The sequence below is a fragment of the Streptococcus sp. 20925_1_77 genome (genome assembly GCF_041432125.1).
In the GTDB taxonomy this organism is placed as follows: Bacteria; Bacillota; Bacilli; order Lactobacillales; family Streptococcaceae; genus Streptococcus.
This window is the reverse complement of record NZ_JAPVZB010000007.1, coordinates 1-57,671: the sequence shown is the minus strand read 5'-3', so window position 1 is coordinate 57,671 and position 57,671 is coordinate 1. Positions and strand designations below refer to the sequence as shown.

Below are 57,671 nucleotides of genomic sequence, written 5' to 3'. Positions count from 1 at the left end.
CCTTTCTCAACTCCCACTTCTTCGCTCGCGGTATTCTGTGCTTCTGATGAAGTTGTTGTTGCAACGATAGCTGATGTATTTTCTGGTGTTTGATCAGACGCATGTTGCTCATCGGCTTTGACTTGTTGTGTCGAAAAAGCCAACAAAACGGCTGTCCCAGCATAAAAAATAAGATCTTTCTTTTTCATGTATCTTCCTTACAATTTTTTATACGGTTGTACCCACATAGTAGTATTATAGCACAAACCGCCGGATCAAGAAACAATATCATGAGAAGAATCCTATTTTTAAAGAAAACAGAAGGCCAGATTGGCCTTCTGATTAGCTTATGCAAAAATTGAGAAGAAAGGTGCTCCAAGCTTGTTATCCATCGGGTCCTTACTCTTAATAGAGTGAAGATAATTGATGGAGTACCAGCCGTTGTTGCCGCTATTATATGGATCGCGAACATAGGTTCTTCCATTGTCATAACCATGCAAGACCAATTCATGAGTATAAGGATCACTAGTAAATTGGCTATTACCTACTGCAGCAAGTACATGCTTGCCAGCCATGAGGGCTTCTGCAATGCCTCCAGCTCCATTAATCAATTGGCTCTTCAAGCCCCAGTTACGAGTGGCAGCTACAATCCCATCAGAATCTGTTCCTGCTTCACCTTTGTTGAATGAATCAGTATTGTTGTAGAGATAATCAGCTACTGTTGTTGGCAAAATAGTTCTACCTAGGATATCTGTAAAGGTCATAGCAAGAGAGGTTGGCACACAACCTGACTGATCGACATTGCTCACACCGTAATATTTCCCAGCCCAACGAGGATCCCGTTGAGAATAATAGGTTGTCTGTGGATTCACCTTTTGATTTCGTGGAGACAAGGCTGTCTGACCGAGGTTAAAACCTTCAACTCCTCCATCTTTGTAGTCTACATAGACGTGAGTGGTATAGTTGCCCGCTTCATTACCGTGATTATTGGCAGAGACAGTGATCTCTGTGTGCATACCTGTCGGTGTTGCGGAATACCAGTAAAGATTTTCTTGGTGCGCTTTAGACCAAGCTGCGACACGAATATTCTTAATCTGACGTCCCTGAGGTGCTTGATCTACAGCTACTGTATAAGTCCCGTTCGTTGCATTGACATTCTTGATAGAAGCCTGCGTCTTAGTCATGGCATTTCTAACTTCTACGTCTGTTGTTGTGGTACCAATACCAATCCGAGAACCATCATTTTGAATGTAGTAAAGGTGAACATGGTACTTACCAGTAGAGTTCTTGTGATCGCTAGCTTTGACCGATACCTTGTAATCTCCGTTCGCTTGACGAGTCGCTTCATACCAGCGAATATCGTCTTGGCCATCCTTATCAGACCAAGTAGGAACTTGCACAGTCTGCACCCCTTTAGGGCTGTAGACATCCTTGATGATGACATCAAATGTTCCTGTATCCTTGTTGTTGTTTTGGATCAAGAGAGTGCCGGTTGGACGAGATTGATTTTTGTAATCAATAAAGGCTTTCTTGACAAACTTGTTTTGGCCTTGAGCGTCTACATAGAAGACCTGCGCTTCGTACTTGCCATCAGCGTTTTCGTGGTCAATGGCTTTGGCTGTTACAGTATATGAACCGTCTGCCTGGCGAGTTGGCGTGTACCAGATGATATCTTTCATCCCATTGGCATGAGACCAGAATGGAATCTTCACTTCCTTGTAGCCATCGAAGCCTTGAAGGTTCTTAGCTGTGATGGTGAAGGTGCCGTCTTTTTCTGATTTTGTAATGGTCAGATCAGCAGATGGTTTAGAAGCTGTGTAATCAATAAAGGCTTTCTTGACAAACTTGTTTTGGCCTTTGGCATCCACATAGAAAACTTGCGCTTCATACTGGCCATCAGCGTTTTCGTGGTCACTGGCTTTAGCTGTTACAGTATAAGAACCGTCTGCCTGGCGAGTCGGAGTATACCAGATGATATCCTTCATCCCATTGGCATGAGACCAGAATGGAATCTTCACTTCCTTGTAGCCGTCGAAGCCTTGAAGATTCTTAGCCGTGATGGTGAAGGTGCCGTCTTTTTCTGATTTTGTAATGGTCAGATCAGCTGCGACAGCATTGGCCGGTTTTGTCGCCGTATAATCGATAAAGGCCTTTTTCACAAATTTGTTTTGACCTTGGGCATCTACATAGAAGACCTGCGCTTCGTATTTGCCATCAGCGTTTTCGTGGTCACTAGCTTTGGCTGTTACAGTATAAGAACCGTCTGCCTGTCGAGTCGGAGTATACCAGATGATGTCTTTCATGCCATTCGCATGAGACCAGAATGGAATCTTCACTTCCTTGTAGCCATCGAAGCCTTGAAGGTTCTTAGCTGTAATGGTGAAGGTCCCGTCTTTTTCTGATTTTGCAATAGTCAAATCAGCTGATACTGGTGTCTGATTTTTCTTTCCAACGGCTACTGTCGTCGTTGTTCCACCTACACCTGTCATTTGTCCATTGTTCTGAACATAGTAAAGGTGAACATTGTAAAGACCGGTTGAGTTTTTATGGTCCGCTGCTTTTACATTGACGGTATAGGTCCCATTTGCTTGACGATTGGCTGTATACCAAACAAGGTCATCTTGACCACCTGTTTCTGACCAGATCGGTACAGAAACGGTTCGAACTCCATTTGGCGCCTTAACATTTGAGATGACAACGTCAAAGCGGCCCGTCATAGTATCGTTATTGACAATGTCAATCTTCCCACTTAAACTGCCTTCTGTTGGATCCGCTGCAGGTTTTGCGTTCGCGGTGAGGCGACCGGTATAGTCCACACTGTGGTCAAAGAGGTGTTTCCCTGGAAGCAATTCCGCTTGAGAAGTGAACTGCCAGGCGCCAGCTTTCCCATTGTAACGCAAACTTTTCGCATCGTTTACAGACAGTTTTGGAGAAGGGTATTGGGCAACCCAGAAATTCTGAAGACCAAATTGAGCGGTGTTGACAGGACCTTTCTTGCGAAGGTTATTTTCATCCAACCAGCTAGCACTGGTGTAGAACATCAAGTTGGTGTAACCATTTTTACGCATTTCGTCCGCCCAAGCTTGGGTGTTGCGGTTAATATTTGGCTGCATCTTGGCATCCTCAAAGTCATTGACCATGAGGGTGTTCTTTGGAATATTCAAGCGTTGCGCTTCTGCAATGTAGAATCGCGCTTCTGCACGCGCTGCTTCCTCAGAAGTATAGCGTGAGAAGTGGTAGGTCGATACTTGCAGACCCGCAGCCTGTGCATTACGAATTTGGTTCTCCGCATTTGGGTTCTTGTACCAAGTGTCTTCTGTCAATTTGACAACGACACCGCCCACGCCTTTATTAGCTAGGGTACGGTAGTCGCCAATACTAATGTCTCCGTTGTGGCTACTCACATCAACGAATGATTTTGGTTGAACCGCCACATCTGTTGAACGACCAGCAGGAGCGTGAGCGCCTGTGTTAAAGAAGGTCGTGCTTCCTGTATTAGACGGAAGAGGAGTTTCTTCTTTCTCAGTCGTCGATGCTTCTGTAGCTTTCTCTACAGATGGGGTTCCACTTTCTGAAGCCGTGGTCTTGCTCGCAGGTGCTACAGACTGTTCAGTCACATTTGCTGGTGCTGCATAGTTGCTTGCGACAGGTGCTACCGACTTTTCAGCAACGGCTACTTCTGGCGCTTTTTCAGCTTGGACTTGGTTGCCTTCAGTAGTAGCGGCCTCGTTTGAAACCAGCTCATCTGCACTGACTCCCTGAGCAGACACAGCCATCAAGACTGCCGCTCCGGCATAAAAAATAAGATCTTTCTTTTTCATATAAACTTCCCTTTATACAAATTTTATACGTTAATCATTTTACCACACGGTTTCAGCGATGAAAAGTTTTATAAGGCAAATTTTTAAAATTAGTGATATTTTTTTGAAAAACTAAAAAAAGAAGTCTGTCTGACTTCTTTTGATCTTATGATAAATGCTTTAAGGCTGTCTTTAAGTAGTGACCATCTCGGATTTCTTGGCCAACACGCTTGGCATTGTCTACCAAATCTTGGTAATCGGCATCTGAAAGATTGTCGATTGTCTCCTTCAAGTCATGAAGAGACTCTACTGCAATCCCACAGCCCTTCTCAAGTACAAAGTGAGACAAGGCTGACTGTTTCCACACCACCAGCGGGAAGCCCGATGCTAGATAAAGCGACGCCTTGTGAGAGTTGTTGTAGCGAAGATACTCGCCAAAAACACCACTACAGGTTTCCGCACTATCCCCATCCCAGACAAGTCCAAAACCACCCTCAAGGGCTGCAGGAAGCTCATCCGGTAGGAAGGAGCCAAAGTAAGTTTCATTCTCTAAAGCTCTACTTTCATCAAAACCAACACCATAGAGGTTATAGGCAGGTTCTGCAGGAAGACCATAGAGATAACCAGCTTTTTCCTGGGCCAAATTACCAGCCACAATGATCGGCTGGTCTTTTGTTTGGCCGCTTTTCTCTTGGAAATTTGGAATCAAATAGTCGAAAATGCCAAGGCTGACAATCTTATCTTCCGCAATTCCTTTATCCACCAAGACAGATTTCATAACTGGATTGTGGGCGATGATCCCATCAGCCGCTTTGAGAAAACTTGCTTCTTGAAGGTACATCCGAATTCTGTGTTTTAAAGGTAGTGACGTCATGTTGGCATGGCGAAGCACTTCTAGGTCATGAATCAAGAGATAGACTTTAATCCCTCTTTTTTGTGCTTTTTTAACCAAATGGGTTGAGAAAAAACTATGGTGAAGCATTGGAAACTGGATCAGCAACTCATCTCCTTGCTTTAGTTGATCCAAGGCTTGACCAAAAGCCTTTGCCTTATGGCGTTGAGCCGCAAGGGTACTCATCTGATACCAATTGTCGACAGAAAGGACCAAGGGATGATAGCCTTCTTCTTTCACAATACTTTCTACGTCATTGCGTGCTTTATTTCCTGCGTTCTTTGCGTTGACATCATGCAGGAATTCTTCTTTTAAGTAGTATTTCATAGATTATGGTTTCTTTCAATCAAACTCATTTGCTACGACTTCTAGAGCACGCTCAATAACCACGTGCATGTCGTAGTATTTATAGTCTGCCAAACGTCCACAGAAGATAACCTTATCATTTTTAGCTGCTTCTTCTTGGTACTTGGCAAACATAGCGTTGTTCTTTTCATCATTGATTGGGTAGTATGGTTCATCTCCACGTTTCCAGTCAGCTGGGTATTCGCGGGTGATAACTGTCTTGGGTTGTGTACCATACTCAAAGTGCTTATGCTCAATGATACGAGTATAAGGAATCTCACGCTCTGTGTAGTTGACGACCGCATTCCCTTGATGGTTTTCCTCATCCAAAACTTCATGTTCGAAGCGCAGGCTACGATATTCCAACTCCCCATGTTTGTAGTCAAAGTACTGGTCAATCATTCCTGTAAAGACAACTTTATCAGCTGAAGCTTCTAGCTCTTCACGATTGGCAAAGAAGTCAACCCCAAGCTCTACTTCTACATCACCCAGCATGTTTTCAATGATGACGTTGTAGCCACCGATTGGAATCCCTTGGTAACGGTCATTAAAGTAGTTATTATCAAAGGTCAGACGAACCGGAAGACGTTTTATGATAAAGGGTGGAAGGTCTGTGGCAGAACGTCCCCATTGTTTTTCTGTATAGCCCTTAATCAACTTTTCGTAGATATCTGGGCCGATCAACTTGATGGCTTGTTCTTCCAAGTTCTTCGGTTCAACATCTTTCATGTCAGCTGTCTGCTCGGCAATCTTGTCCTTGACTTCTTGAGGAGTCTTGGTTCCCCACATAGCATAAAAAGTATTCATGTTGAAGGGAAGATTGTACAGACTGCCCTTGTAGTTAGCTACTGGTGAGTTGATATAGTTGTTGAATTCAGCGAACTGGTTGACATAGTCCCACACTTTTTTGTTGGAGGTATGGAAAATGTGGGCACCGTACTTATGGACGTTGATGCCTTCAACCTCCTCGCAGTAGATATTTCCACCGATGTGATCTCGCTTGTCAATCACTTTTACTTTTTTACCACGTTTTGTAGCTTCATGTGCGAAAATGGCTCCAGACAAACCAGCACCAACAATCAGATAATCGAACATAGTAGACTCCATTATTTCTTAAATATTTGTTTTAATTCTTTCACATCTACCACTCTCAGAGATAGGATAGCAATCAGATAAATGATCCCACCAAGCACCGCATACACGAGTACGTTCAGCGTAGGGGTGAAATGTAGGAATGGTTTTACAAGTAGCAAGAGGCCATACATCAGAGCAGATGCAAAAATAATTTTTGTCATAGACCCGATAATTGGAACTTCCTTGAGGTAATGACGGGTATAGTACAGTTGAATCAGCCATACCAAGGATTCTGTTAAGACGGATACAATGGCTGCACCGATAAAACCAAAATGAGGTAAGAAGAGCACATTCAACCCGACACTGACGATAGCAGGAATCGTAGTTGACAGCATAAATTCTTTGTTCTTATCATGTGGGATGAGAATTTGAATCCCCATGATATTGGTCCATCCGATGAAGAACATGCGGAAGATCATGATAGCGATGGCATAGCGAGCATCTTGGAAATCCTTCCCTAAGAAGAATCGAACAAAGTCATCGTTGACGATCAGCATACCCGCAATGATTGGGAAGATGACCAAATTATAGATCAAAAAGGACATTTGGTGCATCTTATTGACAGCCTTGTGATCTCCTGAAGCCAAGAGACTCGATACGCGCGGAAGCATGACACTTCCTAAAGACGTCACAAGGGTCAGCAAAATATTAACCAATTTCAAGGCCTGGTCATAAATCCCTACATCCTTTGTAGAGGCGAGAGCCCCCAGCATAGTCCGATCCAAGGTAACATAGAGGGAAATAGCAATCTGCGGTAAAAAGAGCAGAATGACCGGTTTTAAATGTACCCGTGCATAGGCCATATCAAAATGGGCTTTCCCAATGAACTCCCGAGCAGGTAGCCACATACTGAGCTGACCTAAGAGCTCAAAGATAGTGAGCAAGAATACATAGAGATACAGATCATTGGCAGATTTGACAAACAAGAAGATGGAGATGACTCCAACCAGTTTGACCGTTATATTTCGAACGGTAATCTTACGAAAATCCTCTAATCCCTGAAAGAGCCAGGAGATATCGAGTCCCTTTGAAACCAAACTGAGCCCCAAGATATAGGCCACAGGGTTTTGCATAGAAGGAAGCGCCACGCACAGCAAGACATAGAGTAGGATGGACACAAAGGTCGCACCTAACTGGAGGGTATAAATCCCCCAGAAATTCTTTTGGATGTCTTTGCGGTGTCCTGAGATCTCCTTGGTTCCATAGTTAGCCACTCCCAAGGTCGCTAAAAGGATAAAATAGGTGACGATGGAGTTGAAATAACCATAGGTTCCTAAGTCATTCGAGCTAAAGACCCGCGTCACATACGGAGTGGTAATAATCGGCAAAATAATCACCAGCAACTGGTAGGAGAGATTATAGGCGTAATTTTTTAACACTTTCATGACTGTCTACAATCCCCACTTGAAGACCGTTTTAAACGGTGTGATCAAATCCGTCGCAAAAGCTCGATGAATATCTGGAATGGTTTGAACTTCTCCATCAACGTGGATAATGTTTTTCAAACGACTTTGGACCCGACGATTAGCCAGCATCTCTACAGCCCGCTCAAAATCCTCACGACCTGAGCGAGAAGACCCTACAAAAGTCAAGCCCTTTTCAAGAACATCTCTTGTATTGACCGCGACCCGGTTATCACTAACCCCCATCAACATCACGGTTCCTTGAGGCTTGATATGATCGATAATGTCATTGATGGCCGGTTCACTTCCTTGGCCACCAGTACACTCAAAGGCGTGATCAAACCGTTGATCATCTGTCAACTCGCTGGTTAAAATGGCCTGATGAATGAAATTAAACAATTGTAGTTTATCACTGTTGCGCCCTACGACTGTAATTTTCAAATCTGGATAAAGATAGTGCAAAGAAGTCGCAACCACATATGAAAGACTCCCATCTCCTAAAATCAAAACGGACTCTCTTCGTTGGTGGGCAATGAGGTCAAAGCGATGAATGGCATGCATGGCAACACTACTAAATTCCGCCAGGGCTGTCACAGGGCCCCGAACTTCCTCTGGGTAAGCCACTACACGATCCAGCGGTAAGGCAACGACTTCCTGCATAAAGCCATTAAAGCCACTAGATAAGAAGTGCGTCCCCTCCAAATAATTTTCAAAGAAGACACCCTCTGTTTGATGAGGAGGTTGATTGGGAACCATGGCCACAATCTGTCCTGGTTGATAGGTTCCCGTAGGATCCGCTACCACGATACCAGACGACTCATGGATCAGGGCCATGGGTAATTTCTTTTTAAGCACCTTAGGATCCCGTTTTCCTTGATAGTAACGTTGGTCCGCATGACAAATAGCCATGTAATAAGGGCGTATTAACACCTTGTCTCCACGGCTCATGTCTTCTTCTTGGTATTTGATGGTAATATTTTTCGGCTGGGTCAGCTGAAAGATTTGGTTCAACATATTAATTGTCCTCAATCATACCGCGTGCAATTTTCAAATCTGTAATCGTCGTAATTTTAATATTGGAATATTCCCCTTTTGCAAGGGCAACTTTTTTGCCATTAATGACAAAGATCTTGCAGGCATCTGTCAAGACTTCTTTTTGCTGGTCACTTAAATCATGATACAAGGCAAGAAAGTCTTTCATTTTGAAGGTTTGAGGGGTTTGACCCTGATAGAGGTATTGGCGTTCAGGGATATCCGTGATAAAGGTATTGTCCAAGCTTTGAACAATGGTATCGGTCGCTTCGACCACTGTATCTACAACATCATGGCTCTTGGCCAATTCAATGTTTTCTTGGATGGTTTTTAGGCTGACAAAGGGACGAACCGAATCATGGGTGACGATAATATCCTCTTCTGTCAAAGGCTGCAGCTCATCGATAGCCAGGATGATGTTTTCGATGGTAGAGTTGCGGTCACTTCCTCCCTCTACAACCAAGATCCGGTCCTTATAAGAAGACAAGTACTTGTCGACCAGATCTTCCGTATAGGTCACCCAGTCCGGATGAATCCCCAATACAATCTTTTGAATCTCATGGACCAATAAGAACTTCTCAACCGTGTGGATTAAAATAGGACGTCCACCCAAATCCAAAAATTGTTTGGGCATATCCGTAATCCCCATCCGTGAGCCTGTTCCACCTGCTAAAATTCCTGCATAAATCATTTTAAACCTCCTGATACTTATACCTATCCGCACTCCAAGCAATCCCAATCAATAACAATAATGGGTTATACATTAATTCAAAAAATTGTGGATCAAACATTGAATGAATAATCAATACAACAAACACAAGTGTTTCAACTGTGTTGAAATATCCTCTCTTAATTAAGCGATAATAACTGAACCAAATAACGATTAATAGTATTACTCCATAGTGCAATAAGATATTTACAAAAGAGGAATCAACATATAAGTAGTTATCAAAAACTGATGTCGCTCTCTGTTGAAGTTCCCAATCAATTCTTTGTCCAAATAGATGCACACCATATAAGGACATCGCTTTATTTCCTAAACTTAGTCGCCCGGTTAAGGCAATGTTTAATGTTTGAAGAAATCTGCTATTTGCATTATAAAAATAAGTCAAAAGAATCGGGATAACCATTCCTGCTGTTAGGACAATGTGACCAGTTCTATTCAGTATTTTTTGATCAATCACCTTATTTTTAAATAAGTAAACCAATACCAATGCTACAATCGAAAGATAAAAAGCCGATTTTGTATCTGTGTTGACGTAAAAATAATAGTTCACCAATCCAAGAAGGAGTGTTTCAAAAAATGTAATTCTATTTCTTCGCAAATACAGATAAACTAGAGTGAAATGAAATAAATAATTCGCTCCAAGACTAACATATTGGTACCCCTGGCTTAAACGAAGCCTACCACCCAATTGAATTCGTAAAGTATTCTCTATAAATCCTACTTTTAATCCCATAAAAACAAAAAGCATAAATATAAAAATTGAACTTGACCAGAGAATCAATATTTTTCTAAAGCTCACATTTTGAATGGAAATAATTAACAAAATAGTCGAAATGATGGTTAGTCCGTCAAATAATTTATGGGTTGTAACACCAATTGCCAGTGCCAAACAAATCATCAAAAGAAAGAAAAATAAAAATCTACTTTTGGTTTTTTCTAATACTAGTTTGACAAAAAGTATAAGGATACAAGCCACCATAGCAACTATCCGATATCTATATATGTTAGGGTACTTATTGACCAAATTTGTTTGAGCTATGAAATTAAAGAGCAACCAAATAAAGAAAGCTAAAAAATACAACAACTCTGATAATTTAATTTTTATTTTCATTTGTTTACCTAGGTATACCTAAACTATCCTATCTTTTTCCTAACAATATCATATAATCTTGGAGAACATAAAAATAGCACATATTTTAGCTTGTTTTTTGTTGTAATATGTTTATCCAGCACTATCGTTCCAAAATAATGACTATAATCTCGACGAATTTTTTTGATTTCTTTGTACATATGAGAACCTAACATAGCATGAACCACATGAAATCCATTAAAGACATAGCGGGTATTGAGCGCTTTTTTCATTTCCGGATCATCAGGATAGTCTCTCTCGACATAGGCTCTGTTCCATTCCATGGCCTTGTAGAAATCCAAGAGCCGATCGCTATACTTCGAATTGACTGTACTACCCGCTCTTCGATAGTATTTATAAAGATTAAGATTGCTTACAGCAATCTCCTTACAAGCTGCAATATGCTCATAGGCAATGGCCAAATCTTCATAAATCATTCCTTCTGGATAGGGATGTTGGAGTAAGATCTCTTTCTTGTAGAGTTTTCCTCCTGAATGAGTTCCAACGTGGTGACCATAGAACATTTCTTTGAGGGCTGTATGACGATCTAATTTCCTTGAACTTTTTTCATTTAGATCTCCTGAAAAATCTTTGTCCTCATGATTTCTGACTTCAATGACCGGGGTCGATACAAGGTCAACATTATACTGGTCTTTCAATCCCATTAAATATTCAACAGTTCTACGATCATAATAATCATCTGAATCTAGAAACATGATCCAATCAGCTGTTGCCACTCTTACACCGTTTTTTCGAGCATAAGATATTCCCCCATTTTGAAGATGGAGCACTCGAATACGGTCATCTTCCTGAGCATACTGGTCACAAATTTCTCCTGATCGATCAGTCGATCCATCATCGACCAGGATGATTTCGATATTTGAATAGGTCTGTTGTCTAAGACTACCGACGCTATACTGTAAATACTCCTCGACATTATAGACCGGTATGACAATCGAAACCTTTTCCATTATGCTAATCCCTTCATGATAATTTCTACAATCTGTTGACAAGCCGTTCCATCCCCATAAGGATTACTTGCCTGACTCATCTTCTCGTATTCATCTTGGTCTTCCAAAAGGAGCTTGAAGTTGCGATAGATGTTTTCTTCTTCTGTTCCGACCAATTTCAAAGTCCCTGCAGCCACACCTTCTGGACGCTCTGTCGTATCACGCATGACAAGGACGGGTTTTCCTAAAGAAGGCGCTTCTTCTTGGACGCCACCTGAGTCTGTCAAGATCATATAGCTTTGGTTCATGAAATTATGAAAATCAATCACTTCCAAGGGCTCAATGATTTTCATTCGCTCATTCTCTCCAAAAATCTTGCTAGCCAATTCTCTGACTTTTGGATTTTTGTGAATAGGATAGACCACCTTGACATCTTCAAACTCTTCTAAAATCCGGTTGACCGCACGGAACATGTGCTCCATAGGTTCTCCAAGATTTTCGCGACGATGGGCCGTCAACATGATGAGCTTGCTTCCTTTCGCCCATTCCAATATAGGGTGGTCGTAGTCTTCTTGGACTGTAGTTTTTAAGGCATCAATAACGGTATTTCCCGTAACGAAAATATTTGTCCGTCCTTCTTTTTGAAGATTCTCTTTTGAAACCTGGGTTGGAGCAAAATTGTAATCTGCCACTATGGAAGTAGCTTGACGGTTAAACTCTTCAGGATATGGGCTTTGAAGATTGTAAGTCCGAAGCCCTGCCTCCACATGCCCCACTTTGATGCCCATATAAAAGGCCGCCAAAGCTGTTGCAAAGGTGGTTGTGGTATCTCCATGGACGAGGACAATATCAGGTTTTTCCTCTTCTAATACCGGTTGGATTTTTTTCAAGATAGAGGTCGTAATAGTAAACAAGGTTTGATTGGCCTTCATAATGCCAAGATTATAGTCTGGAACAACACGAAAAACGTCTAACACTTGGTCCAGCATTTCCTTGTGCTGCCCTGTTACACAGACTACAGTTTCAATGGTATCGTGTTGTTTGAGTTCATTGACCAAAGGACACATTTTAATGGCTTCTGGACGCGTCCCAAACACTAACATTACTTTTTTCATTTTGAACCCTTCCTCATCGATTGGTAAAAGTTCCGATAGTTGTCTAAAAAGATCGGATAGCTAAACTTGTTATCATAATCTCTTTTTGCTCGAGCAGCTAAAGAGGCTCTTTTCTCAGGATCCTCTGCCAATTGTTTAATTGCTTGAGCTAAGGCCTGCGGATCCTCAGCTGGGACGAGGATCCCATTGCCAGAATTCACCACTTCGTTCACACCTGGAATATCTGTTGCAATCATCGTTTTGCCGTTCATAAAGGCCTCGATTGCGACCAATCCAAATCCTTCAAAGATCGATGGAAGAACACAAAAGTCAAAGCTATTGATACACTCTACCACGTCACTACGGTAGCCCAAAAAATGAATTCTTTCTTCCAGATTCAACTCTTTTGTTTGATTTATCAAATCATTTTTCAATTCTCCGTCACCGATAAGAAACAAGGATACACTTGGATTTGTCACAAGTGACATGGCTTGGATCAGATAGGGTAACCCTTTTTGTTCGGACAGGCGAGCGATACAGCCTATTTTGATACCGTCACACTGAGTAATTTCATTTACTGTATGCTCACTTTGTTTCATTTTCACTCCATTATAAATCACAACAGAGTTTTTTGACCCTACATCATTAAGGATATTTTCCTGGACAGCTTGACTGACAGCAACCGTTCGAGCCTTTCCTAGGGCGAATTTATAAAGTGGTAATTTATCCTTGAAAACATTATGGGCTGTATAGACATGGATCAATTTTGGATGGCGCATCTGCAGCAAACGAATATAGAAAGCAGCCATCCGGTGATGGGTGTGAACAAGTGTGATCTCATTTTCTTTGATGATCTTGGAAAGACTAGCAAGAATCTTAAGCACAGTAGCTGGCTGTTTGCTATCGACATCTAGAATCCGATGGTGTTGAATCCCATTCTCTGCTAGTTTTTCTTCCCACAATCCACCAGTAGACGCAACATGAACCTGGTCAAATTCTTCCTTGAGGTCTGTCGCCAACTGATAGACAATGCGTTCTGCCCCACCGATATCCATGGTCCGCGAAATGTGCAGAATATTATTTTTTTGCTTTCCGTTTTTCATGTACTACTCTCTTAATAAAAGTGGCATTTCCGACAAAATAGCGCTTAAAGAGCCGTTTTGGTTCATTGGCCACACGGAACAACCATTCCAGATTGGCCTTTTGCATCCACATAGGTGCCCGCTTGATATGACCTGAGAGGACATCAAAGCTTCCTCCCACACCCATAAAGACAGAATTGACTCCATTGTCCATAAACTTCTGGATCAAGTACTCTTTTTTAGGAGAGGTAATGCCGACAAAGACAAAATCTGGATTCTTCTCACGAATATCCTCTTGAATAGCCTCCTCCTCTTCAGCAGAGAAATAGCCATTGCGATGGCCCACTACTCGGAGATTTGGATAATCCTTTTTAAAGATGGCCAACATATCGGTCAAGACTTCCTCTTTTGCCCCGAAGAAGTAGACAGAGTAGCCTTTTTCATTGGCCAAATGGAGCAATTCCTGCATCAAATCAATGCCTGCCACGCGCTCTGGTACAGAATAGCCCAAATAGCGCGCCGCGAGCACAACAGAAGCACCGTCTGCATTGATGATTTCAGACTCATTGACTATCTTCTTGATGGCCTCATCTGTCGCACATTGATTGAGCTTATCTGCGTTGACCCCCATCAAATGGAGCGGTTTTTTATCTCGGACAAATTCTTCTGTAGCAGCAACGGTTTCTGCCATTGTTAAAGGGTCAATTCTGACCCCCATCATTGTAAAACTTTTCAAGCTTATTCTCCCCAAGTGGATTCAAAGTGACCTTTTTGCTCTGATTCTTCTGGCAACTTCATATAATCGCCATAGATCTTTGTCAGATAAGCATCCGGATCAGCATGACCACTGATTTTAATAGTTTCAAAATCAAGGAGTTGTGGCTCCCCAAATACCTCTTTGTAGGCCAATTCTCTCTCGCGATAGGATCCTAAGACATTTCCCACGAGATCACTTGTCTCAAAGTCATATTTTTTAATCGTATTTTGTAACTTTTGATTGATTTTTTCAGTATTTAGTAATTTGTCTAGGTGAAGGATCTTAGAAACCTTCACAATTGAATTTTCAAAGAAACCTCGGTCGCGATTGTGCAATCGATTGATGACAGATATTTTGGAAAGGGCACGGTAATACTTAATTTTATTAGTGTGCAAGAAATAGTGGAACCCATCTGATGGGTATCCATCTAAAGGAAACACATCGATAAAAGGACTACACACAACCCCACCAAATTCAATTTGAAGCGAGGTATCCATGATAGATGTATTGCCTAAATTATCATCATGGATTCTCAAGATGACATTGCTTGGTAATTCATTTTGGCAAATTTCCAGAAATTTTTCATAGTCTTTCCTAGGCATGCCCAAATCCATATCGTCATCCCAAGGGATAAAGCCCTTGTGACGAATGGCTCCCAACAAAGTGCCCCCTAAAGCATAGTATCGAAGATTGTGTTTTGTGCAAATCTCAATATACTTTTCTAATAAGGATAGTTCTCCTAATTGAATCTGTCTAACTTTACTCACAGCCTACTTCGCTCCTTCTTTTCTAAGTACAACCTTCACGGTCTTGAGCAGGATCTGAATATCTCTCCAGATCGTCCAACCATCCATATATGCAACGTCGAGCTTGACTACCTCGTCAAAATCTGTAATCTCACTGCGTCCGCTCACTTGCCAAAGGCCGGTAATCCCTGGCTTGAAACTGAGTCGGCGTTTTTGGGCTGGCGTGTAGTCTTGGTATTCGTCTACCGTTGGAGGACGAGTTCCGACTAGACTCATATCACCGATCAGAACATTGTAAAATTGTGGCAATTCATCAAGACTGGTCTTACGGATAAAGCGTCCGATTGGTGTTACCCTTGGATCGTTTTCCATTTTAAACATCCCACCTGTCATGGTGTTTTGCGCCATCAGATCTTTTTTAATCTCTTCAGCATCCACGCGCATGGAGCGGAATTTATAGAAGTTGAAATACCGTCCGTTCTTTCCGACCCGCTTCTGTACAAAGAAGGCAGGTCCGCCATCTTTGCGGATTAAAGGGACCAAAACGATACTCACTAGTCCACAAATCAAGAGTCCAAAGAGAGCTCCTACAATGTCCAAGAGACGTTTAGCAAAGACGTGGCTTGGTTTATAGAAATTGGTTGAGAAAGTGACGACACTTAGTCCCCCGACTTCTCGAACCCGTTTATTGCCCAAGGAAGCGAAGTTAAAGGCATTAAGATTGACCGATACATCGATCCCCATACTCTCAAACTCCGAGACGAAGTCACTAATATTGTAGTCCTCACTTGGCAGATTGATAAACACTTCATCTACCACTTCCTTGGTCACAAAGTTCATCATTTGATCTGGCTGCACCACCCGTACACCCGAATGGGTGAAATCCGTATCGTCCATGACAGTGACACCGATCAATTCCCCATGATAAAGGCTAGGCGAATGCAGAATATCAAATACCTTTTCCATCCGACTGGTCGCTGTGATCAAGAAAATCTTTCGCGAACTTTTCCGCCGTGGCGAAACAGACTTCCGGTATCTCTTGAGCAAGAGATCCATGATGTAGACGGAAAACGTATTGAAAAGAAAGAAGTAGATCATCCCCCGACGAGAAATGGAAAAGACCCCGTCGAGCATAAAAGAGGTAAAGGTGATCCCAACAGCGAAAAATACATTGTATTTCAAGACCTGAAAGAGCTCATCTAGATAGCCTCTGCTGTAAAAACGATAGGCAATATTGCTAATGTAGAAGGCTACAAAATGCAAGAGATAGAGAATGGCAATTGTCTGCGATGTGTATTCTGCATCCTTAAAAAGACTCACAATGTAAGCTGAAAATAGGACAGCCAAACTTTGAAAGAGAACAATATTTAGTTTTTCCAGTTCAATTCTTTCTTCTCCCATTTTCCCTCGATCCTATTCTTTACTTTTTCCCGTACTCTCCGTAAGATCCATATCCACCGTATGAACCATACTCAGCAGCTTTAATGTTAAATTTATTGAGCACCACTCCTAAGAAAGGTGTGCCTGTTTGTTCTAATTGGTCCTTGGCCTTTTGGACAGCCTTGCGTCCATTGGCACCAGATTCTGTGATCAAGACAGTTCCATCACAGCGTTGGGCGATAATGGCCGCATCGATCACGACCCCGATTGGAGGCGTATCGACAATGATGTAGTCAAAATGCTCACGCAGAGCATCCATCATCACAGTGAAGTTCTTGCTTTGCAAGAGACCTGTTGGGTTTGGCGCGACCTGTCCAGACTCAATGATATCCAAGTTTGGAAAATCAGTCGCATACAAGATTTGGTCCAATTGGCTACGACCAGATAAGAAGTCAGTCAAGCCTTGGATCTTATCCCGACTACGGAAAATCCCTGTCATGACAGAGTTCCGGATATCACAGTCGACCAAGAGGGTCTTGTAACCCGCACGCGCAAAGGCAACGGCCAAGTTGGTTGAAGTGGTTGATTTCCCTTCATTTTCTTGAACAGATGAGATAGCGATGACTTTTAAGTCCACCCCACTCAATTGGATATTCGTCGCTAGGGCATTAAAGTACTCTTCTGCCTTCCGAATTTCTTGTAATTTATTTTTTGAAATTTCTAACGTATTCATGCGATCCCCAGTCTACAGTTTCTTAATATCTGGCACAATACCAAGTAAGGTTAAGCCCATCAACTCTTCGATATCTTCTGGTCTCTTGACACGATCGTCCAAGACTTCTACTACGACCATGAGCACCACCATGAGGCCTGCTCCAGCAATAAAGCCAAGAAGGACATTGCGTCGGATATTTGGTGAAGAAGGTGATTGAGGCACTTCTGCTTCATCCAAGGTCGTAACATCTGACACCTTGGTCACAGCAATGATCTTTTCAGCTGCTACATTTCGAAGGCCATTGGCAATACGAGCCGCTTCTTTTGGATCTCCATCCTTAGCCGTGATCGAAAGGATACGAGTATCTGTCGGAACGGACACACTGATCTTTTTCGACAATTCAGCAGGTGTCATATCGAGTTTCAATTCTTCGATGGCTTGGCTCAAGACATTCTGAGAAAGAATGATCTCACGGTAGTCCTTAACCAAGTAAGAACCCGCCTGCAAATCAGAGTTTGTCAAGGCATTGTTGTCTTGGTTTTGACGACTGACCACGTAGATCCGGCTAGTACTTTGGTATTCTTTCTTGGCTAAAAAGGCACTGTAGCCAAATGCTGCAATGGCAAAGACAAGAGCGACCAAAACGATCGAAAACTTGCGTTTCCATAGGGTCTTCAGCATAGCGAAAACATCAATTTCCACTGCTTGATTTTCTTGATTGTTCATTTCCTAATTACTCCTTCATGTGGATCTCTCCACCTGTTTCCTGGTTAGATTAATTCATCCGCTAACAAGAGTTCTTGATTGCTGACAAAGAGAGCTTGTGCTCGTTGTTCTCCGTATTCTTCCTTGATCAAGCGATAGGCTTCTGCCATATAAGGCGGCCGTTTATCCACATTGTGCATATCGCTTGCCACAAAGTGGACCAAGTCTTTTTCTAAGAAGTACCGAGCTCGTTTTTTGAGTTGTTTTTGTTCATCCCCAAAGAGGCGAGGCTTGAGAACACTGGAACTATTGATCTGCATGTAGCAGCCCATGTCAATCATCTCTTGCACGCGCTCCTCATTTTTCTCCAAGCACTTGTAGCGCTCAATATGGGCCACCACCGGTGTCACACCTAGATGGAGCAAACGGTCCAAGGCCGTATGAATGTCCTTGTAAGGCGTTCCCATACTGAATTCAATCAGCGCAAAGCGCGTATCTGCCAAACGTGGAATGATCTTTTCTTCCAGTTTTTTCAAGACATCATTGGTAAAGTAGATCTCTGCCCCGTAATGAATCGTTAAATCTGGCGCGACCTCTGCCGCAATTTTTTTCACTTCTTGAAAATTTTCAGAAATCTTTTCTTCGGGAGTTTCAAACATTCCCTTGCGGCGATGAGAAGTGGAGATAATGGTCCGCACCCCTTGGCGATAGCTTTCTTCCAATAAGGCACGCGTATCTTCTCTTGTCTTTGGTCCATCATCCACATCAAAGACGATGTGCGAGTGGATATCAATCATTTTTCTTTTCCTTCCATTACTTTTTGAATGGTTTCCTTAGCCTTGGTCAAGCTCGCTTGATCCAACTCCATGACATAGAGGTTGTAACCAGGCATAGCATAAGACGGCAAGTCATTTCGTCCTTGACCAGTAATCGCTTGAGAAGTCACCTCATAAGAACCACCCGATTCTAACTGGGTATTGATCAAGTTCATCATAGTTGGCAACTGCATATTGGTTTGGACAGAATCTTGGAGGTTTCCGATAATCTCATTGTAGTTGCTTAAGACCTTAGTTGAGGTCAACTTTTTGATAATGGCCGCAATGACTTTTTCTTGGTTTTTCCCACGGTCATTGTCGCCACCTTGGAGTGAGTAGCGTTCGCGAACAAAACCGAGGGCTTGCTCTGAATTCAAATGAACCTTTCCAACTGGGAAATGGAACTTGCCATGCAGGCTCGTGAATTCTTGGTCATTTTCCACATCGATTCCCCCTAGAAGGTCAATCAACTTGAGGAAGGACGTGAAATTGAGACGAACATAATAGTTGAGCTTGATATCATAGAGATTTTCAAGGGTATGGATCGAAGCATCCACTCCGTAGATCCCCGCATGAGTCAACTTATCATTTTGGTTGTTACCACCATCTGCAATCGGTACATAGGCATCCCGTGGAGTCGTTGTCAATAGGACTTGCTTGGTCTTCCGATTGACGGTCATGATGATATTGACATCTGAACGAGAAACCGAGGTTACCGGACCATAGGTATCGATCCCGCTGACATAGATGTTAAAGACATCCGCATTGGCAGACACCTTGCTCGTCGCTGCCACTTCTTTTCGGATCTTGTAGGAATAGATTTTCTTCAACTTCTTGGCATAGTCCGCATCTTCTGCGGCAATGGTATCCTCAAAGGTACTGTTGAGGACCATAGCAGAAGCATTCCCTTCTTGCAGGCTCTTATAGGCATCTAGATAAGTCGGTGCATCCACTACAGAAATTTCCTGACCCTTGGTCTTTTTGATGTTGTCCAAGAGGGCAGTAAGATTAGCTTCGTTATTGTTGCCCTTTGGTGCTACCACTTCCTTGATTTCTTTGATATCTTTGATGTCACTGTCTTTCTTGACATAGACAGCCATCTCAAACTCTGTATAGTTAGAGTGGCCGTTGACATTACTGGTCAGATTCAGCAGCTGTTGACTAGCAAACAAAACTCCTGAACTAGCTAATAAGCCGACAAGAAGCAGGACCAAAGTTGTCTTTTTGGCCTGATTTTTGATCACAAACCAAGCTGATAAGAGCAAGAGAAGAGCTAGTAGTGCAATCACGAGAACATTGACATAACGAAAAGCCAAGATGTTATTGGCCAACATGGTATAGGTCGCCCAACTTGCAGTCATAAGCAAAAAAATAAGCAATACGGAATTAATGATTCGCAATTGCCCCCACTTATGTTCTGAACGACGACTCCGTCTCCTTTGTGACATAAATACCTCCAATTAGTCCTAATCATGTTTATTGTAACATATTTTTAGCAAAAAATGCATTAATTATCACTTTTTTGTCCATTATGGACATTTGAAAAGTAAGCGTTTTCTGAAACAGGCGAAACCCCTTGTATACTTATGCAGAGAATCCAAAAAAACCGGGTAAAAAACCCGGTTTTTTGAAGATCCTACAAAAGATCATCTCGTTTGACCTGCTCAAAACTTTCTTTGCCGTCATTGAGCTTATCCCAGATGACGACTTTTCCTTCTTTGAGGGATTTTTGAACATCAATGATCCGCTGGTTAGAAGAGCCACGGAACTGCAACATGAGGTTGCGTTTACTCTTATCATAGCGGCCATCGACCAGAATATCAATCAGTGAGAGAAGCTCTAGCTTGTCTGGTGTCTCTAGCATCATTTCTTCCCAGGTATAGCCGGTCCAAGACCAAATATCTTTGTCGGGCAACTCTTTTCTCACGCGCTTGACCAAGGGCAGAAGGATGCCGGTATTAAGAAAGGGTTCCCCCCCAAGTAGGGTCAAACCTTGAACATAAGGCTGGGCAAGATCTGCCATAATCTGTTCTTCCAACTCTTTGGTGTAGGGGATACCCGCCTTGAAAGACCAGGTCGCTACATTGTAACAGCCCTCACAGTGAAACATGCAGCCAGCCACATAAAGGGAGTTGCGGACTCCTTCGCCATCGACAAAGTTAAAAGCCTTATAGTCAATGATGCGCCCTTGACTCAGTTCCTCACTCTTCCATTCGCCTGGTTTAGGTGTATTCCATGTCATCCTTCTACTCCACTTCTATCCAATAACGCTCCGTTCCATTTCGAACATCTTCAAATTGACCGCCATTAGCTAAGATAACCGCTCGACTGGCCGGATTTTCCGTGCTACAAGTTACCAGAGCACGATGGATGTTCTTTTCTTTAGCCACTTGCAGACCTTGATGGAGAGCTTCCTTGGCATAACCTTTTCCCCTTTCAGAAGGACGGATGGAGTAGCCGATATGACCAGCATAATTCAGCAATCCCTCGTTTAGTCTCAGCCGTAGATTCAAAAAACCTAAAGCATGACCTGATTCATCAAACAATACGAACTGAATTGATGGAACGCGATTTTCAGGCAAGTTTATTCCCATTTCTTTATTAAGGTTAGTTTCTAGCCACTCCTCATAATCAAAGTTCTCAGCATCCCAAAAGCCGCCGTCGTGGGCCGACTGGGTCTCTTCGAACTCTGCCATCATGTTTAGAATGGTTTCTTTATCTGCTAAAGTTGGTCTACGTAATTCCATCTTTACCTCCCCCCCATACGAGAAAAGCGAGAGCGGACTCTCACTTTACAACATAAACAATCATTTTTAATAAAATGAGTTAATAAATACTGAATCAATAAGATGACGCTTATTTATTAAACTTTTTCAAGAATCTACTGAGACTTTCCGCCGTGGGAAAAATGCCTGAAACCAACAAGTTTCAGGCATCCGGAATTATTGAGACCCTAGGCTCAATAATTAGTCATGGAACTTCGTAGAAGTTCGCTGACGTCCGTACCCCACCCAAGGAAGTCTCAAAAGAGAATTCCATCTTCAATATGAAGCGAGAATTCTCACCTTTATTTTTTCTTGTTCTTATTTAAAAATTGTTCTCTCAGGCTGGCTACTCGGTCTTTTTTATTGATTCCACCCTTTGAATGCTTTTCGTGGAATCGTTGAACCTGAGCCTTGCCCTTATCATCTAATTGGTATTTTCCCATAATGTCCTTTTCTAATCTGTCACTTGGTGTCCAGCTGATTTGATCGTGGATCCATTCATGTGTTTGACACGTGCAGCGATTTCCTTATGACGGCCATTGACCATGGGACGAGCTTGCGGGTTTCCTAGATAACCACAGGTCCGTTTGACCACATCAACCGTTTTCGGATCGCTATTGCCACAGTTTGGACAAGCAAATCCGCGCTCAGTCGGCGTGAAATCTCCTTCAAAATCACACTTGTAACAACGGTCAATCGGCGTATTGGTTCCGAGATAACCAACCCGGTCATAAGCATAATCCCAAACTGCCTCAAGGGCTTTTGGATTTTGTTGGAGCACAGGGTATTCACAATAGTGGATAAAGCCACCAGAAGCTCCAGCTTCAGGATAAACTTTTTCAAAATCCAACTTCTCAAATGGCGTTGGGTTCTTACGAACATCGTAGTGGAAACTATTGGTGTAGTATTCCTTATCTGTGATATCTGGAACCTGACCAAATTTCTCCGTATCCAGGCGACAGAAGCGGTCTGTCAAGCTTTCTGACGGTGTCGAATAGATGGAGAAGTGGTAATCATACTGGTCAGACCATTCTTCCACGCGCGCTTTCATATCCTTGATGATATCGATCGTGAATTGTTTGGCTTCTGGATTGTGTTCCCAATTTGGACCATAAAAGACGGTTGCGACTTCATAAAGTCCGATATAGCCAAGAGAAACGGTCGCTCTGCGATGACGGAAGAGCTGATCTACCTGATCATATTTACCCAAGCGTTTCCCGAAAGCCCCATATTGGTAGAGGATCGGCGCATTGGCTGGTGTCGCTTCTTTGGTGCGTTCCACGCGGTAAACCAAGGCATCTTCAGCGATGTTCATCCGTTCATTAAAGATTTGCCAGAACTTCTCCTTGTCTCCGCCCGATTCCAAGGCAATCCGAGGTAAATTGACGGTCACGACCCCAAGATTCATCCGGCCAGAATTAACTTCCACACCATTCTCGTCCTTCCAACCTTGAAGGAAAGAGCGACATCCCATCGGCACCTTGAAGGAGCCTGTCAACTCGACAATCTTGTCATAAGACAAAACGTCTGGGTACATGCGCTTCGTCGCACATTCCAAGGCCAATTGCTTGATATCATAGTTGGGCGTTCCAGGTTCTAGGTTGAGCCCCCGCTTGAGGGTAAAGATCAGTTTTGGAAAGATGGCTGTCCGATGTTCCGATCCAAGTCCCTTGATTCTGATTTCCAAAATCGCCTTTTGGATTTCCCGTTCGAAGCGATTGGTTCCAAGACCAAAGCCAAGCGAAGTAAAGGGAGTTTGCCCGTTCGAAGTAAAGAGGGTATTGATCTCATATTCCAGCGATTGCATGGCATCATAGATATCTTTTTGAGTCTTGCTCCAAGCATAGTCCTCTTGCTTTTCAGGAAGCACCCACTCTTTGGCATCTGCCAAGTGTTTTTGGTAGTTCTTTTCTGCATAAGGGGCCAGGACCTCATCGATCCGGTCAGCCGAGCAACCCCCGTACTGACTAGAAGCTACATTGGCAATAATCTGCGAGATTTGAGCCGTTGCAGTTTGGATGGACTTAGGACTTTCGACTTCTGCATTCCCAATTTTAAAGCCATTTCTGAGCATGCCTTCAAAATCGATCAAACAGCAGTTGGTCATCGGTGTATAAGGGCTATAGTCCAAATCATGGTAGTGGATATCCCCTTTTTGGTGGGCATTGGCTACGTGTTTAGGCAACATTTTAAGACCAATAGACTTACCAACGATCCCTGCCGTCAAATCCCGTTGCGTATTAAAGACATCGCTGTCCTTATTGGCATTTTCATTGACAACCGCTTGGTCCTTGTTGAGGAGTTTTCCAATCGTAAAGTTGATATCCGTCGCTTTTGAGCGCTCAAAATCCCGTTGAGTCCGATAAGTAATGTAGCTCTCAGCAATCGCATATTCATTGGCTTGAAGCAATTCATGTTCGACAACATTTTGGATCTCATAAATCTTCACGCCATTTGGAAAACGTTCCAAAATCTCTGCGATTACACGATCGACAATGGCTTCTAGTTTGGCTTCCATCACTGGAGTGAGAGAAGTCACTTCTTCTGTCGCCTTCAACAAGGCTTTATAAATTTTTTCAACATCGAATGGAACACGACGGCCATCTCGTTTTTCAACAAAAATATCCGGGGCCATTCTCAGTTTTTCTTCTCTCAAGGTGATCATACCAAACATGCCTCTCTTCATTTATTTACATACAAGTTGTATTATACCACTCCAAAAATAAAAATCAATATCTTGTGGAAAATTTTATAAAAAACTTTCTAAAGCACAAGATATTGATTTTCTTAAGAGCGTTGATAGAGTTTGAAATGACGGTATTTCTTCTCAACGAGACGATAATTTTCTTTGAGCAAGTCCTTCATTTTGGAGGTCAATTCTACCTGATTATTGACCACAATATACTTGGGTTTAGACCGATCGATTTGTTGGGTTACATTTGTCCGATTTTCATTAATTCCCAGATAAGACGTCGGAGTTAGTAGAGCAGAAGCTGCCAAACGATCACTTTCTTGATAGAGAGTAGCTGTCGTATCCCAAGCATAAATGGTATCTTTCGACTTGGTGTGATGTTTAATGTAGCTGGCAATAGCGCTCCGTTCACTGGATTGACCAGACTGAAGCACGACATCTTGAACCACTGGATTCGCCAAGAGATAGACGAGGGCTACTAGCGGTAAGAAAACTTGGCTCGTAAAGTAAGCGGCCCAAACTTCCTTGTTTTTCTTCTTCCGACCACGACGTTCGATCCCATCGTTTTCTTCCCCATCTCGTGAGAACCAGATCGCAAACAAAGGAAGAACAAATGGCAACATTGGCAACAATTGGTAAGCGCCTTGTTCCGGAAGACCAATCGACACGATGAGGACTACCAGGCTACCTGCCCATCCCATAAAGCGGAAGATCCGGCGAGCACTGCTATTTTGCTTCGTAAAGGACATCAAAAAGGCAGAGACTAAGCCAAAAGCAAGCGCTAACAGTCCATAATAAATGGCATTACTGAAGGTCTGTCCATTAGTAAAATTCAAGGCATTAAAGACATAGGTTACTTGGTTAATGGCATAGCCAAAAGTCTGATTCAAAACGGTGATATAGCCAATTGGGTAAAAGACGAGTGAAAAACCAAGGAGAGCTGCCAGCAGTTGATAAAAGCCACGCGCCCATCTCTTCTGCTTGATATTAAAAGCTGTTAATCCAAGGAAAGCCAACAAATAAAACAGGGCACTGGTCATCGGATCAATCAGGAAAGCCACAGCTGCAATCGCACCATAAAGGATAAAGCCTTCATCCTTACGATGCCCAATCAAATAAGCCAAAATGAAATTCATGCTAGCAAATAGGATTGGAAGGCTAAAGAGAGTCACATAAGTCCCTCCAAAACCAAGGCCTAGCACCAAGAAATAAAAGAGTAACTGGACATTCTTCGCTGTATCTTTATCAGACACCAGCAAGCGCACAACCCGATAGAGGTAAGTCCCCGCAAAGAAGAGAGCAATCGCTTGGAGAATCATCAAGATCCAATGTCCACCAGCCAAGCTTCCCAACCAGTTGATCGCATAATAGAGCAGACCATTGGTTCCGTAAAAATCACCAAACGGTACTTGACCCTTGGTCATTGCCCAGCCAGCATACAAGTTTTGCGATTGTTGATTGGTTGCAAAACGGGTTAAAAATGGCACCCCGACATGCAGCAAACTAATCAAGAGACTCAACACAAAAGGAATCGCTAGGGGGACTGGACGCTTGGATTGACGACGGATCGGCTCAACTGCCACATCCGCTTCTAGCTCTTCCGTATCCTCTTCTACCTTAGATGCTTCCACTTTTGCCGCTTCAACTCCCGCCTTACGGGAACGACGACTCATCCGACTGAGCGGTTGCTCCGCTTCCTGTTCTGGTTCTTGCTTAGGCTCTGTTACTGGTTCTAGCTCTGTTTCCACTGCTGGCTCCACATCACTCATTTCCTCTGATGCCTCCATTGCAACCGGCTCCTCCAAGACTTCTGCCTGCTGGCTATGAGTCGGCTCTTCTTCACGAAAGACTGATTTATCTAGCACTTCGCGAATTTCACGTGTATCCTGAAAACTATCTCCCACGTGAAGCCCTAGCTTTTTCGAAGTCATTTCTTGCTCTTTTTCGCTCATTCTTTTTCCTTTTCTTCGCTATTCCTCTGCTCTTTCCTTTTAGAAAAAAGCCCATTATCTTCTCTAGTATACCAAATTCTGCCGACCATGTCAGCCTCTTGCCACATAGTCCTATGGAAAAAGAGTCAGATCTCTCAGCTTCTGACTCTTTCTTCTGTATTCTCACACCTATTACAACATCGGTGCGAACAATTGCATAATTTCCTTGATTAAGCTTTGGTGCCATGTAAAGCGGAAGGTATCCTCTGTAATTTCTTGAGACACTTCAAAGATATGGTCAAAGTCCTCACGAATCTTTTTCAAGGCAGGCGTCCGATACATCCAGACGGCATTTTCATAGTGATGGACCAAACTGCGGTAGTCAAAGTTAATCGACCCTACAACCGCCATTTCGTCATCTGCCAGGACTTGCTTGCTATGGACAAAACCAGGTGTATACTCATAAATCTTTACTCCTGCATCCATCAGATCCAAGTAAGCCCCACGAGTGACGATTTGGATCAATTTTTTATCTGGAATATGCGGGGTCACGATCCGAACATCTACCCCTCGAAGGGCTGCATTGCGGATATCCTCTGTCAAATCATAATCGATGATCAAGTAAGGAGTCGTGATATAGACGTAATCCGTCGCTTGGTTGATCATATTTTGATAAACCGTCTTTCCAACCTGCGACTTGTAAATCGGCTTTGGTCCACTCCCATAGGGAATGTAGAGCCCTTCACCTTCGACTGCCTTGTTTTCAATATGGTAGCGGTCAAAATCCTCGATTTCTCCACGGTTGATGTACCAGTTCATGAGGAAGAGTCGCGTCAAGGCCTTAACAGCTCGTCCATCCAAACGGATGGCACTATCCTTCCAGTGACCAAACCGCTCAATATGGTTGATGTACTCGTCTGCCAAATTGACACCACCCGTATAGCCGATCTGCCCATCAATGACCAGAATCTTACGGTGGTCTCGGTTGTTATAAGCCACTGTTATACGGGGGATCACCTTGTTAAATTTATGGGCATCAATTCCCATCTTTCGCAATCGTTTGGTATAGTTCCCAGCCAAGGTTGCCATACAGCCGATATCGTCATAAAGGAGTTTGACTTCGACCCCCTCTTTCACTTTCTGCTCTAAAATCTCTAGGATACTGTTCCACATCAAGCCCTCATCAATGATGTAAAACTCGATGAAGATAAATTTTTTCGCCGCTCTCAGATCCTCTAGTAGTTGCTCATACATCTCCTCCCCTAGAGGGTAAAAGGTTGATGCCGTCCCATTGTAGAGATCCGCATTGTGATCCATGGATAAAATCGACTTGACCAAGCCATAAACCGCCTTGCTTTCTTGCTTGAGCTCCTTACGCAACTGATGACTATTGTCCTCTCGAAACTTCATGGACTCCATATTTTTCAGCTGGATCATTTCCTTTTTGGACAAACGTCGCTCTCCAAACATGAGGTATAAAAGCGATCCAAAGACAGGAATGACGGCAATCAAGAGCCAGGTCACCTTATTTTCAGGCGGGGTATTTCGATTAACAATAGCTAAGATTGTCGACACATATAAGAGCCCAATGACTGCAACAGATAGCCAATGAGGGAACCATCTATTGAGCCAGAAGAAGGCCGCAAAGGATGCCCATAGTTCAAAGCCCATAAACAAAATACTAAATCCATATTTGGACATTAATAGACGTAATTTTCTAAAGGTCACAGCATCCTCCTTTTTTCTTTCTACTAGTATACCAATTCTTTTTACCCGTTGCAACGACCAACCAAGCCCCTTCTAGACAAACAAAAAGAGAGTGGGACAAAAGTCCTAGCCTCTCAATTATTTTTGGATTGTCGAGCAAGACGCAATGGTTGAGTGGGCTCTACTACGCTGATTTCGTCAGCTTTTACAGCCCTACTCAACTTTGCGGAGGTAGGACGACGAAATCGAATTCTAACGAATTACCGATTTCTGTCCCACTCTCTCTTGTTTCATCCCTTATTGCTTAGTCAAAACGATAATCCCTTGATCATCCTCTGCTTGCTCTAAATCTTCTAGCGACAACTGATCCCCTTCGATTCGATAGCGATAAGGCTCATCCCCGATACGCATGGATTGATTGACCGGATCAATGCTGACCTCTTTGGTCTCTTCTTCTCCATCAGCATCTTGCACCGTAAACGTGCCTTTTTGACCCGTCACAACTAAGAGGATCGTATTTTCCTCGTCCTGTCCTCGATAGCTTCCATCTATGGACACCCCCTGCTCTGATTTTTCACTGGTCGAAGCCACTGTCTCAGATGAATGTGAGCTAGCGCTACTTGAGGCTTTTGGCGTTTGTTCTTGCTGGCTACAAGCAGTCAGGAAAAGGGCTACTGCCAAGGTCAGTATAGACATGATTTTTTTCATTAAGATCGGCTCCTTTCGCCATAACCGTATACTATCTACCACCAGTATACGCCAAGAAAGTCTTTAGGTCAATTGTTTACCCCTCTAATAAAAATGCCCTTACTTCCGCAATAAAATACAAGGATCCTGTGACAAATAAGACTTCATCTGGGGAACTCTGATCCATAAATTCTTTGATATAGGCCTTGTAGTCCGCTACATAGGGCAGGTCTTGTCGGTCGCCTTGTGCCACCACTTCACCGTAATGAAAGGTCGTCAAAATCAATTCAGCTTCCGGCAATCCCGCTTGAAGCGTTTGGAGCATCCCGCTATAATCTTTTCGCTTGAGGGCTCCAAATAAAATCTTCACGCGCTTTCCTGCTAAGCTATTGGCAAACTCGATCAAGCGCAACATAGCATGAGGATTATGAGCGCCATCCAGATACACCTGGTCACCAAACAACTCTAGACGTCCCGGCCACCGCGTCTCTTGTAAGGCCAGCTTGACCTGATCCATATCCACTTCTTGATCTTGGCCTTCCATATAGAGGAAAAAGGCTTCTAGAGCTACTGCAGCATTTTCCCGTTGGTAATCACCCTTCAAACCCAGAGACGGCAAGACAAGTTCCACACGTTCATTCCAAAAACGGTCCTGCTCTAACCCAAAATCTTTCTGGAAGGCGTGGAGAGCCACAGCCAATTGCTCCGCTTTTTCTTGACAAACAGCTATAGCATCATCCGACAAGGGACCCACAACAGCTGTCTTGCCCTTCTTAAAGATTCCTGCCTTTTGCTGGGCGATTTCCGCAATCGTCCCTCCCAGTGTTTCCTGGTGATCCAGGCCAACCGAAGTGATCACTGCGATCTCTCCCGTCACTACATTGGTCGTATCTAGAAGCCCTCCGATACCAACTTCCAGCAAGACCACATCCACAGCTTGTTCCTTAAAATACAAGAGAGCCATGAGGCAGATAATCTCAAAATAAGAGAGTTGGTCCTGGGTTTGAAGCAAGGTCTGCTCCATTTGTTGGACTTCTTGGCCAATCCGAGTAAAAGCTTCATCTGAAATCGGCTGATCCCCAATACAAATCCGATCATGGATACTGATCATATGAGGAGAAGTAAAGGTCCCAACCTTCTTTCCGTGAGCCATCAATAATTGACGCAGAAAGGCGATTGTGGATCCCTTCCCATTGGTTCCTGTCACATGAAGAATCGGATAAGCCTTATCTGGCCTCCCTAAAAGGCTCACTGCCTGCTCCATACGATCCAGGCCCGATCGAAAATTCAGACCGATCCGACTATTCATCCATTGCTCAATCTTATTCACATCTTCCTCCTAAAAGAAAAAAGCGACAAAACCTCTTCTGACGTTTGCGCTCCTTTCTTTTGTAGTTATTTCTTTCTCATTTTTACAGCAAGTCCATCGGACTTACTGCTTTTTCTTATTTCTTAAAGCAGGGCTAAAAACATCCACCGGATGTTTCAACTCTTTCTAGTTTCTAGGAGTTGAGGTGATACAGTCTCCCAGACTGTATCACTCCTCCATAAAGCTGTTGAAGACTTCTTCGATCATATCCCATTCTGCATCTGAGTCTTCTGGGATTGGTTGAAGGTCGCCTTCTGTTCCGTCTTCGTTTTCTGTAAATGAATAAGCTTGGATTTCAACTTCGCCGTTTTCATCTTCTTCTGCATTTGCAGGGATCAAAAGGACATAGTTTTTCCCAAATTCTTCTTTGCCATCAATGGTCAAAAGAATTTCAAACAAGGTTTCATTTCCTTGTTCATCCACCAATGTGATTAATTCACGTTCTTCATGGTCGTGGTTATGATCATGTGCCATACTATTCTTCCTCGTTTTCTTTCTAAAAATTGCGATCTAAATAATTTTGTAAAATAAGCTGCGCCGCTAACTTATCAATAACTTTTTTGCGTTTGCTACGGCTAATATCTGCTTGCTCAATCAACATCCGCTCTGCAGCAACTGTCGTCAACCGTTCATCTTGGTAGTCGACTGGCAACCCAAACTTTTCAGCAATCATTGCGCCATAAGCCTGACTAGCTTCCACACGCGGTCCGCTGGTGTTGTTCATGTTTTTCGGCAAGCCCACAACAAAACGGTCTACCTTGTATTGAGCCACTAATTCGGCCAAGCGCTCCAAACCGAATTCTTTTTTGTCTTCATCGATTTGGATGATTTCAAGACCCTGAGCTGTAAAACCGAGAGGATCACTCACAGCAACCCCGACGGTCTTTGAGCCAACATCCAATCCCATAATTCTCATTAGAGGTCTATTCCTTGCCCTTTCAAATAATAACGTACCAATTCTTCCACGATCTCATCTCGTTCATATTTACGAATTTGGTTCCGTGCATTATTATAACGAGGTACATAGGCAGGATCACCACTGAGTACGTATCCTACGATTTGATTAATTGGATTGTAGCCTTTTTCATCCAGTGACAAGTAAACATCTTTCAAGGTCTCGCTAATTTCCTTACGATTTGAATCATCAAGATTAAAACGTACTGTTTCATCTGTAAATCCCACAAGAACACCCTCTTTCCTTAGAATATTACTATTATACCATAATTAAGAGTTTTCCACAACGGCCAAGCCCTTGATTTTACGGCTTTTTCAAGCATTTTTGAGCTATTTTAGCTAAACTGTTTTTTTATTTTTGCTCACTCGCTCCAGCATTGATAAGATTATCCGCAAATTGACTCGGTGTCAGCTTCAACAACTCTGGTAAGTGATTGTTTTTGAAGTAGGTCATGCCTTCAGCCTTCTTCACATCCATTGCTTCAAAATCATAGGTGATGGTTACCTTGTATTCATTCTCATTTTCCAAGGTCAAATCAGCTGTGAAACCTGGCACTGTCAAAGCTTCCTTAAATGCATCGTCCTTGTTAAAGGATTCTCTCAATTGCTTTTGTGCTTCCTCGACTCCAACCTGTTGGATCCCTTTTTTCAACTCCTCATCGGTTGCCGTCACATTGATGGTCTCCAACTTTTTAAAGGTATTCCCCACATAGGTGACGATTTGCGTCTGTTGTGTCCCCTTGTCATCTTTTGGAAAGACAAAGGTTCTAGTGATGACTTTATTTTCTTCAGCTTTTTGCAGGATACTCTTATTATCCTTTTGCAGTTGCTCTGCTTTTGCTTGGATTGCCTTTTGTTCACTTGAATTTGGCGTTTTCGCTTGTTTTTTTTGACCGCATCCAGTCAAACACAAGGCAAGTGCACCCAATAAGAAGATTTTCCTTTTCATTTTCCATTCCTTACTAGTTATTGTTTTCTAAAATATTGTATCATAGATTTCGTAAAATGGCGCAGTAAACTGCTTTTCATTCCGATTTTTAAAAAGAAAAAAATCAGAAACAAATTGTTTCTGATTTTCAATCGCTTTAAAGAGCTGCACGCATCCGCGCTTCTGTATTTTCTACATTTCGAACTGATCGTGGCAAGAAGGCACGAATATCGTCTTCTTTGTAGCCCACTTGGAGACGTTTGTCATCTACCAAGATCGGACTTTTAAGAATACGAGGTGTTTCCATGATGATGTCAATGACTTCATTGACACTCAAGTCTTCGATGTCCACTCCTAGATTTTTAGCGTATCGATTTTTTGAAGAGACAATACTTGCCACTCCATTTTCAGTCTTTGTAAGGATATCCAATAATTCTTCTTTGGTGATCCCTTCCTTACCGAGGTTTTGTTCTTTATAAGTTAGCTGGTGAGCGTTGAGCCAAGTCTTTGCTTTTTTACAGCTGGTGCAACTTGACACTGTATAAATTTTAATCATGCATGCACTCCTTTCGCTACACGATAATACTATCGTATTAAATTATAACACAAAAACCATCAGTCTAGCGACCTATTTTGAAAAAAATTAATCTTCAATTTCAATCGCGTCATCTAAATCTAGAGTTACTTCTTCTACGACAGGAACTGCTTCTTCAGTTTTATCAAGGGTTTTCACTGCTTCGTCTTCTTCGATCAAACCAAAATGAACCCGAACCTTGTGGTCGATTTCGTCAAAAATTTCTGGGTGGTCAGCCAAGAATTTCTTAGCATTTTCAGATCCTTGACCAATTTTTTCGCCATTATATGAGTACCACGCACCCGCTTTTTGGATGATATCCAAATCTGTTGCAATCTTCACCAACTCACCTGTACGTGAAATTCCTTCTCCGTACATGATTTCAACCATGGCTTCTTTGAACGGTGGAGCCACCTTGTTCTTCACAACCTTGATCTTGGTTTCCTTACCAACGTTGGTATCTTTTTGGTCCCCAGTACCTTTGATTTGAGTATTTCCACGAACATCTAGACGAACAGAAGCGTAGAATTTCAGGGCACGACCACCAGGTGTGGTTTCAGGGTTCCCAAACATGACCCCAACTTTTTCACGCAATTGGTTGATAAAGATAGCAATGGTCTTCGTCTTATTGATCGAAGCTCCGAGTTTGCGCATCGCTTGGCTCATCATCCGCGCTTGCAAACCAACGTGGCTGTCACCGATATCTCCATCGATTTCTGCGCGTGGAACCAAGGCCGCGACAGAGTCGATAACAACCAAGTCAACGGCCCCAGAGTCGATCAATTTACCAGCAATTTCTAGTCCTTGTTCCCCTGAGTCTGGTTGAGACAAGAGGAGTTCATCGATATTAACCCCAAGAGCTGCTGCATAAGATGGATCCAAAGCGTGCTCGGCATCGATAAAGGCAGCAATGCCTCCTTCTTTCTGTGCTTGCGCTACTGCATGGAGGGCAACGGTTGTTTTACCAGATGATTCTGGACCATAGATTTCGATGATCCGACCCTTTGGATAACCACCAGCACCCAAGGCAATGTCAAGCGCCAAGGAACCTGAGCTCATGACTTGAACTTTTTGCTCTGCGCGTTCGCCCAGACGCATGATGGATCCTTTACCAAAGTCTTTTTCGATCAACTTTAGGGCATCATTGAGCGCTTTTTCACGCTCATCTCCGAATTTCTTAGAGATATCATCTAATTTTTTCTGTTTTTTCGCCATTCTTTTCTCCTATATTCAAAGCGTAATGTTTTACACCTTCTTTTTATTATAGCAAATTTTCATCTAATAATACAGTCTTGCGTACCAGATTAAAGGCATGTAGGACTGCAACTTTACGAACATCCATACGACTCCGGCCAGCGATATTGACCTTGATTGATTGGACTCCTTTTGGACCTGCCACTCCAATAAAGACAGTCCCTGCCGGGTGGCCTTCTAGACTGTCTGGACCGGCAACACCCGTCAGACTGACTCCATAGTCAGCCCCTGTTAAGAGGCGGGCCTGTGACGCCATCCGCTCAGCTGTATGGGCAGAGACCACGCCATGTTCTCGTAACTCAGCTAGGGGGATTTGGAGCATTTTGCTCTTTTCCTCTATGCTGTAAGTGACGAAACCTCCTGGCAAGACCGCTGAAGCTCCTGAGAAATTAGCCAGAGTCGACTGGAACATCCCTGCCGTCAAGCTCTCCGCTGCGGTCAGGGTCAAGCCTCGCTCACGCAAGAGTTCAAAAGCCATCTTAGCTAGGGAATTGTCATCTCCATAGCCATAGAAGAGCTGGCTCAAGGGTTGGCCATCTAAGGTCTCATGACGGAGAATCACTTGCTCCAACTGATCCAATTTCTGATCTGCCAGCTCTTGTGACGAAGCCTTGGTCGACAAGCGCAAGGTCACTTCTCCGGTCTTGGCATAAGGAGCCACCGTCGGGTCTGTTTGGCTATCAATCACATCCGCTAGGACGGTTACCAGCTGGCTTTCCCCGATTCCAAAGAAGCGCAAGACGCGTGAGTAGAGCTTCTCTCCTGTCGCTAACAGGGGCACCAACTCATCCGTAACCATGGGTTTCAATTCACTCGGAGGGCCAGGCAAGACCACATAGCTAATGCCCTCTACTTCGACCAGACCTCCCACTGCCAAACCGGTTAGGTTTTGGAGGGGCTTAGAACCCGTTACTATTTGCGCTTGTCTTAGATTATTGGGCGTTCGGACATGGTCTGGCCGACTGGCAAAGAAGCGATCCAACTTGGCCATGGCTTCGGGATCAAAGGTCAAGTCTCTATCCAAGAACTGGGCTAGGGTCTGCTTGGTCAGATCGTCTTCGGTCGGTCCGAGACCTCCTGTGAGGATGACGAGATCACTTCGATCACGCGCAATCCCAAGAACAGACAAGAGGCGATCAGCATTATCTCCAACTGCAGTTTGGAAATAAACGTCGATCCCTAGGCCGGCCAACTTTTCTGATAAGAATTGCGCATTGGTATTGACAATCTGTCCTGTGAGAATTTCGGTTCCCACTGCAATGATCTCTGCTTTCATAACGCCTCCACTTATACTATTCGTAATTTTTCTTCATTGTAACACAAAAACAGAAAAATCGTAGAAAAAAGAGAGCCTCTCAGCTCTTCTTTCATTTTTTAAGTTCACGAATAATCATAACAGGAATGGTGATAATTCCGAAAAAAACATACAGTATAGTCCATTTGATTAACATTAATAAGGTCTTCATAATTTTCCCCTGGTTAGTTGTTTTGATAGTAGCTATAGATACTTTGATTAATCCAGTAGCTTTACATATCATATTATAAATTATTTGTTATAGTTTTGCAATAAATATTTTTCTCTGTAATACAGTATAATTCAATTTCTAATTAAATTTGGAATTACACGAAAAATCATTTTTCTTTTATGGATTTTCCCTTCCATTCACAAGCATTCTCATGATCATTGACCAGGCCTGCTGCTTGTAGGTAGGACAGGACCGCAACGGGACCTGTAAACTTGAAGCCCCGCTTTTTGAAGTCCTTGGCTAGCTTCTCAGAAAGAGCTGTCTTCGCTGGAGCCTGTCGGTAATCTGAAACATCATTGAGGATGGTTTTCCCATTGACAAAAGACCAAAGATAAGCATCAAACGATCCAAATTCTTCCTGGACTTGTAAAAAAGCCTGAGCATTGGCCCGTGTCGCAAAAATCTTTGCACGATTGCGGATGATGGCTGGATTGTCTAACAAAGTTTCCAGTTCAGAGTCGGTCATCTCTGCGACGCGTTGAAGGTGGTAACCATGAAAAGATTCTCGGAAAGCCTGCCGTTTATTGAGGACCGTTTCCCAAGATAGACCGGCCTGATAAGTCTCCATACAGAGCAACTCAAAAAGCGCCTGGTCATCATGGAGGGGCCGACCCCATTCTTCATCATGGTAAGCTACATATAACGGATTGGTCATTTTGACCCAGCCACAGCGTTTTGGCATCTTCTTCTCCTATTTCACCAACATCTTAAGGGCAGACTTGATGTAGTTTTCAGCAGTATCAGAAGTTCCTTCAAAGAATTTCTTGATTTTCTTAAGTTCCGTTGCCTTGTAGCCCAATGCCAACATGGCTTCCATAGCTTCTTCAAGGGCTTGGTTTTCTTCTGCAACTTTGGCTTTGGACTGAGCCGGTGCATCTTCTAGATCAAGATTGATCTTACCTTCCAGATCCAAGACCATCTGTTGGGCTGTTTTCTTGCCGATCTTTGGAAACTTGGTCAAGTAGGTAATGTTCTTGCTTTCGATGGCTTGGACAAGGCCTGCATTATCGTCTGCAGCAATGATAGCTAGAGCTGAGACAGGTCCAATCCCAGAGACTGAGATCAAGTTTAAAAAGAGCTGTTTCTCTTCTTCGGTCGCAAAGCCATAGAGAAGGTGAGCGTCTTCCCGAACCACTTGGTGCAGATAGACGTGCACCTCTTGATTCATTTTGCCAGAGTAGGCATAGGGATTGGCCACATGCAAGAGATAGCCGATTCCAGCTGTTTCTACCACGATGTATTTGGCGGTAATTTTCGTTAAGATTCCTTTAATGTATTCGTACATAAGATTCCTTTATCGTTTACTTAATATTTGCCCAATTCCCGCAGGCTAGTGTGATTTTCTTGAATGCGTCGGAACATCTTTTCCATATCTGACTTGGTAAAGTTAACCAAAACCGGACGGCCATGAGGGCAGTTATAAGGGTTGTCACATTGGGACAGTTGATAGATGAGATCCCGTGCGGAGTAATCATCCAGTGTATGATTGGCCTTGATGGAGCGTTTGCAGGACATCATGATGGCCAACTCAGCCCGGTATTTCTTGATGGACACTTCCTTGGTCAAGAGGAGCATGTCACACATTTCATAGATACCCGACTCGATCTCTTCCTCCTTCATCCAGATCGGATGCTCCCGTAAGATCAACTGGTTGGCTCCGTACTCTTCTAAGTAGACGCCTACTTCTTCTAGAAGGTGCTTGCGCTGTTGCAGGCGGATCAGATCGTCTGTAGGGAATTCAAAGATATAAGGCACCAGCAGTTGTTGCTGACTGCCGTCTACGTCCCCGATGCTCTCCCGATATTCTTCGTATTTGACCCGCTCTTGGGCCGCGTGCTGGTCAATGATATAAAGGCCCCCATTGCCTTGGGCAAAGAGATAAGTTCCATGCATCTGACCAAAATATTCCAACTCTGGGAAGGTCGAATGTTCTTCCCCATCCAACTTATCATAGACCTTGTCTAGACTAGCCAGATCCAACTCTGGGTGATCCAGTTCATCATAAACCGCAGTCTTTCTTTCCGCAAACTTGATCGCGCTTGTCGGTTTTTCTACTGGGTTTTCTTGGCTTGTAGAATCAGCAGCCACCTCATCTGTTAGAGGCAATTGAGGATCTGCCACTTCTGGTCGAAGCTTGAAATCTTGGCTTTCTCGATCATAATAGAGACGGTTTTCTTTTAAAGGCAGGGTTGTCTGTACTGGCTTTTCTGTTCGGCGAATGGTCGACTTGGCTAGATTTTCTAGAGCATCTGGAATCAGGTCCTGCTCTTTCAAAGCATTCGCAATCGCCTGGGAGATCAAGGCCATTAATTCCCGTTCTTTGGAGATACGAACTTCTTGCTTGGTAGGGTGAACATTGACATCGGCTAAGTAAGGGTCGATCTGGATATTAATGATCGCGAGTGGAAAGCGACCCACCATGAGTTTACTGCCGTAGCCATCTAAAATAGCTCGATTGAGCAAGAAATTCTTGATGTAACGGCCGTTGATAAAGAGGCTGATGTAATTGCGATTGGCACGAGTCAATTCAGGCAAAGACACAAAGCCCGTCACTTCAAAATCTAGGTCGCGATTTTCAATGGCCACCATCTTCTTGGCAGATGCGAGGCCATAGACACCCGCAATGGCTTGCCGGAGATTACCCGTCCCCGCTGTTTTGGTCATTTCTTTTCCATCATTGATCAAGGTAAAGGCAATCTCAGGATGGGCCAAGCTCAAGCGGTTGAGAATATCCACGATATGGGATAGCTCTGCCTGCTGGCTCTTTAAATACTTGAGACGAGCAGGGGTATTAAAAAAGAGATCTTCCACTGTGATCTTGGTCCCGACAGGGCTTGTCGCTGGCTCCAATTCCTCAATTTCGCCACCCTTTGCGACCAATTTGGTCCCGTGGGCAGCTCCTTCTTGCGCCGTTAGAAGGGTTAGAATACTGACAGAAGCAATGGAAGGCATGGCCTCACCACGAAAACCAAGCGTTCGAATACGAAAAAGATCTGCTTGACTCTTGATCTTACTGGTCGCATGTCGACGGAGGGCCAAAGCAACCTCATCGTGCGCAATTCCTTCCCCATTATCTGTAATCCGAATCGACTTCAATCCTGCTTCTTCGATTTCAACAACAATCTGGCTAGCTCCAGCATCGATCGAGTTTTCAACCAATTCCTTGACCACACTAGCAGGTCGTTCAATCACTTCACCTGCCGCAATCTGATTGGCTAGGACTTCTGGCAATTCAATAATCTGTGACATAGCTGCTCCTTTACCTATTTTTTCACCGATACATGTAGCTCTATTATACCACAGATCCACAAGACTCCCTTTCTTAAAAAATAGAGACTGATCCCGTCTTCTTCCCTAAAAACCGCATAGGCAAAGAAAATGACCACATAAACAAATCCCCTTGTCTTCCCTTTGGAAAAAGTGTTTAATAGTAGTGTAAAGAAGGAGCCGGGCTAGCAGGCTAACCGACTTTACCTAAGGAGGGAGAAAATATCTTATGAAAGTAGAAGTACACATTGATTCCCACTTCCAAGAAGAAGCGGTGACGATTACAGCACCTACACTATCTACGCGTGTAGAGAGAATCCGTGACTTTGTGGAAGAATTGGATCAAAAAGGGCGCTTACGTGCCAAAAAGGATGGGGAGGCTTACCTGATCGAAAGCCAGCTATTCCAACGTTTTTACATTGAAAATCGGCAAGTGATTGGTGAGACCATGACAGATCAATTTATCCTGACTGGACCACTCTATCAACTATCTGAAGGCTTACCGACCTTCTTTCTCAAAATTTCCCAATCTGAAATTATCAACACAAAAGAAATCGATCACCTGCACTTCACTAGTGGAGGATCGGTTCAAATCCATCTCAAAAATGGGAGCCTGACCTACTCCTCCCGTCGTTATTTAAAAGCCATTAAGGAGAAATTATCATGCTAAAACAATCATTTTCTGACGCCCTAAAAGGGATTCTCATCGGGCTCATTCTATCCATCTTCTTTTCCTACCACTTCTCACCTGAGTTATACCTTCCCTTAAGTCCCAACTCTACAGTCGGCCGCTGGATGTTCTTGCATCATGTTCACGGCTCACTGGTCATGCTCTATTGCGTCCTCGTTTGGGGTGCGATTGGGGTTCTCTTTAGCTTGGGAAGTCTCCTCTTTCAAAAAGACTGGAGCCTCTTGCGGGCTACTCTGAGCCATTACCTACTCATGTTACTTGGCTTTATTCCCCTAGCCACCTTGGCCGGCTGGTTCCCAGCACGACTAGGATTTTACCTCTCGCTCATTGTCGAATTCACCCTCGTTTATGTGATCATCTGGTTGGTCTCTTATCATTTTTACAAAAAACAAGTACAAGAAATCAATCAAAGCATTACTAACCACTAAAAGAAAAGATCCTCGCCGTCACGAGGATCTGAAAGTGGAGATAAGCTGTTCTTTTATACAAATCTAATAAATTCTATAAAAATTATACTCGTTATAGTTATTCAATCATCTACTGAAACTTTCCGCTGTGAGAAAAGTGCCTGAAACACAAACGTTTCAGGGGCACTCGGGAGTTTTTAGAGTAAAACAGTTTAGGAAACTGTTTTAGCCTGAGCCCAGAAATTAAAGAGCGAAGGGGCTCAATAATTAGTCATGGAACTTCCTAGAAGTTCGCTGACGTCCGTACTCACTTAAGGAAAGTTTCTAAGATGACTTTGTCTTTAATAAAAGATCCTCGCTGTCACGAGGATCTTCTTTTTACAATTTCTTTTTCAATTCGGCGACTGCCATCATGACTTCCATCGGAGTCATATTGTAGAGATCCAGATTCTTCAATTCTGTGATCACTGTACTTTCTGTTTCTTCCTCAAAGAGGGACATTTGTTCAGCAACCTGTGAAGGTACTTCCTTTTTAGGGGTTGCATCCGCAAGCGGTACTTGCTGGGCTTGTCCTTCGAGCTTGGTCAAAATCGCATCCGCCCGCTTCAGCAATTCTTCTGGCAAACCAGCGATCTTGGCCACGTGAATCCCATAGGACTTATCTGCTGGGCCGGGTTCAATCTTGTGCAAGAAGGTAACCTGACCATCTCGCTCCAAGGTCGCAACATGGACATTTTCCAAGCGAGACAAGGTTTCTGAAAGAGCCGTCAATTCATGGTAATGGGTCGCAAACAAGGTCTTAGCTCCGGTCCGATCATGGATATATTCGATGATGGACTGGGCGAGGGCCATCCCATCATAGGTCGCCGTTCCCCGTCCCAACTCATCAAATAAAATCAAGGACTGGGGCGTCGCCTTGCGAATGGCATGATTGGCTTCCATCATTTCCACCATGAAGGTAGACTGCCCCGATACCAGGTCATCAGCAGCTCCGATTCGGGTATAAATCGCATCAAAGATTGGCAACTCGGCCTTTTGCGCGGGTACATAGGAGCCAATTTGGGCAAGAATCACAATGATCGCCAATTGGCGCATATAGGTAGACTTCCCGCTCATATTTGGCCCCGTAATCAGCTGAATATCCCGTTCTTCATCCATAAAGATGCTATTCGGAATATAGGACTGGGCTCCCATGACTTTCTCGACAACTGGATGGCGACCTTTGTCGATTTCAATTCGTCGTTCTTCATGAAAAAGGGGACGATTCAACTGTTGCGACTCAGCAACACTGGCCAAACTTTGTAAAACATCAACCGTTGCAATCGCCTGAGCCAACTGTTGCAAACGCTGGATATATTTGCCAACTTCTTCACGAATCCGCATGAAAATCGTATATTCAAGGCTGGCAGATTTCTCACGCGCCTCAAGCATATCTCCTTCGATACGTGCCAATTCCTCCGTACCAAAGCGTTCTGAATTTTTCAAGGTCGCCTTGCGGAAAAAATGAGCAGGAACGTGGTTCAATTGAGAATTGGTGACATGGAAATAGTAGCCATCCTTCTTGTTATAATCGATTTTTAAACCGGTAATGCCACTGGCTTCGCGCTCCTTGGCTTCAATCTCTGCAATCCAACCAGTACCATCCCGAAGAACGACACGGTATTGATCCAATTGCTCGTCAAACCCAGTTCGGATGATATTTCCCTCTGTAATAACAGCAGACGCTTCCGGAGCAATAGCTGAGGTAATCAAGCGGTGTAATTCGGGAAGTTCATCCAAGCGTGCAATCAAGACATCTAAGACTGGATCACCAATCCCCAGTAGAATCGACTTGATCGTCGGCACATGACCCAGAGTATCTCCTAGCTGCAAGAGATCCTTAGGATTGATCTTGCCAAAGGAAACCCGACTCGCTAAGCGTTCAATGTCATAGACCCCTTTGAGGCTGTCGGTCAAATCGCTCCGTTCAAAGAAATGATCCATAAAGACCTGAATGATGTCCTGGCGCTCTCGTATCCGTTTCAAATCGACTAAGGGTTTCTGAATCCAGGACCGCAACAAACGACCGCCCATGGCCGTCTTGGTTTCATCCAAATACCAATACAAGCTACCATGTTTCTTCCCAGTCCGCGCATTCTCTGTCAAATCAAGACTAGCCTTGGTCGCAAAGTCCATCTGCAAGAAATCGCAAATCTCATAATGATGGGCTTTTTTGAGGTGGCTCAATTCCCGCATTTGTGTCTGGTGGACATACTGGAGAAGTTTTCCAGCCGTTTTCTTTTCTAGCTCACTCAACTGATCCCCTAAGAGTTGAACATCGTCGAGCGCCGTCTCTACATGTGACAACAAGAGATTCATCTGGCTAACAAACACACGCTCTTCCTGTTCTGGCAACTCATAACCCAGGACCACCTCACGCGCACGTAAATTGCGGATTTCTCCACAAACCATGCTAAAATCATTGAGGGTCGTCACCTGAAACTCCCCTGTCACCAGATCCATATAGGCTAGCCCATACTCATTTCCTGAACGATCCAAAGCAACCAGGAAGTTATTCTCACTATCTGGCTTGGTCGAATCCACCACTGTACCCGGTGTAATCACCTGTACGACTTCACGCTTAACGACCCCCTTGGCTTCTTTGGGGTCTTCCATTTGTTCTGCAATCGCGACCTTATAGCCCTGTTCAATGAGAACATCGATGTACTGCTGGGCCGAGTGGTAGGGAACACCCGCCATAGGGATCGGATTCTCTGCATTTTTATTCCGTGAGGTTAAGGAAATCTCTAAAATTTGAGCCGCATTCACTGCATCTTCATAAAATAATTCGTAAAAATCTCCCATTCGAAACAGCAAAAAGGCATCCGGATAGTCTTTTTTGATATCTAGATACTGCTGCATTCCAGGGGATATTTTCTCTACTGCCATACTTCTTTATTCCTTACTCTTGCACCATTTTCTGATGCAAGCTCCATAGATGAAAACAGGAGTAGATAGCTCACTATCTTCCTCCTTTTGACATCTTAACGGGGTATTTTCTTTCTTTTCAAGGGGTTTGATTACTGCATCATCCCTAAAATTTCATTTTGAATTTCAATGGCTGCATCTTGGTCTCGACAGACAATCAAGAGGGTATTGGCCCCTGCTACTGTCCCCAAAATACGCTCATCTGACATCTCATCTACACCATTGGCCAAGAGAGCTGCTTCTCCTAGCTCTGTCCGCAAGACCAAGGTGAATTCTGCCCGTGAGACAGACTTGGCATGGCTGGACAGCATAATATAAATCTCTGCCACCTCAGGCTCATTTGGCAAAATATAATACAATTGATCTTTTCGCTTCACCTTGACCAGACCTAGATCCCGCAAATCACGTGAGAGGGTCGTTTGCGTTACTGCAATTCCTTTTGCTTCTAAACGATCCTGAATCTCTTTTTGCGTGGACAGTTTTTCATTTCGAATCATCTGTTGAATCAAAAGGTGACGTTCTGTCTTTTTCATTGGACCTCCACTTTTGAATAAATATACTTTAAATTATACCAAAAAAATTGAAAATTCGCTCAGAATTGTGTTAAAATAATAGTTAAAAGGACTAAGGAGCTAATATGAACAATAAAGAACTCATTGCTAGTGAATTGGCCAAAGTGATTGACTCTCTTGACCAAGATGCTATTTTAAATTTGCTTGAACAACCAAAATCATCTGATCTTGGTGACATTGCTTTTCCAGCCTTCTCACTTGCAAAAGTGGAACGCAAGGCTCCTCAAGCAATCGCTGCAGATATTGCTGAAAAGATCAACCAAAGCGCCTTCGAAAAAGTTGTTGCAACTGGACCTTACGTGAACTTCTTCTTAGACAAATCTAAGATCTCTGATCAGGTGATCAAATCCGTCATCGAAGCAGGGGCAGACTACGGTCAACAAGACGAAGGTCATGGCCAAAACATTACCATCGACCTTTCAAGTCCAAATATCGCAAAACCATTCTCAGTTGGTCACTTGCGCTCAACCGTTATCGGGGATGCTCTTTCAAACATCTTCCGCAAAATGGGCTACAACACGATTAAAATCAACCACTTGGGAGACTGGGGTAAACAGTTCGGTCTCTTGATGGTAGCCTACAAAAAATGGGGTAGTAAGGAAGCTGTCGAAGCCAACCCAATCGATGAATTGCTAAAACTTTACGTTCGGATCAACGCTGAAATCGAAAACGATCCTGAGCTTGATGATGAAGGACGTCTCTGGTTCAAGAAACTGGAAGATGGAGATCCAGAAGCGACTGAGTTGTGGCAATGGTTCCGTGACGAAAGCTTGGTAGAATTCAACCGTATCTACAAACTCCTCGGTGTTGAATTTGACAGCTTAAACGGAGAAGCTTTCTACAATGACAAGATGGATGAAGCTGTCCAAATTCTTGAAGACAAAGGCTTGTTGAAAGAGTCTAAGGGAGCTAGCATCGTTGAGCTCGATGATGTCAACCTTCCACCGGCTATGATTAAGAAATCAGACGGTGCCACTCTTTATATCACTCGTGATATCGCAACCGCTATCTACCGTGCACGGACTTACAACTTTGTGAAAAACATCTATGCTGTAGGTCAAGAACAATCTAACCACTTCCGTCAATTGAAAGCTGTTTTGAAGAAAATGGGATTTGACTGGAGCGATGATATGGTTCACGTTGACTTTGGTTTGGTGACAAAAAACCGCCAAAAATTGTCAACTCGTAAAGGAAATATCATCCTTCTCGAACCAACTCTTCAAGAAGCCATCTCTCGTGCCAAAGCTCAGATCGAAGAAAAGAATCCTGAACTTGAAAACAAGGAAGAAGTGGCACATGCAGTCGGTGTTGGTGCGGTTAAATTCTACGACTTGAAGACAGACCGCCGCAATGGGTATGACTTCGACCTCGAAGCCATGGTATCCTTCGAAGGAGAAACTGGACCTTACGTTCAATACGCTTACGCTCGTATCCAATCAATCCTTCGTAAAGCCAACTTCACACCATCTACAGATGCGACTTACAGCTTGAGCGACCCAGAAAGCTGGGAAATCATCAAGCTTCTCCAAGACTTCTCTCGTGTCGTGAAACGTGCCGCTGAAAACTATGATCCATCCTTGATCGCAAAATATGCTATCAACTTGGCTCAAGCCTTCAACAAATACTATGCACACACTCGTATCTTGGATGAAAGCCCAGAACGCGAAAGCCGTCTTGCTCTTAGCTACTCAACAGCAGTAGTCTTAAAAGAAGCCCTTCGCTTACTTGGTGTCGATGCACCTGAGAAAATGTAATTTCTTATCTATGATGGATAAGTAGAACATCTCTTATGGGAGTGAGAGGAGAAACTAAATGCGATTCAATTTAGTTCTTTCTCACTCCTTTTCTCATGCCCAATGTCTTTCATTCTCTATATTTTCAGATCCTTTATATACAGGAGAAATCTATGAATCAAACCGTTTACATCTTAATCCTCATCAGTTTAGTGATCCTCTTTTTATTTAACAAGTACGAAAGAGAAAAACTACAACGGCTCTTACAAGAGCAACTCTTGAAAGATCAAGCTTTCAAAGATAGCATCAAGGAAAAAATCCGAGAGACCGACAATATCAACGACGTCATCCATGCAATCAACAAGGACTATCGATTGGGACTCCTACTTGCTAAAGAAATCACTGAAAAATTAAAATAAAGCGTAAAAGAGAGAGTGGGACAGAAATCGGTAATTCGTTAGAATTCGATTTCGTCGTCCCACCTCCGCACAGTTGAGTAGGGCTGTAAAAGCTGATGAAATCAGCGTAGTAGAGCCCACTCAACCACTGCGTCTTGCTCGACAATCCAAAAACAATTAAGAGGCTAGGACTTTTGTCCCAGCCTCTCTTTATTTTAAAGATGATACAAATCTTCTACAATGGCGGCTACTTTTTTAATATCTCCCAACATCCCCCGCATTTCAAAATCGGCTAACATAGGGAAACCAAAGCGTTGGCTGTACTGCTTAGCGGTTAAACAATATTGATTGTTAAAATTCCGATTGCCTGATCCAACCACTCCTAAGCACTTGCTGGCGTTGTCTCCATAAGCAATAAAATCTGCGACATCTGTCGTCAAAATTTCCACATCTCCATTGTCAACACCATTTCCACCCTCCAAATAGGTTGGCAAAAAAGTGATAAAAGGGTTGGTCATTTCAAAGAAGGGCTGGCCCTCTTTGACCAGGTCTTTCACATGCACTTTCTCGATTTCAAGTCCGGGATGAGCTTCCAGCAAATAGTCACTTAAGCGACGGACAAAACTCTCTGTATTTCCACTCAGACTAATATAAACAAAGGATACTTTCATCTTTTTTCTCCAATCAAGAAGCTCTCTTATCCTCTAAGAGAGCTCCATTCAAACTTATCTATTATGCCGCTTGAGCTTTTCTCAAACGCAAGGTTTTATACAAAACAATTCCAAGGAAGAGAAGAGATAAAGCAGTCAAGAGTAACAAAGCAATGGATGAAGATGCCAAATATCGTTGGCGAAGGGACGGGTTTGAAAAACTAGCTAATAGTGGACGCCCTGCAAAATAATTATAGCAAGAGAAGGCTTGACTTAATAAAATCTGCCCCATGTAAGTATAATGGGCTGTTAACAGATCCTGCTTCATAAAGAGGAAATAGAAAGTTGCAAGCAAAGCAATCAGAATCAGGGAAACAAATAAAAAGGTTAGTGGAGACTGATTGAGTTGGGCCGATTTCTCATAATATGTCACGTAGTCAGCCTTGTCTTGAGCCGTTGTTAAACCAAGTTGTTTCGCAAAATCATCTGTCAGCTCAAAACTCTTTGAAGCTCCAAAGGTTGAGACAGCTGATGTTAGGGTTCCAACCGTAGAGAAAAATAACAGGATGTAAAGATAGATAGGTTTCTTTTTCATACAAACTCCTTTTCATTTCTTACACCCTATTATATCGCGATACAGATAGAAAGGCAAGCACCTCAAAACCGTGGAAGCACTTGCCTGATCACTGATACGTTCAAATGAAATTCATTTGGAAAATAATGGGTGCAAAAGATGAAAAAGATATCACAACTGTATGATTAGAGATCTAACGAAGTCCGATAAACTTTCATTCGAACAGAACTAGTATAGCGGATTTCCCTCTATTTTAGTCCTTTATTTGTATTCTGCTTGATTTCAACACCATTTAGTCTTTGAAACCCATTTCTGTTCCTTATCCATAAACTATTCTGTCCTTTTTCGCAACTATTTGGTCATCACTCCATCAAAAAAGCCAGAAGGACTTGCCTTCTGACTTTTTTTATTTAGATGAATGAACGAAAGAAATAAGAATTAATCTTCTTTTTTCTTGCGAGCAAGACCCAATCCAAGCAATCCAGCCATCGCACCTGCAAGAACAGCTGCAGCTGAGCTTTCTGTACCTGTATTTGGAAGCGCAGGTGTTTGTGGTTGCGCAGGTTGTACAGGTTGTTCCGGAACTTCAGGAGTTGGTTCGGTTGGAACCTCTGGAGTTGGTGGAACGATTGGTGTAGGTGGAACAATTGGTGTTGGTGGGTTGTATGGAGTTGGTGGAGTTGGAGGAACTGGTGTTGGTGGGGTTGGAATATCTGTTTCCGTTACCACTTTATTCTTATGCCATTTCACTTCAGCTTTTTCCGGTTTCACCGGATTTGGAACGACTTCCGGAGTTGGTGGAGTTGGAGCCTTTGGTGGAGTTGGAGCTTTTGGTTCCTCCACATCGACCGTAATCACAGTGTAGTTAGGTGCTGTTGGCGGAGTTGGTGATTTAGGTTCTTCTGGTTTCGTTGGCTCTGCAGGTAGATTTTCCACTGTAATCGTTGGTGGTGTTGGTGCCTTAGGTTCTGTTGGTTTTGTTGGCTCTTTTGGCGCTTCACCTGGATTTTTTGGAATACCAACATTTGAGTTAATCGCAAACCAGTAAACCGTTGGCTGACCAGCAGCATTAGCTCCATTGGCCGTAAATACCAAGTGACCATCAGACATCTTCAAGCCTGCCCCACCATAATAGAGGTATGGAGAAGATGGATTGTCCCAACCTTCAAGAGTCGTTGAAGATTCACCATTAAAGATTGATCCGTGTTCAATGTATTGGTTATCTTTAAATGATGTTACCTCTTTTGTAGCAGAATCATAAGTAACACTTGAATTTGGAATTGGAATGTATTTATTATTCCCAACATTTACAGATTCTTGGTGCTCTACATTTTCAAATTTCTTCTTAGGAGTGAAGATGATCCGTCCTGAAGTTGGATCAATCGTATAAGAACCGATCACATCATCTTTACCATCTAATGTGAATTCATCTGTTCCGATATCATGACCATTCCCAGCTCCTGAAGCATTAACAGATGTTGCATCAATCACAGTTTCTTCACTAACTGCAAATTCGCTGCCATTCCATGTTGCGTTTTGAGCCACAATCTTAATCGGATTTTCAGCAGAGATAGTGACGTCCGCAGTACCAAAGTCAGCTGTTCCATTTTTAACTACAACAGCATTGTTTTCAATGCTCATTGATGAACCATCTGCATATGGGTTCCAAGTTCCACGAACGGTGTTGCCATTTTTATCTTTAGCTTCTACTGTAAGGGCACGAGGTTTATCCCCACTATCTACATAGGAAGCACCCGTCCAGTGGTTAAGGGAGTTCAAAGCGACAATCGCATTGTGCTGTGTCAAATCAAACTTATTGCCATCACCATCATAGAATTCAACATCTACAGCAACTTTAACTGGTTTATTTTGGTCTGTTGAAGCACCGACTGTCATAGTAACAGTTGGGTCCGCACTAATAGCTGCAATTCCTTTGCCATCATTTGATGGGAGACTTAGAATCTCATAACGGTAAATCACGCGCTTGATTGGATGCATATCCTTTTTATTTTCACGCATGCTGGACTGATTCAAATTGTCATAGGTTACAACAAATTTGTCACCTTCTTTAATTTGAATAAATTCAGTTTCATTATTGGCCCAAGGACTAGTTGCTACAATATCTGAAGCTTCCAATTTATTGGAATCATACTGATGCACATTGCTGGTATTCAAACGAGCTTGGGCATCACGAGTGAGATAAGTACTGATACCATCAATGGTATGAGTAGCTCCACCTTCACGTTGGAAGGTCAAATCTTGAACAGTTTCAACATCTTTTAGATCTTGGAAACCATTATCATTCATGTATTTATCATAGGCTGCTTTAGCATCTTTGTACTGTGCCAAAGCTGTTTGATATTCAGCAAGTTTTGTTTGATAAGTAGCAAAATCTTTGCCGTATTGCTCTAGGTCTACATTGTATTTTGCAAGCTCAACTTCATACTTAGCTTTAGCAGCATCTTCTTCTGCTTTCTTAGCAACTAACTTACCATAAGCTTCTTTATCTTTATCGTATTGAGCTTTCTTAGCTTGGTATTCTTGTAAATCTTTGTCATATTGCGCTTTAGCTGTATTGTAAACAGCCATTTCTGCTTCATACTTAGCTTTAGCTTCAGCATTGGCCTTATCCGCTGCTGCTTTTTCTGCTAGTTTAGCATCGTAAGCTACTTTTTTCTGATTGTATGCTGCTAAGGCTGCTTTATAAGCTGCTTGTTGGGAATTGTAGTCTTCTACTTGTTTCTTGTAAGCTGCTTCTGCTTCTGCATTTCTCTTTTCAATCAATGTGATTTCTTGAGATTTTGCTTCATACTCAGCTTTGGCCTTTTTGTAGTTTTCAACGACTGTGTTGATTTCAGCTGTTTGAGCTTTGTTATCCGCTTCTGCTGCTGCGATAGATGGTTGGACTTTTTCAGCTTCTTCTGTAACGGTCACACCTTCTGTAGCTGCATCAGCTTTTGCTTTTTCAAGTTCCGGTGATTCTACATAAGTAGTCGTAACTATTTTATTTCCTTCTGTCACAGTTGTAGATGTCAACTTAGAACTTGTTGCAACAGCTGCATCGCTTGTTGCTGTATCTGTACTGGTTGCTTCAGTAGAAGGGGCTGTAGCTTCATCCGCTTTCACTTCTGCACCGTAGGTATTGACGGTAGCCAATCCAGCGATGGCCAATGAAACAACACCAACTGATAACTTACGAATTGAAAATTTTTCCTGCTTCGAAACATGTTCACGATAGCTTCTCATTTTCAAAACTCTCCTTTTTGTTTAAAAAAATCTCACTGTAGAGGCAAAAATATGCTACTTTCAGTTATCTCTATTGTATCACAATCAACCATTTTTAAATATTTGTCGATTTAATTTTTTATTTTACTTTAAATATATAACAACTTGAAACGCCAAACTTTCAAGTTCTTCTTCATCTTTTGGTTGAAAATATATGTAAATAGACTTGAAAAAACCTTTATTTTCAAAGGTTTTCAAGCCACTTTCTCTTTTTATAAATTTCACCGAAAGGCTTTTTAAGGGGAAGTATCTTTTTATACCAATAGATTAGATTTGAAGTTTGAAATGAAAAATTATGTAATATTTTCCCCGCCATATCGGAAAAATTCAAAAAAACAACAAATTTTAAGGAATCAGCCATTGCTTGAAACCCCTTACCTAGACCTTAGTTAGAGCTATTTTTTGAGGGCGGTTATTCCCTTTTATTTCGAAAAACGAGCACATCGTTTTTTTTCGATGTCCCCTTCACTTTGTCTCAGAAAGCAACATGAAAATCAAGGGCAAATTGAAAGAAAATCTCCTCCCACACTCATGCACCATCTGTAGCTACGCTCCTCCCAATCTCTAGTCCTTTCCAATTTCCTCCCCCAATTCTATAAAAAAAGACCAGGGTCCTAAGAACCTTGGTCTAATAACTAGTAATTAGTTTAAGTGCCAGATATCTTCGTTGTACTGAGCGATCGTACGGTCAGATGAGAAGAATCCTGCTTTCGCAATGTTAACGATGACTTGATCCAACCATGCATCACGGTCTTCGTAGTCAGCCAACATGCGTTCTTTGGTTACAATGTAGTCTTCCAAGTCAAGAAGAGTCATGAACCAGTCTTTGTTGATCAATTCATTGTGAAGACGAGTCAAGCGTTCTTTGTTCCCAACTGCAAGAACGGCATCGCTGACGATGAAGTCTACCAATGGTTTGATGGCTTCACGTTCATAGAAATCTGCTGATTTGTATGCTGATTTGGCATAAAGATCGATAACAGTTTCTGAATCTTCACCGAAGATGTAGATGTTGTCACGTCCAACCAATTCAGCGATTTCCACGTTGGCTCCATCCATCGTACCAAGTGTCAATGCACCATTCAACATGAATTTCATGTTACCAGTACCTGAAGCTTCTTTCGAAGCAAGAGAGATTTGCTCAGAAATATCGCTAGCTGGGATCAAGTAGCTTGCAGCAGTTACGTTGTAGTTTTCTACCATAACAACTTGCAAGTGTGGAGCTACCGCTGGATCGTTTGCAATCACTTCTGTCAAGCAAAGGATCAAGTGGATGATATCTTGTGCAATGGTGTAGGCAGGAGCTGCTTTACCACCAAAGAGAACAGTGATTGGACGAGCAGGGATATTTCCAGCTTTGATGTCCAAGTATTTGTGGATTACATACAAAGCGTTCATTTGTTGACGTTTGTATTCGTGAAGACGTTTGATTTGGGTATCAAAGATAGAATTTGGATTGATTTCCACACCTTGATGGTCTTTCAAGAAACGAGCCAATTTGCGTTTGTTGTGAGACTTGATGTTTTCCAATTTTGCTTTGACTGCATCTTTATCTTCATAAGAAAGAAGGTCTTCCAATTTAGATGCGTCATGGTGCCAGTCACGTCCGAGGATATCATCCAAGTAGTGTGACAAGGTTGGGTTAGCATGCATGAGCCAACGACGGAAAGTGATACCGTTTGTTTTGTTGTTGAATTTTTCAGGGTAAATGTCGTAAAAGGCTTTCAACTCAGAATTCTTCAAGATTTCTGTGTGAAGTGCTGCTACCCCGTTTACGCTAAATCCATAGTGGATATCCATGTGTGCCATGTGTACGCGATCATTCTCATCGATGATTTGAACAGCTGGATCTTTGTATTCAGCGCGAACACGGCGGTCCAATTCTTCAATGATTGGAACCAAGTGAGGAACCACTTCTTGCAAGAATTCAAGTGGCCATTTTTCAAGGGCTTCTGCAAGGATTGTGTGGTTAGTGTAGGCCGTCATGCTACGAACGATAGAGATAGCTTCATCCATTCCAATACCACGTTCTGTCAAAAGACGGATCAATTCAGGGATGACCATTGATGGGTGAGTATCGTTGATTTGGACAACAGCATAGTCAGCAAGGTCATGCAAGTTGCTTCCTTTTTCGATGGCTTCGTCGATGATCAATTGTGCACCATTTGATACCATGAAGTATTGTTGGAAGATACGGAGCAATTCCCCTTGACGGTTACTATCATCTGGGTACAAGAAGAGGGTCAAGTTACGAGCGATATCTGTCTTGTCAAAGTTAATACCATCTTCAATAATAGATGAATCAACTGAATCCAAGTCGAACAAACGCAAACGGTTCTTGGTATCAATCTTGTAACCAGGGACATCGATATCATAAAGGGTAGAAGTCAATGTGAAGTGTGCAAATGGCACTTGATAGCTACGGCTTGAACGAACGAGCCAGCTTTGGTCAGTCAACCATGCGTTTGGAATCGTTTCTTGTTGGTTGTTTTTAAGGACTTGTTGGAACAAACCAAAGTGGTAGTTCAAACCAACCCCATCCCCTGTCAAACCAAGGCTTGAGATAGAGTCGATAAAGCAGGCCGCCAAACGTCCCAAACCACCGTTACCAAGTGATGGTTCCAATTCCACTTCTTCTACTTCGATCAAGTCTTTACCAGCATCTGACAATTCTTTTTTAACATCGTCGTAAAGACCCAAGTTGATCAAGTTGTTAGACAAGAGTTTACCGATCAAGAACTCAGCTGAGATATAGTAAACTTTTTTCTTACCAGTATTTAATTTCTTTTGAGCGCTTGCTTGCTTGGTGTAATTAAGCAAAGCAATGTACAATTCTTCATTTGAACATTCTGCAATTGTTTTTTGGTGATGATCAATCACATATTTTTGTAATGATTCCATGTTTTAAAGTCTCCTTTGTTTCAACAATTTTAATAGGGAAAGATTATTTTTCTGCTTTCTTAACTTCTTTTTTCAAGTCTTTATTTTCACGACGATAGATCGTAGTGAAATCAAGCAATTCTTGCTCGACAGCTGGAGTCAATTGATCCTCTGTCATCCGCCATGACCAGTTACCACCGAGAGTAGATGGGAAGTTCATCCGAGCTGAACCATCCAATTCGAGCAAGTCTTGCATAGTAGCAATCGCCATGAAGCTGACGGAAGCAAAGACTGTACGAAGCATCGCATGCGGTACAGATTCGTACTCTTTCCGGTTAGTATAACGGGCAAGGTACTCACGAGTTGGATCGTCGATTTCATTGCGGTACCATCCAAGAACTGTGTTGTTATCATGTGTTCCTGTATACATCACAGAATTGTTTGGTGCCAAGTGAGGGCTATCGATACTTTCATCGTCCGGATTGAAGGCAAATTGAAGAATCTTCATTCCTGGGAAGCCAGTGCTTTCACGAAGTTCGATGACTTCATCTGTCATAAAGCCAAGGTCCTCAGCGATGATGTTCAAATCACCGAGCTCTTCCTTCACAGCTGCAAAGAGTTTGTAGCCAGGACCTTTAACCCATTTACCTGGTGCTGCTGTATCTGATCCAGCAGGGATTTCCCAGTAAGACTCAAAACCACGGAAGTGGTCGATCCGCACGATGTCGTAGATCTTGAAGCTTTCACGCAAGCGTTCAATCCACCATTGGTAGCCATCTTTGTCCATTGCTTCCCAGTCATAGATTGGGTTCCCCCAAAGTTGACCAGTTGCTGAGAATTCATCTGGCGGGCATCCTGCGATGCAAGTCGCTTTCCCGTTTTTATCTGTTTTGAAGAGATGAGGGTTCGCCCACATGTCACTTGAATCTTCCGCTACATAGATTGGCATATCTCCGACGATTTCAATGTGATGGTCATTGGCATAAGCTTTCAAGGCCAACCATTGTTGGAAGAAGAAGAATTGAGTCACACGATGGTAAGTCAATTGATCCGCCAATTTTTCACGGTATTGAGCCAAAGCTTTTGGTTCACGTGCACGAATAGCTGCATCTGGCCATTCTGTCCAAGCTTTTAAATCAAAGTGTTCTTTGATAGCCATGTATTCTGCAAATAGTTCCAACCAAGAAGCATTGGCTTCGCAAAAGGCTTGGAATTCTTTTTGATCACCTGATTTCAAGAAGTTCGCAACGGCTTTTTCAAGTAGCGGACGACGTTGTTCGAAAACCTTTGCATAATCCACTTGAGTAGGATCTTGACCAAAGTCCACTCCTTTAAGATCTGCTTCTGTCAACAAACCTCGTTCAATCAAAAGATCGAAATCAATAAAATGAGTGTTCCCAGCAAAAGCTGAGAAAGATTGGTATGGAGAATCTCCATAACTAGTTGTACCAAGCGGCAAGATTTGCCAGTAACGTTGCTTGGTCCGAACGAGGAAATCAACAAAATCATATGCTGATTGACCGAATGATCCGATCCCGTATTGTCCAGGAAGGGAAGAAATGTGCATCAAAACACCACTTTGACGTTTTTTCATGGGTTACCACCTTTTTTTATTTCTTTGAAGCCTGCGATTCGGTGCACGGTATGGGTATCGTTGCAGAGTCGTATCCAGCTCTCAAGCGGCTCTACTCTTTGTTAAAAATCGAACAGGCGCAACTCAGTTTACGCAATTTTTGCGAAAACGTTTGCGTACCATGTTATTATAAACTTTTTCCCTATTTTCTGCAAGGGATTTCTTAAAAACTTTTTTAACTTTTTTCAGAATGTCCTCACCCCCTTAGTGTATTCTTTCCTTTGGCTAATGTCAACAAATTTGATGCATTTTATAGAAGAAAGTTCGGAATTAAAATATTTTTAAAAAAATTGTTTAAAACTACTTGCAAACGTTTTCGCCTTGTGATATACTTAAGACGTTTTAGGAAAACGTTTGTCTAAAACGGTTTCTAATTATTATCTTTTTTTATTCTTTAGGAGGAATAAATCATGAAACGTACAATTTTACGTAGTGCTGCTGTACTTGGTACAGTTGGTTTTGCCGGCTTCTTACTTGCTGCTTGTAGCAATAACTCATCAGGTTCTTCTGAGGCAAGTAAAGAAATCAACGTCTATGTAGACAAAGGCTACAAATCTTATGTTGAAGAAGCTGCAAAAGCTTTTGAAAAAGAAAATGGCGTAAAAATTAACATCAAGACTGGTGATGCTCTTGGTGGATTGGATAACCTTTCTCTTGATAACCAATCTAAAAAAGCTCCAGACGTAATGATGGCTCCATACGACCGTGTAGGTGGTCTTGGTAGCGATGGTCAATTGGCTGAAGTGACATTAAACAAAGATAGCCATACAGATAAAACAACTGAAGCTCTTGTAACAAACGGTGGTAAAGTTTACGGTGCACCTGCTGTCATCGAAACATTGGTTCTCTACTATAACAAAGATCTTGTAAGCGAAGCTCCAAAAACATTTGGTGATCTTGAAAATCTTGCAAAAGATAGCAAGTACGACTTCGCTAGCGAACCTGGTAAAACAACTGCCTTCTTAGCTGACTGGACAAACTTCTACTACACTTACGGTTTACTTTCAGGTAACGGCGGTTATGTGTTTGGTAAAGACGGTACAGATCCTAAAGATATTGGATTGAACAACCAAGGTTCTATCGATGGTATCGAATATGCAAAAACTTGGTATGCTAAATGGCCAAAAGGTTTGCAAGATACAAAAGCTGCTGCTAACTTCATCCAAACACAATTCCAAGAAGGTAAAACAGCTGCTATCATCGATGGTCCTTGGAAAGCTGCTTCATTGAAAGAAGCTAAAGTAAACTACGGTGTCGCAACGATTCCAACTCTTCCAAACGGAAAACAATACTCTGCCTTTGGTGGTGGTAAAGCTTGGGTTATCCCTGCAGGTGCGAAAAACCTTGATGGCGCTCAAAAATTCATTGACTTCTTGACAAGTACTGACCAACAAAAAGCTTTGTTTGACAAGACCAATGAAGTTCCTGCCAACACAGAAGCTCGTAAATATGCGGTTAGCAAAAACGATGAATTGACAACTGCCGTTGTTGATCAATTCAAGAACGCTCAACCAATGCCAAATATCTCAGAAATGAGTGCTGTTTGGGATCCAGCTGCTACTATGCTTTTCGATGCTGTAAGTGGTAAAAAATCTGCAAAAGCATCTGCTGACGATGCAGTGAAATTGATTAAAGAAACCATCGAACAAAAATTCGGTAGCAAATAAGACAGTTTTTAGGTGTGAGTAAGAGGTTGGAGACAAGGTCCCAACCTCTTATGTTCAATTTTCAAGCACAACTTACTGTCTGACTTGTCTTCTTGCTCTCTAGCAAGGACATTATAAGGAGATTTGAATGACTACAGAACAAAACCCTAAAAAGGCTATGTGGCTCTCTTTGATCCCGGGTCTTGGGCAAATTTATAACAAACAAAAAACCAAAGGCTATATTTTTCTTGCCGTAACTGTTCTCTTTCTCGCCTATTTCCTAGGAATCGGAGCTGGAGAATTAGCGAAATTGGTTACACTTGGAACCGTCCGTGGACAAGATAATTCTCTCTTTATCTTGATTCGTGGTGCCTTCCACTTGATCATTACCATTGTTTACTTCCTATTTTATGCCTTAAATATTAAGGATGCTGGAACCGTTGCAAAACGTATCAACAATGGCATTGCTGTTCCAAAAACTGGAAAAGAAATGGTTCAAGCCATCTATGAAAATGGCTTCCCATATTTATTGATCATCCCTTCATACATTGCTATGACATTTGCGATTATCTTCCCAGTTTTAGTAACTTTGATGATCGCCTTTACCAACTACGACTTCAAACATACCGCTCCAACAACCTTGCTTGATTGGATCGGGTTCCAAAACTTCACTAATATGTGGACCTTGAGTACCTTCCGCTCAGCCTTTACATCGGTTCTTGGCTGGACCTTGATTTGGGCCCTCGCAGCTTCTACTCTTCAAATCGTACTCGGTATCTTGACCGCTATTGTTGCAAACCAACCATTCGTAAAAGGAAAACGAATCTTTGGGGTTATCTTCTTGCTTCCTTGGGCTGTTCCAGCCTTCATCACTATCCTAACTTTCTCAAATATGTTTAACGATAGTGTCGGTGCTATCAATGCACAAGTTATCCCATTGTTTGCGAAGATCTTCCCATTCTTAGATGGCGTTTTGATTCCTTGGAAAACAGATCCTACCTGGACAAAAATTGCTTTGATTATGATGCAAGGTTGGCTCGGCTTCCCTTACATCTACGTCTTGACTTTAGGGATTCTTCAATCTATTCCAAACGATCTTTACGAAGCTGCTTATATTGATGGTGCCAACGGTTGGCAAAAATTCCGCAGCATCACTTTCCCAATGATTATGGCTGTTGCAGCTCCAACTTTGATCAGTCAATACACTTTCAACTTTAATAACTTCTCCATCATTTACTTGTTTAACGATGGGGGACCTGGTTCTGTCGGAGGAAACGCCGGTTCTACAGATATCTTGATCTCATGGATCTACAAGTTGACAACCAATTCTTCTCCTCAATATTCAATGGCCGCAGCGGTAACCTTGATTATCTCTGTGATTGTGATCTCAATCTCTATGGTTGCCTTCAAGAAACTACATGCATTTGATATGGAGGATGTATAAAATGAAAAATTCAGTTCAATTTAAACGCCGCCTCAATCATTTCTTGACTTACCTGTACATGGTGGTTCTTTCAATCGTTATCATTTATCCATTGTTGATTACGGTTCTATCAGCCTTCAAATCAGGGAATGTCAGTGCCTTTACACTTGATTTTAGTGGCAATCTTAGTTTTGATAACTTCTCAAAACTTTTCTCTGAAACTCATTATGGCACTTGGTATATGAACACCTTGGTTATCGCCATTATCACCATGATTGTACAAACAAGTATAGTTACCTTTGCAGGTTACGCATACAGCCGTTACAATTTCTTGGCGCGTAAACAAAGTTTGGTCTTCTTCTTGATTATTCAAATGGTCCCAACCATGGCAGCCCTCACAGCCTTCTTCGTTATGGCTTTGATGCTGAATGCCTTGAACCAACCTTGGTTCTTGATCTTCCTTTATGTTGGTG

50 protein-coding genes and 1 pseudogene (1 of these 51 running past the window's edge) are annotated in these 57,671 nt (G+C 42.7%); 7 read left to right on the top strand and 44 right to left on the bottom strand.

What is annotated here, in order from left to right; genetic code table 11:
• The 36 genes from O3626_RS05485 to mutL form a co-directional block, all read right to left on the bottom strand.
• A protein-coding gene (locus O3626_RS05485; RefSeq protein ID WP_247923673.1) for a GBS Bsp-like repeat-containing protein crosses the window boundary here: on the bottom strand, positions 1 to 188 show its beginning. Its footprint begins 2,266 nt before the window's first position; 188 of the gene's 2,454 nt are visible here — the first part of the coding sequence; it begins with the start codon at positions 186 to 188; its stop codon lies beyond the left edge, outside the window.
• Between the two features lie 138 nt (positions 189 to 326).
• Positions 327 to 3,800, bottom strand: coding sequence for a GBS Bsp-like repeat-containing protein (locus O3626_RS05480; RefSeq protein ID WP_247923674.1), 3,474 nt, complete (start codon positions 3,798 to 3,800; stop codon positions 327 to 329).
• Positions 3,801 to 3,945: 145 nt separating this feature from the next.
• Positions 3,946 to 4,998: a galactofuranosyltransferase gene (locus O3626_RS05475; protein WP_371495732.1), complete on the bottom strand. Its 1,053-nt coding sequence runs from the start codon at positions 4,996 to 4,998 to the stop codon at positions 3,946 to 3,948.
• A 15-nt stretch (positions 4,999 to 5,013) separates the two neighbouring features.
• Complete coding sequence (gene glf / locus O3626_RS05470) at positions 5,014 to 6,111, bottom strand: UDP-galactopyranose mutase (protein WP_371495730.1); 1,098 nt, start codon at positions 6,109 to 6,111, stop codon at positions 5,014 to 5,016.
• A gap of 11 nt (positions 6,112 to 6,122) precedes the next feature.
• Positions 6,123 to 7,535, bottom strand: a complete 1,413-nt coding sequence (locus O3626_RS05465; protein ID WP_371495728.1) for a flippase — start codon at positions 7,533 to 7,535, stop codon at positions 6,123 to 6,125.
• 6 nt (positions 7,536 to 7,541) lie between these two features.
• Positions 7,542 to 8,567: a zinc-binding dehydrogenase gene (locus tag O3626_RS05460; protein WP_031574407.1), complete on the bottom strand. Its 1,026-nt coding sequence runs from the start codon at positions 8,565 to 8,567 to the stop codon at positions 7,542 to 7,544.
• Between the two features lies 1 nt (position 8,568).
• The gene (locus tag O3626_RS05455) at positions 8,569 to 9,276 is read right to left on the bottom strand and encodes a 2-C-methyl-D-erythritol 4-phosphate cytidylyltransferase (RefSeq protein ID WP_343086015.1); all 708 of its coding nucleotides are present in this window, start codon (positions 9,274 to 9,276) and stop codon (positions 8,569 to 8,571) included.
• A 1-nt stretch (position 9,277) separates the two neighbouring features.
• On the bottom strand, positions 9,278 to 10,423 hold the full coding sequence (locus O3626_RS05450; protein ID WP_371495725.1) for a polymerase: 1,146 nt from the start codon (positions 10,421 to 10,423) through the stop codon (positions 9,278 to 9,280).
• Positions 10,424 to 10,446: 23 nt separating this feature from the next.
• Positions 10,447 to 11,412 (bottom strand): glycosyltransferase family 2 protein, encoded by a 966-nt coding sequence (locus O3626_RS05445; protein ID WP_371495723.1) that lies wholly within the window; start codon positions 11,410 to 11,412, stop codon positions 10,447 to 10,449.
• Positions 11,412 to 12,506, bottom strand: a complete 1,095-nt coding sequence (wecB, locus tag O3626_RS05440; protein WP_371495721.1) for a non-hydrolyzing UDP-N-acetylglucosamine 2-epimerase — start codon at positions 12,504 to 12,506, stop codon at positions 11,412 to 11,414. The genes O3626_RS05445 and wecB overlap by 1 nt, the downstream gene beginning before the upstream one ends.
• Positions 12,503 to 13,588, bottom strand: coding sequence for a glycosyltransferase family 4 protein (locus O3626_RS05435; RefSeq protein ID WP_371495719.1), 1,086 nt, complete (start codon positions 13,586 to 13,588; stop codon positions 12,503 to 12,505). The genes wecB and O3626_RS05435 overlap by 4 nt, the downstream gene beginning before the upstream one ends.
• Positions 13,563 to 14,288, bottom strand: a complete 726-nt coding sequence (locus tag O3626_RS05430) for a WecB/TagA/CpsF family glycosyltransferase (protein ID WP_371495749.1) — start codon at positions 14,286 to 14,288, stop codon at positions 13,563 to 13,565. The genes O3626_RS05435 and O3626_RS05430 overlap by 26 nt, the downstream gene beginning before the upstream one ends.
• A gap of 17 nt (positions 14,289 to 14,305) precedes the next feature.
• Positions 14,306 to 15,091 (bottom strand): phosphorylcholine transferase LicD, encoded by a 786-nt coding sequence (locus O3626_RS05425; protein WP_023919863.1) that lies wholly within the window; start codon positions 15,089 to 15,091, stop codon positions 14,306 to 14,308.
• A 3-nt stretch (positions 15,092 to 15,094) separates the two neighbouring features.
• Positions 15,095 to 16,471 (bottom strand): sugar transferase, encoded by a 1,377-nt coding sequence (locus tag O3626_RS05420; RefSeq protein ID WP_371495717.1) that lies wholly within the window; start codon positions 16,469 to 16,471, stop codon positions 15,095 to 15,097.
• A 19-nt stretch (positions 16,472 to 16,490) separates the two neighbouring features.
• Positions 16,491 to 17,183 carry a tyrosine-protein kinase gene (locus O3626_RS05415; protein ID WP_021154082.1) on the bottom strand — a complete coding sequence of 231 codons (693 nt, stop codon included), beginning with the start codon at positions 17,181 to 17,183 and terminating at the stop codon, positions 16,491 to 16,493.
• Positions 17,184 to 17,195: 12 nt separating this feature from the next.
• Positions 17,196 to 17,891, bottom strand: coding sequence for a Wzz/FepE/Etk N-terminal domain-containing protein (locus tag O3626_RS05410; protein ID WP_003009081.1), 696 nt, complete (start codon positions 17,889 to 17,891; stop codon positions 17,196 to 17,198).
• Between the two features lie 44 nt (positions 17,892 to 17,935).
• Positions 17,936 to 18,667, bottom strand: coding sequence for a capsular polysaccharide biosynthesis protein Cps4B (gene cps4B, locus O3626_RS05405; RefSeq protein WP_371495714.1), 732 nt, complete (start codon positions 18,665 to 18,667; stop codon positions 17,936 to 17,938).
• Positions 18,664 to 20,133 (bottom strand): LCP family protein, encoded by a 1,470-nt coding sequence (locus O3626_RS05400; RefSeq protein ID WP_371495712.1) that lies wholly within the window; start codon positions 20,131 to 20,133, stop codon positions 18,664 to 18,666. The genes cps4B and O3626_RS05400 overlap by 4 nt, the downstream gene beginning before the upstream one ends.
• A gap of 188 nt (positions 20,134 to 20,321) precedes the next feature.
• Complete coding sequence (nrdG, locus tag O3626_RS05395) at positions 20,322 to 20,927, bottom strand: anaerobic ribonucleoside-triphosphate reductase activating protein (protein WP_023919875.1); 606 nt, start codon at positions 20,925 to 20,927, stop codon at positions 20,322 to 20,324.
• Positions 20,928 to 20,931: 4 nt separating this feature from the next.
• Positions 20,932 to 21,432 carry a GNAT family N-acetyltransferase gene (locus O3626_RS05390; protein ID WP_023919877.1) on the bottom strand — a complete coding sequence of 167 codons (501 nt, stop codon included), beginning with the start codon at positions 21,430 to 21,432 and terminating at the stop codon, positions 20,932 to 20,934.
• 320 nt (positions 21,433 to 21,752) lie between these two features.
• The gene (locus O3626_RS05385) at positions 21,753 to 21,893 is read right to left on the bottom strand and encodes a hypothetical protein (protein WP_003002079.1); all 141 of its coding nucleotides are present in this window, start codon (positions 21,891 to 21,893) and stop codon (positions 21,753 to 21,755) included.
• Positions 21,894 to 21,904: 11 nt separating this feature from the next.
• Entirely contained in the window at positions 21,905 to 24,115 is a 2,211-nt protein-coding gene (gene nrdD / locus O3626_RS05380) for an anaerobic ribonucleoside-triphosphate reductase (RefSeq protein ID WP_201087993.1), read from the bottom strand.
• Between the two features lie 122 nt (positions 24,116 to 24,237).
• Positions 24,238 to 26,094, bottom strand: a complete 1,857-nt coding sequence (locus O3626_RS05375) for an MFS transporter (RefSeq protein ID WP_371495709.1) — start codon at positions 26,092 to 26,094, stop codon at positions 24,238 to 24,240.
• A 171-nt stretch (positions 26,095 to 26,265) separates the two neighbouring features.
• On the bottom strand, positions 26,266 to 27,801 hold the full coding sequence (gene cls, locus O3626_RS05370; RefSeq protein WP_371495707.1) for a cardiolipin synthase: 1,536 nt from the start codon (positions 27,799 to 27,801) through the stop codon (positions 26,266 to 26,268).
• 276 nt (positions 27,802 to 28,077) lie between these two features.
• Complete coding sequence (locus tag O3626_RS05365) at positions 28,078 to 28,488, bottom strand: SP_0198 family lipoprotein (protein WP_024055234.1); 411 nt, start codon at positions 28,486 to 28,488, stop codon at positions 28,078 to 28,080.
• A gap of 76 nt (positions 28,489 to 28,564) precedes the next feature.
• Positions 28,565 to 29,797 (bottom strand): folylpolyglutamate synthase/dihydrofolate synthase family protein, encoded by a 1,233-nt coding sequence (locus O3626_RS05360; protein ID WP_371495705.1) that lies wholly within the window; start codon positions 29,795 to 29,797, stop codon positions 28,565 to 28,567.
• Positions 29,798 to 30,004: 207 nt separating this feature from the next.
• On the bottom strand, positions 30,005 to 30,310 hold the full coding sequence (locus O3626_RS05355; RefSeq protein WP_003001941.1) for a DUF1292 domain-containing protein: 306 nt from the start codon (positions 30,308 to 30,310) through the stop codon (positions 30,005 to 30,007).
• Between the two features lie 22 nt (positions 30,311 to 30,332).
• Entirely contained in the window at positions 30,333 to 30,752 is a 420-nt protein-coding gene (ruvX, locus tag O3626_RS05350) for a Holliday junction resolvase RuvX (protein WP_023919889.1), read from the bottom strand.
• Entirely contained in the window at positions 30,752 to 31,018 is a 267-nt protein-coding gene (locus tag O3626_RS05345) for an IreB family regulatory phosphoprotein (protein WP_003002070.1), read from the bottom strand. Before O3626_RS05345 ends, ruvX begins: the two co-directional genes overlap by 1 nt.
• 124 nt (positions 31,019 to 31,142) lie before the next feature.
• Complete coding sequence (locus O3626_RS05340; RefSeq protein ID WP_031576799.1) at positions 31,143 to 31,739, bottom strand: SP0191 family lipoprotein; 597 nt, start codon at positions 31,737 to 31,739, stop codon at positions 31,143 to 31,145.
• Between the two features lie 136 nt (positions 31,740 to 31,875).
• The gene (spx, locus tag O3626_RS05335; protein WP_150906729.1) at positions 31,876 to 32,274 is read right to left on the bottom strand and encodes a transcriptional regulator Spx; all 399 of its coding nucleotides are present in this window, start codon (positions 32,272 to 32,274) and stop codon (positions 31,876 to 31,878) included.
• Positions 32,275 to 32,361: 87 nt separating this feature from the next.
• The gene (gene recA, locus O3626_RS05330) at positions 32,362 to 33,507 is read right to left on the bottom strand and encodes a recombinase RecA (RefSeq protein ID WP_371495702.1); all 1,146 of its coding nucleotides are present in this window, start codon (positions 33,505 to 33,507) and stop codon (positions 32,362 to 32,364) included.
• Positions 33,508 to 33,553: 46 nt separating this feature from the next.
• Positions 33,554 to 34,822: a competence/damage-inducible protein A gene (locus O3626_RS05325; protein ID WP_125329284.1), complete on the bottom strand. Its 1,269-nt coding sequence runs from the start codon at positions 34,820 to 34,822 to the stop codon at positions 33,554 to 33,556.
• Between the two features lie 356 nt (positions 34,823 to 35,178).
• Positions 35,179 to 35,754, bottom strand: coding sequence for a DNA-3-methyladenine glycosylase I (locus O3626_RS05320; protein WP_371495700.1), 576 nt, complete (start codon positions 35,752 to 35,754; stop codon positions 35,179 to 35,181).
• Positions 35,755 to 35,763: 9 nt separating this feature from the next.
• The gene (gene ruvA / locus O3626_RS05315) at positions 35,764 to 36,357 is read right to left on the bottom strand and encodes a Holliday junction branch migration protein RuvA (RefSeq protein ID WP_003002260.1); all 594 of its coding nucleotides are present in this window, start codon (positions 36,355 to 36,357) and stop codon (positions 35,764 to 35,766) included.
• A 20-nt stretch (positions 36,358 to 36,377) separates the two neighbouring features.
• Positions 36,378 to 38,321 carry a DNA mismatch repair endonuclease MutL gene (gene mutL, locus O3626_RS05310; protein WP_254728763.1) on the bottom strand — a complete coding sequence of 648 codons (1,944 nt, stop codon included), beginning with the start codon at positions 38,319 to 38,321 and terminating at the stop codon, positions 36,378 to 36,380.
• Positions 38,322 to 38,568: 247 nt separating this feature from the next.
• Between mutL and O3626_RS05305 the strand changes: the two genes are divergently transcribed.
• On the top strand, positions 38,569 to 39,009 hold the full coding sequence (locus O3626_RS05305) for a LytTR family DNA-binding domain-containing protein (protein WP_371495697.1): 441 nt from the start codon (positions 38,569 to 38,571) through the stop codon (positions 39,007 to 39,009).
• Entirely contained in the window at positions 39,003 to 39,458 is a 456-nt protein-coding gene (locus tag O3626_RS05300) for a DUF3021 domain-containing protein (protein ID WP_223325819.1), read from the top strand. The genes O3626_RS05305 and O3626_RS05300 overlap by 7 nt, the downstream gene beginning before the upstream one ends.
• Positions 39,459 to 39,815: 357 nt before the next feature.
• On the opposite strand, the gene mutS is transcribed toward O3626_RS05300, so the two are convergent.
• A complete protein-coding gene (mutS, locus tag O3626_RS05295; RefSeq protein ID WP_371495695.1) occupies positions 39,816 to 42,365 on the bottom strand; it encodes a DNA mismatch repair protein MutS in 2,550 nt (849 codons plus the stop codon).
• 131 nt (positions 42,366 to 42,496) lie between these two features.
• A complete protein-coding gene (gene argR / locus O3626_RS05290; protein ID WP_003009125.1) occupies positions 42,497 to 42,937 on the bottom strand; it encodes an arginine repressor in 441 nt (146 codons plus the stop codon).
• Positions 42,938 to 43,041: 104 nt separating this feature from the next.
• Between argR and argS the strand changes: the two genes are divergently transcribed.
• Positions 43,042 to 44,730, top strand: coding sequence for an arginine--tRNA ligase (gene argS, locus O3626_RS05285; RefSeq protein ID WP_223325817.1), 1,689 nt, complete (start codon positions 43,042 to 43,044; stop codon positions 44,728 to 44,730).
• Between the two features lie 152 nt (positions 44,731 to 44,882).
• A complete protein-coding gene (locus O3626_RS05280; RefSeq protein WP_371495692.1) occupies positions 44,883 to 45,128 on the top strand; it encodes a MarR family transcriptional regulator in 246 nt (81 codons plus the stop codon).
• A 194-nt stretch (positions 45,129 to 45,322) separates the two neighbouring features.
• Here O3626_RS05280 and nrdI read toward each other — a convergent pair whose 3' ends face one another.
• The 6 genes from nrdI to malQ form a co-directional block, all read right to left on the bottom strand.
• Positions 45,323 to 45,778 (bottom strand): class Ib ribonucleoside-diphosphate reductase assembly flavoprotein NrdI, encoded by a 456-nt coding sequence (nrdI, locus tag O3626_RS05275; protein WP_045760033.1) that lies wholly within the window; start codon positions 45,776 to 45,778, stop codon positions 45,323 to 45,325.
• A gap of 61 nt (positions 45,779 to 45,839) precedes the next feature.
• A complete protein-coding gene (locus O3626_RS05270; protein WP_049471796.1) occupies positions 45,840 to 46,352 on the bottom strand; it encodes a hypothetical protein in 513 nt (170 codons plus the stop codon).
• 417 nt (positions 46,353 to 46,769) lie between these two features.
• Positions 46,770 to 49,577, bottom strand: coding sequence for a GbpC/Spa domain-containing protein (locus tag O3626_RS05265; RefSeq protein WP_049506248.1), 2,808 nt, complete (start codon positions 49,575 to 49,577; stop codon positions 46,770 to 46,772).
• Positions 49,578 to 49,800: 223 nt separating this feature from the next.
• A complete protein-coding gene (locus O3626_RS05260) occupies positions 49,801 to 49,977 on the bottom strand; it encodes a hypothetical protein (RefSeq protein WP_371495689.1) in 177 nt (58 codons plus the stop codon).
• Positions 49,978 to 50,258: 281 nt separating this feature from the next.
• Positions 50,259 to 52,517 (bottom strand): glycogen/starch/alpha-glucan family phosphorylase, encoded by a 2,259-nt coding sequence (gene glgP / locus O3626_RS05255; protein ID WP_315375846.1) that lies wholly within the window; start codon positions 52,515 to 52,517, stop codon positions 50,259 to 50,261.
• A 43-nt stretch (positions 52,518 to 52,560) separates the two neighbouring features.
• The gene (gene malQ / locus O3626_RS05250; protein ID WP_315375845.1) at positions 52,561 to 54,090 is read right to left on the bottom strand and encodes a 4-alpha-glucanotransferase; all 1,530 of its coding nucleotides are present in this window, start codon (positions 54,088 to 54,090) and stop codon (positions 52,561 to 52,563) included.
• A 449-nt stretch (positions 54,091 to 54,539) separates the two neighbouring features.
• Here malQ and O3626_RS05245 point away from each other — a divergent pair, with 449 nt between their 5' ends.
• The 3 genes and pseudogenes from O3626_RS05245 to O3626_RS05235 form a co-directional block, all read left to right on the top strand.
• Complete coding sequence (locus tag O3626_RS05245) at positions 54,540 to 55,796, top strand: extracellular solute-binding protein (RefSeq protein ID WP_023919928.1); 1,257 nt, start codon at positions 54,540 to 54,542, stop codon at positions 55,794 to 55,796.
• 127 nt (positions 55,797 to 55,923) lie between these two features.
• Entirely contained in the window at positions 55,924 to 57,219 is a 1,296-nt protein-coding gene (locus tag O3626_RS05240) for an ABC transporter permease subunit (RefSeq protein WP_371495686.1), read from the top strand.
• Between the two features lies 1 nt (position 57,220).
• Positions 57,221 to 57,671: pseudogene (locus tag O3626_RS05235) on the top strand (sugar ABC transporter permease); the annotation flags it as partial.

Coding starts and splice junctions, on each gene's coding strand:
- O3626_RS05480 (WP_247923674.1), bottom strand. CDS start 3,800: ATGAAAAAGAAAGATCTTATTTTTTATGCCGGAGCGGCAGTCTTGATG.
- O3626_RS05475 (WP_371495732.1), bottom strand. CDS start 4,998: ATGAAATACTACTTAAAAGAAGAATTCCTGCATGATGTCAACGCAAAG.
- glf (WP_371495730.1), bottom strand. CDS start 6,111: ATGTTCGATTATCTGATTGTTGGTGCTGGTTTGTCTGGAGCCATTTTC.
- O3626_RS05465 (WP_371495728.1), bottom strand. CDS start 7,535: ATGAAAGTGTTAAAAAATTACGCCTATAATCTCTCCTACCAGTTGCTG.
- O3626_RS05460 (WP_031574407.1), bottom strand. CDS start 8,567: ATGTTGAACCAAATCTTTCAGCTGACCCAGCCGAAAAATATTACCATC.
- O3626_RS05455 (WP_343086015.1), bottom strand. CDS start 9,276: ATGATTTATGCAGGAATTTTAGCAGGTGGAACAGGCTCACGGATGGGG.
- O3626_RS05450 (WP_371495725.1), bottom strand. CDS start 10,423: ATGAAAATAAAAATTAAATTATCAGAGTTGTTGTATTTTTTAGCTTTC.
- O3626_RS05445 (WP_371495723.1), bottom strand. CDS start 11,412: ATGGAAAAGGTTTCGATTGTCATACCGGTCTATAATGTCGAGGAGTAT.
- wecB (WP_371495721.1), bottom strand. CDS start 12,506: ATGAAAAAAGTAATGTTAGTGTTTGGGACGCGTCCAGAAGCCATTAAA.
- O3626_RS05435 (WP_371495719.1), bottom strand. CDS start 13,588: ATGAAAAACGGAAAGCAAAAAAATAATATTCTGCACATTTCGCGGACC.
- O3626_RS05430 (WP_371495749.1), bottom strand. CDS start 14,288: ATGATGGGGGTCAGAATTGACCCTTTAACAATGGCAGAAACCGTTGCT.
- O3626_RS05420 (WP_371495717.1), bottom strand. CDS start 16,471: ATGGGAGAAGAAAGAATTGAACTGGAAAAACTAAATATTGTTCTCTTT.
- O3626_RS05415 (WP_021154082.1), bottom strand. CDS start 17,183: ATGAATACGTTAGAAATTTCAAAAAATAAATTACAAGAAATTCGGAAG.
- O3626_RS05410 (WP_003009081.1), bottom strand. CDS start 17,891: ATGAACAATCAAGAAAATCAAGCAGTGGAAATTGATGTTTTCGCTATG.
- cps4B (WP_371495714.1), bottom strand. CDS start 18,667: ATGATTGATATCCACTCGCACATCGTCTTTGATGTGGATGATGGACCA.
- O3626_RS05400 (WP_371495712.1), bottom strand. CDS start 20,133: ATGTCACAAAGGAGACGGAGTCGTCGTTCAGAACATAAGTGGGGGCAA.
- nrdG (WP_023919875.1), bottom strand. CDS start 20,927: ATGACATGGAATACACCTAAACCAGGCGAATGGAAGAGTGAGGAACTG.
- O3626_RS05390 (WP_023919877.1), bottom strand. CDS start 21,432: ATGGAATTACGTAGACCAACTTTAGCAGATAAAGAAACCATTCTAAAC.
- O3626_RS05385 (WP_003002079.1), bottom strand. CDS start 21,893: ATGGGAAAATACCAATTAGATGATAAGGGCAAGGCTCAGGTTCAACGA.
- nrdD (WP_201087993.1), bottom strand. CDS start 24,115: ATGATCACCTTGAGAGAAGAAAAACTGAGAATGGCCCCGGATATTTTT.
- O3626_RS05375 (WP_371495709.1), bottom strand. CDS start 26,094: ATGAGCGAAAAAGAGCAAGAAATGACTTCGAAAAAGCTAGGGCTTCAC.
- O3626_RS05365 (WP_024055234.1), bottom strand. CDS start 28,488: ATGAAAAAAATCATGTCTATACTGACCTTGGCAGTAGCCCTTTTCCTG.
- O3626_RS05355 (WP_003001941.1), bottom strand. CDS start 30,310: ATGGCACATGATCATAACCACGACCATGAAGAACGTGAATTAATCACA.
- ruvX (WP_023919889.1), bottom strand. CDS start 30,752: ATGAGAATTATGGGATTGGATGTTGGCTCAAAGACCGTCGGGGTTGCT.
- O3626_RS05340 (WP_031576799.1), bottom strand. CDS start 31,739: ATGAAAAGGAAAATCTTCTTATTGGGTGCACTTGCCTTGTGTTTGACT.
- spx (WP_150906729.1), bottom strand. CDS start 32,274: ATGATTAAAATTTATACAGTGTCAAGTTGCACCAGCTGTAAAAAAGCA.
- recA (WP_371495702.1), bottom strand. CDS start 33,507: ATGGCGAAAAAACAGAAAAAATTAGATGATATCTCTAAGAAATTCGGA.
- O3626_RS05325 (WP_125329284.1), bottom strand. CDS start 34,822: ATGAAAGCAGAGATCATTGCAGTGGGAACCGAAATTCTCACAGGACAG.
- O3626_RS05320 (WP_371495700.1), bottom strand. CDS start 35,754: ATGCCAAAACGCTGTGGCTGGGTCAAAATGACCAATCCGTTATATGTA.
- ruvA (WP_003002260.1), bottom strand. CDS start 36,357: ATGTACGAATACATTAAAGGAATCTTAACGAAAATTACCGCCAAATAC.
- mutL (WP_254728763.1), bottom strand. CDS start 38,321: ATGTCACAGATTATTGAATTGCCAGAAGTCCTAGCCAATCAGATTGCG.
- O3626_RS05305 (WP_371495697.1), top strand. CDS start 38,569: ATGAAAGTAGAAGTACACATTGATTCCCACTTCCAAGAAGAAGCGGTG.
- O3626_RS05300 (WP_223325819.1), top strand. CDS start 39,003: ATGCTAAAACAATCATTTTCTGACGCCCTAAAAGGGATTCTCATCGGG.
- mutS (WP_371495695.1), bottom strand. CDS start 42,365: ATGGCAGTAGAGAAAATATCCCCTGGAATGCAGCAGTATCTAGATATC.
- argR (WP_003009125.1), bottom strand. CDS start 42,937: ATGAAAAAGACAGAACGTCACCTTTTGATTCAACAGATGATTCGAAAT.
- argS (WP_223325817.1), top strand. CDS start 43,042: ATGAACAATAAAGAACTCATTGCTAGTGAATTGGCCAAAGTGATTGAC.
- O3626_RS05280 (WP_371495692.1), top strand. CDS start 44,883: ATGAATCAAACCGTTTACATCTTAATCCTCATCAGTTTAGTGATCCTC.
- nrdI (WP_045760033.1), bottom strand. CDS start 45,778: ATGAAAGTATCCTTTGTTTATATTAGTCTGAGTGGAAATACAGAGAGT.
- O3626_RS05270 (WP_049471796.1), bottom strand. CDS start 46,352: ATGAAAAAGAAACCTATCTATCTTTACATCCTGTTATTTTTCTCTACG.
- O3626_RS05265 (WP_049506248.1), bottom strand. CDS start 49,577: ATGAGAAGCTATCGTGAACATGTTTCGAAGCAGGAAAAATTTTCAATT.
- O3626_RS05260 (WP_371495689.1), bottom strand. CDS start 49,977: ATGGCTGATTCCTTAAAATTTGTTGTTTTTTTGAATTTTTCCGATATG.
- glgP (WP_315375846.1), bottom strand. CDS start 52,517: ATGGAATCATTACAAAAATATGTGATTGATCATCACCAAAAAACAATT.
- malQ (WP_315375845.1), bottom strand. CDS start 54,090: ATGAAAAAACGTCAAAGTGGTGTTTTGATGCACATTTCTTCCCTTCCT.
- O3626_RS05245 (WP_023919928.1), top strand. CDS start 54,540: ATGAAACGTACAATTTTACGTAGTGCTGCTGTACTTGGTACAGTTGGT.
- O3626_RS05240 (WP_371495686.1), top strand. CDS start 55,924: ATGACTACAGAACAAAACCCTAAAAAGGCTATGTGGCTCTCTTTGATC.